Genomic DNA, 54,909 nt, shown 5'->3' with positions numbered 1-54,909 from the left:
GGCGTTAGGCCTTGTCATCGGTCCGTTTACTCTATTCCGTAATTGAATTATTTACGTCCGGTGCCGATCGCCGTCGAATTAACCGACTGATTACTCGTGGGGTAGTTAATTTCAAATAGCGATCCTCGAAAAGATTATATCGGTCCCCGAGCGACAGGCGAACATGACACGCGTGGGCGTCAACGGCTACGGCACGATCGGGAAGCGGGTCGCGGACGCCGTCGCGGCCCAGTCGGACATGACACTCGTCGGCGTGACCAAGGCCTCGCCGGACTACGGCGTCGAGGCGGCGGCCCGCCGCGGCTACGACCTGTACGCGGCGGTCGAGGACCGGGCGGGGGAGTTCGCCGCCGCCGGCGTGGACCTGACCGGAACGCTCGGCGACCTGCTCGACGCCGTCGACGTCGTCGTCGACTGCGCGCCCTCCGGCGTCGGCGAGCGCAACGCGCCCGTCTACGAGGCGCACGACACGCCGGCGATCTTCCAGGGCGGCGAGGACGCCGCCGTCGCCGAGACCTCGTTCAACGCCCGCGGCCGGTTCGAGGCGGCCCGCGGCGCGGACGCGGTCCGCGTCGTCTCCTGTAACACGACCGCGCTCTCGCGGCTGCTCGCGCCGCTCGACGAGACCTACGGCGTCGAGAAGGCGCGCGTCACGCTCGTGCGCCGCGGCGGCGACCCGAGCGAGACGAACCGCGGGCCGATAAACGACATCGTCCCCGACCCCGCCACGGTCCCCTCCCACCACGGCCCGGACGTGAACGAGATCCTGCCCGACGTCGCGGTCGACACCGCGGCGCTGAAAGCGCCGGTCACGGGGATGCACACCCACAGCGTCAACGTCACGCTGGAGACCGACCCCGACCCGGCGGCCGTCCGCGACCTCCTCGCCGACGAGGACCGGATCTTCCTCGTCCCGGAGGCCGCGGGCATCGACGGTGCCGGGGCGCTGAAGGAGTACGCCGCCGACGCGGGGCGGCCCCGCGGCGACCTCTGGGAGAACTGCGTCTGGGAGGAGTCGATCAGCCTCACCGGCCGGGACCTGTACCTCTTCCAGAACGTCCATCAAGAGGCCGACGTCGTCCCGGAGAACGTCGACGCGATCCGCGCGATGACGACCGACGTCGACGCGGCCGAGTCGGCGGCGCGGACGAACGAGACGCTCGGGGTGGGCCTTGAGAGCCGACTCGGGGACGACGGACCGGCGCGCGCGGAGTTGACGGCCGACGACTGACGACCGCGGTCGCGCGATTCTCGGTCGCTACCGCCCGGAGGCGACGCTCACTCGGTCGGTCGCGTGACGAGGAACGTGCGCCCGCCCCGCCGTTCGAGGTGGACCTCGCTGCCGTCGACGCGGTTCGCGCGAACGCGGTCCGGGAGGCGGTCGGTTCGACAGTCGGTGACGTCCACGCGCGTCGGCGTCGCGTACCGGGGCCGGTCGGCGGTGACTGCGCTCATACACCGAATTCGGGCCGGAACGCCCCTATAACCGAGCCATCCGCGGAGTGAAAGTGAAAGTGAACGGTTCCGGGCCGTTCGCGGGGGATTCGGATCGCCGCGGGCGCATGGCAGCGGATCGTCCTGACCGCCCGGCGGCGGCCCCCGTCGCCCTACCGGCGGAGGCCGGTCGCCTCGTCGCCCTCGACGAACCGCACCCTGAAGTAGTCGTACCCGCCGTAGGCGGCGTCGAGCGCGCCCATCCACCAGTTCCACCGCTCGACGAGCGACGAGCCGTCCGGGGCGTCTCCCAGATGTCCTACCACCCCCGACACGGTCAGTCCGTGGCCGCGGTCCTCGGAGGGCCGCCCGGAGTCGACGAGGTCGCGGGCCGACCGCGAGACCGCCCGCCGCTCGGCCTCGGTCCCGCCGAACTCGTCCTCGAGTGCGCGTTCCAGACGCTTTCTGTCCATACTCGACGTTGGTTCCGCGGGTATATGAGTCGCGTGGTAGGGGGTGGCACGTCCGGTGACGAGACCCCTTCACAGCCGCGCGGCCAGCGCGAGGAACAGCAGCGAGAACGGCGCGGTCAGCAGCGCCAACGCGACCCCGCCAGCCCCCTCGCCCGCCGCGACGGCCATGAGGAGGCCGACGACGAGCGAGAACGACCCCAACACGGCGAGGGTGAGCCGCTCCGGGACGCTCGCTCGGTCCGGCCCGTCGCCCTCCGCGAGCGCGGCGTCGAGCGCGGACTCGACCTCGTCCGCCCGGTCGCGCGGGGCGAACAGCCACGGCGTCGACCGGAACCAGGCGTTCCCCCGATACGCGAGCAGGAACACCGTCGTCCACGGAGTGTCGATCCGGCGCGTCCTGACGACGGCCCCGAGGTCGTCGCTCCGAGTCCGGTCGTGCGACGGGTACGTCCGCGCGACCGTGCGCTCGGCCGGGTCGACGCAGACGACGACGCCCGACGACTCCGCGGCCGCCGGTACGAGCCAGGCGACCCAGAACAGCGGCCAGAGGGCCGGCAGGACGTCCGTCGGAAGCGCCACCGCGGCCGCGACGACCGCGCCCAGCCCGGCCAGCGTCCAGCCGGGCCGAAGCGCGCTCGCGGCCTCGCGCAGCCGGGCGACGGACGGCTCCCCGACCGAACTCTCGCGGTACACGGCGTACAGCACCGGCACGGTGCCGATCAGGAACGCGAGGAGGAGCGCGACCCCGACGGCGATCGCCTCGGCCCCGACGCTCGGGACCGCGACGTCGCCGGAGGCGACGCCCACGAGCAGTCCGGCGGCGGCACCGGTGACGAGGACAAGAATCGCGCCGAGGATCGCGACGGACGCCCCGGTCGCGAGCGAGCGCAGTCGCTCGTGGCGGACCGGGCCCCACTCGACCGGGTCGCGTTCCGCGGCGGTCTCGGGTGCGTCGCGGTCGCCGTGGGAATCGGCCGGTACCTCGCCGGAATCGACGAGTTCCACCGCCTCCTCGGGGGTGGAGGAGGTCCCGCTCTCGGAGGGCATGCTGGCCGTAGCTACCGGCGCTGCGGCAAAAAGGGTCGGGTCGCCGTCGGGGGCGGCCAGCCGATCGACTACGGACCAGACGCGGCGGCGTCCGCGTCCGAGTCGGCGACGTCTGTCGTCGATTCCGGGGGTTCCGTCGGTTCGACGTTGCCGAGCCGGAGCGCGTTTCCGGTGACGCCGAGGCTCATGCCCATGTCGCCGACGACGACGGCCATCGCGACGCTCACGTAGCCGAGCGGGGCCCCGGCGGCGAGCAGCGCCTTCACGGCGAGGGAGGCTCCGATGTTCGTGCGGATCGTCGAACTCGCGCGCGAGGCGAGGTCGACGACGTACGGGAGCCGCGTCAGGTCGTCGGCCATCAGCGTCACGTCCGCGGTCTCGATGGCGGTGTCGGTGCCGGCGGCCCCCATCGCGACCCCGACGTCCGCGGCCGCGAGCGCCGGCGCGTCGTTGATCCCGTCGCCGACCATCGCGACGCCGCCCTCGGTCTCGGCCGCGAGCTCGCGGACCGCCGCGACCTTCTCGTCGGGGAGCAGCTCGGCGCGGACCTCGTCGACGCCGACGCGCTCGCCGATCGCCCGCGCGGTCCGCTCGTTGTCCCCGGTGAGCATCGCGACGCGGTCGATCCCGAGCTCGTGGAGCCGGTCGACGACCCACGCCGCCTCCGGGCGGACCGTGTCCGCGACCGCGACGACGCCCTCCAGCTCCGTCTCGGTCCCCACGAGGACGACCGTCTTCCCCTCGGCCTGAAGCCGGGGGATCGTCTCGCTCGTCAGGTCGAGGTACCGCCCGTGGTCGCAGGACTCGGCCGCCGCGGCGATGTCGGCGTCCCCGGACCCCCTTTCTCGTCCCGCCTCGGCGTCTCGGACCACTCCCCCGTCCGGCCGGACGTGCGCGTGGCTCAGGTCGAAGCCGAGGTCCGCGAACAGCGACGGCTTGCCCGCGTAGTGCGTCTCGCCGTCGAGGTCGGCGCGGACGCCCTCGCCGGTCAGCGCCTCGAAGTCGGTGACCGTCGCTGGGGCGTCGTCGGGCCCGACGCCGCGCTCCGCCCCTCGGGCGACGATCGCCTCCGCGACGGGGTGTTCGCTGCGGCGCTCGATGGCGGCCGCGCACGCGAGCACGTCCGCCGGGTCGCGGTCGCCGAGGGGGACCACGTCGGTCACCGACAGCTCGCCGCGCGTGAGCGTCCCGGTCTTGTCGAGCGCGACGGCGTCGACGTCGCCGGCGGCCTCCAGGTGTTCGCCGCCCTTGATCAGGACGCCGTTCCGGGCGGCCGCAGTCACGCCGGAGACGACGCTGACGGGAGTCGAGATGACGAACGCGCACGGGCACGCGACGACGAGGAGCGTGAGCCCGCGGACGAACCACGTCTCCGCGCCGCCGCCGACGACGAGGGGGCCGAGCGCGGCGGTCGCGACCGCGCCGACCACGACGATCGGCGTGTAGACGCCCGCGAACCGGTCGACGAAGCGCTCGGCGCGCGTCTCCTCGCCGTTGGCCGCCTCGACGAGGTCGACGACCCGCGCGATGGTCGACTCGGAGGCGGGCGCGGTGGCCTCGACCTCGAGGTAGCCGGCCTCGTTGATCGAGCCGGCGTACACCTCGTCGCCGGGCTCCTTCTCCGCGGGGACGGACTCGCCGGTGATCGGGGACTCGTCGACCGCGCCGGAGCCCTCGCGGACGACCCCGTCGAGCGGGACGCGCTCGCCGGGTCGCACCGCGAGGCGCTCGCCGGTCGCGACGCGCTCCGCCGGGACGGTCTCCTCGCCGCCGTCGCGGATCACCACCGCCTCGTCGGGCGACAGCTCCATCAGCTCGCGCAGCGAGGTGCGCGCCCGGTCGATCGAGTAGCGTTCGAGCAGCTCCGCGACCGAGAACAGCACCGCGAGCGTCGCCGCCTCGAAGGGGAGGTCGACGAGCAGCGCGGCGACGACGCCGACGCTCATCAGCAGGTCGATGTCGAGGCTCAGTCCGCGCAGCGAGTAGACGCCGTTCCGGAGGATCGGCGGTCCGGCGACCGCGACCGCCAGCAGGTACGCGACGGACGCGCCCGTGACCGCCCACGGCCCGAGGAAGCCGACGCCGCCGACGGTCGCGAGCGTCGGGTCGAGACCGGGGAGCAGCCACTCCAAGGAGAGCCCGACCGCGAGGAAGACGCCGCCGACCGCGGTGGCGATCGCCCGGGGGCTCGTGAACAGGTCGTCGGCGACGCCGTCGGACTCCGCGTCCGCGACCGCGTACCCCGCGCCCTCGACGGCGGCCGTCAGCGCCGCCGCGTCCGTCGCGTCCGGGTCGTACGTGAGGACGACGACGCCCGTCGTGGGCCGAGTGTCGACCGAGCGGACGCCCTCCCGGTCGAGCGCCCCCTCGACCTTCCCCGCGCACGACGAGCAGTCCATGTCCGGCACGGCGAGCCGGAGCCGCGTCCCCGCCGATTCGGACCCCTCCGGCCCGTCGAGGTCGACCGCCGAGTTCGATTCGTCCATTACCCGATCGTCGCTCCCAGAGCGTTATTAATCTAGCTGCCATCAACTGAGTAACTTTTATAAGAGGTTAATAAATCGAGAGTGCTAGTAAATAATCACGACGGCGAAGTATTTACCCCCCGGTCGGCTACCCGCGGGTATGACAGATTGGCGCGCCGTCGGTTACGGCTTCGTAGTGATGCTGGTCGCCGGACTGCTGGCGACGTTCGTCCCCGTCGTGGGCCACGTCGGCGCGGGGCTCATCGGCGGGTTCGTCGCGGGCTACGTCGCCGGCGGCGGCCTGTTCTCCGGGTTCTGGCACGGCCTGCTGGCGGGCTCGATGAGCGGCGTGGTCGTCACGCTCCTGCTCGCGACGTTCGGGGGCCTCGTCGGACTGGCCGGCGGCCCGCTCGGGAGCCTGCTCGGCGGCGCGGGCGTGTTCGTCGTCGGCCTGTTCCTGACGCTGCTGTTCGCGGTCGACTCGGCGCTCGCGGGCGCTATCGGGGGCGTTCTGGGCGACTGATCGGCGTTCGCCCCGCGGTCGGCGCTTAAAAGCGCCGACCGACGAGGGTGGAGAAGCGTGCGGTGCGGTGCGTTCCCGCGAGCGAAGCGAGCGGGAGTACGAAAGTCGCAGCCCGCGCAGCGAAGCGGGCGGGAACAGGGCGATACCGGAGGTCTCGCTCGCTCACGCGGTGAAACCGCGTGACCGCCTTCCGGTGGGGCGGGACTCGAAGGGGCGGTCGCGAAGCGGTGTTCGCGTCGATCGGCGGCGTACTCGCGACGAGGAGAAAGCGCGGGCCGAACCGCGGCGACCCGTCCGCCTCTCGACTGACTCCCTTTTAAGCGCTCTCGACGGCGTCGAGGACCGCCTCGTAGTCGGGCTCGTTGGTCGGGTCGTCGGCGACCCAGTCGAAGACGACCTCGCCGTCGCCGTCGATCACGAACACGGCGCGGTTCGCGATGCCGTGGAGGCCGAGCTCGGCGATGTCGATCTCGAGGTCGTACGCCCGGATCGCGTCGCCCCCCATGTCGCTCACGAGGTCGAACTCGATCCCGTGCTCCTCGCGGAACGCGCCCTGCGAGAACGGGGAGTCGGCGCTGACCCCGAACAGCGTCGCGCCGGCCTCCGCGAAGGCGTCGGCGCGCTCCTGGAACGCGACCATCTCGTTCGTACACGGCGGCGTGAACGCGCCGGGGAAGAACGCGAGCACGACCGGTCCGTCCCCGATCTCCTCGTCGAGGTCGAACGGCTCGTGGTCGCTCGTGCCGACCGTCGCGGTGAACGCTGGTGCGGAGTCGCCTGTGGATACCATCACCTCTTGATACGGTCGATCCACGCAAAAGGCTTGTCGCGCCCCCGTTCGGTTCCGGTATCGGTCCGCCGCCGTCCCGGGCCGAGCGGGCGGCCGGCTACTCCCGGTCGAGGTACTCCTGCTGGATCGCGACGACCTCGGCGGAGTCCTCGCAGTCGGCGTACCGCCGGAGCGGCTCCGCGTTGAGTTCGAGGAACGTCTCGCCCCACGTGAACTTCGACAGCACGCGCTCGGCGCGGTCGCGCTCGCCGAGAACGATCAGCGCCGCGGCGAACGCCTCGACGGTGGTGAGCCGCATCGGCCGGCCGAAGTTCACGGGGTTGGCGGCGACGAGGTAGGGCAGCGCGCGGTGCTCGCCGGGGAGCGAGAACATCTTCTCGCCGGCCGACTCCCACGAGCAGTCGAGCGCGACGAGCGCGTTCTCGGCGGCCCGCTCGGCGTCGGCGGGCGAGAGCGCGCGCTCGGCGTGGGGATTGAGGACGACCCCGTACGGCGTGGCCCGGTCCGAGCGGTGGAGCGCCGCGAGGTCGAAGCGCGCGAGCTTCCGGGCCGTACACTTGTCGGGGTCGTCGTCGCCCTCGTACCGGACGTGGAGGTCCACGCTACGTGGTTGTCCGAGCCGGGTATAAGCGGTGCGGACGGAGCCGCGAAAAAATGGCGGGTTGTCGGCCGCGCTCGCTCACGGGGCGCGGGTCTGCGTCACCATCGGGTCGGGTTCGTCCTCCTCGGACGAAACACGCGTCTGCGTCTCGATCGGAGCGGATTCGCCTTCGGTTGTCGGTTCGTTCATCGCGTGTTATAGAATTTACTCGCTACGTAAAAAATTTTGGCTAAAATGCCTATTACTCGTCCTCTGACCTTATATTCACACGGATTTTGTCATTTGCACCAACGAATGTTTTATGAAATGTTCTTTTCGTGCCTGATTGAACGCACTGCGTATTCGGGAGTCCGCCGCGAACCCGACTCCGTCGCTCCGTCCCGATACCGTCAAACCGACCCGGTACCGGCGGGGTTTTTCCTCGTCGCCGCGCAGTGTGATCCATGGAGCTGTTCGCGGTTCCGGACCTCCCGGAGATCCGGGAGGGAGACGACCTCGCGGCCATGATCGGCGAGCGCGTCGACCTCCGCGAGGACGACGTGGTCGTCGTCGCCAGCACGGTCGTCTCGAAGGCCGAGGGGCGCGTCTTCGACCTCGACGACTTCCCGGCCGGCCCCCGGGCCCGCGAGGTCGCCGACCGGCTCGCCGAGATAGCGGGCGAGGAGAAGGACCCGCGCTTCGCGCAGGCGGTCATCGAGGAGTCGACGGAGCTCGTCATGGAGGCCCCGTTCCTCCTCACCGCGACGCGCTTCGGGCACGTCGGCGTCAACGCCGGCATCGACCGCTCGAACGTCCCGGACGGCGACCTGCTGCTGCTCCCGGAGCGCCCGTCCGAGAGCGCGGCGCGCATCCGCGACGGGCTCGCGGCCGACCGCGTCGTCGTCAGCGACACCTGCGGCCGCCCCTTCCGCCACGGGCAGCGCGGGGTCGCGATCGGCTGGGCCGGGATGCCCGCCAGCCGCGACTGGCGCGGCGAGCGCGACCGCGACGGCCGCGAGATGGGCGTCACCGTCCAGAACGTGATCGACGAACTCGCCGCGGCCGCCAACCTCGTCGCCGGCGAGGGCGCGGGCGGCACCCCGGTCGTCGTCGTCCGGGACTGGGCGTTCGGCGACCACGGCGGCTCGGACAACCACTTCCGCGAGGTCGAGGGCGACTTCGTCCGGCAGGCCCTGCGGGAGTGGAGCTTTCAGGAGTAACCATGCTCGGAATCGAACTCACCCCCGAACACGAGCTGTCCCGCCTCGTCGACCTCGGCGTCCGCGCCGAGGACGCCGGCTACGACGCCGTCTACTCGACGTGTCACTACAACAACCGCGACCCGTGGGCGTTCCTCTCGCGGCTCGCGGCCGCCACCGACTCGGTCCGGCTCGGCCCGGGCGTCGCCAACCCCTACGAGACACACCCCGTGACGCTCGCCTCGAAGGTCGCCACGGTCGACGAGGCCTCCGACGGCCGCGCCGTCTTCGGACTCGGCCCCGGCGACCCCTCGACGCTCGCGAACCTCGGGCTCGAAGACGAGCGCGGACTCCGCTCGGTCTTGGAGGCGTTCAAGACCGCGCAGAAGCTCTGGGCCGGCGAGCGCGTCGACCACGAGGGCACCTTCGACGCGTCGGACGCCGGCCTCAACTACGAGCCGCCGCAGGGCGCGGACATCCCGGTCCACGTCGGCGGCGAGGGGCCGCACATGTGCCGGATGGCCGCCAAGCACGCCGACGGCCTCCTGTACAACGGTTCGCATCCGAAGGACCTCGCGTGGGCCCGCGAGCAGGTCGACGACGGCCTCGACGACCGGCCCGACCGCCGGGGCGAGTTCGACCTGATCGCCTACGCCGCGGTGTCGGTCGCCGAGGACGAGGCCGCCGCCCGCGAGGCCGCCCGGCCGCCGGTCGCGTTCATCGCCGCCGGCGCGGCCCCGCCCGTCCTGAAGCGCCACGGGATCGACCCGGAGGCCGCGAGCGAGATCGGCGACCGGGTCTCCGCCGGCGAGTTCTCCGCCGCCTTCGAGCGCGTGACGCCCGAGATGGTCGACGCCTTCTGTATGGCGGGCACGCCCGAGACCGTCCGCGAGCGCGCCGCCGCCGTCGCCGAGCACGCCGACGGCCTCGTCGTGGGCTCGCCGCTCGGGCCGGACCTCGAGGCCGCCGTCGACCTCGCGGCAGAAGCCGTCGACGGGCTGTTCTGAGGCGCGCCGACGGACTCGCGGCGTCGACGTGCGCGCCGTCTGCGGATTCCCGCCCGGTGACAATCGAGAATCGGGCCTGATAACGCCGGCGGGAGGTTCATAACCCGGTCTCGTCGAGGTCGGAGCATGTCCACGACACGACAGCGCCGCCCGGGGGTCCGCGGGCGGTACGAGGCCCTCCTGTGGCGGACGATGGACGCGCTCGGCGTCTCCGAGTCGATAGAGCGAAAGGTCGTCACGGCGGTCGGCATCCAGTTCCTCGTCACGGTCGGCATCTTCCTCACTCAGTTTCTGATCTCGGGGACCGCGGCGTACGTCGTCTCCGGGGCGCTGTTCCTCGGCGCGGTCGTCGCCATCTACAACACCCTGCTGATCGTTCGGCGCGACTTCGCCGGACCGATCCGGGCGCTGGAGCGGCAGGCGGAGGCGATCGCCGCGGGCGAGGTCGACGGCGCGAGCGACGGCCGCGCCGACGGCTCGTCCGCGGGCGACCCCGCGGACGCCCTCGACCCGACTCAGCCCGACGAGATCGGGAGCCTCGTCGGCGCGTTCGGCGAGGTCCGCGGCTACCTCACCACCGTCTCCGCGCAGGCGGAGGCGCTCGCGGCCCAGGAGTTCGACGACCCCGCCCTCGACGAGGAGGTCCCGGGCTCCTTCGGCGAGTCGCTCGACGAGATGGCCGGGAACCTCGCGGCCTACACCACCGAGCTGGAGGCGCTCGTCGACGCGTTCGGCGACGCCGCGGAGCGGGCGCAGGGCGGCGACCTGACGGCGACGATCGACGAGGACGCGCTGGCGACGGACGAGCGGCGGTACGCCGAGCTCGTCGACAACTACAACCGGCTGGTCGCGACGCTCGGCGAGACGCTCGGCGACGTCGGCGCGTTCACCGCGGACGTGGCCGGGACCGCGGACGAGGTGCGCGCGAGCATGGACGAGGTCGACGACGCGAGCGGCGAGGTCGCCGGCTCGGTCCAGGAGATATCCGACGGCGCGGCCGAGCAGACGGACGAACTGGAGGCGATCGCCGGCGAGATGAACACGCTGTCGGCGACCGTCGAGGAGATCGCGGCGAGCGCGGACGACGCCGCCGAGACCGCCCGCGACGCGGCCGAGCGCGGCCGCTCCGGCCGGGAGGAGGCCGCGGAGGCGATCGCGGAGCTGGAGACGCTCGAAGCGCGGATCGGCGAGACGGCGGCAGCGGTCACCGACCTCGCGGATCGCGTGGGCGAGATCGACGAGATCGCGGCCGTGATCGACGAGATCGCCGAGGAGACCAACCTGCTCGCGCTGAACGCCTCCATCGAGGCGGCGCGCGCCGACGGCTCGGGCGACGGGTTCGCGGTCGTCGCCGACGAGGTGAAGTCGCTCGCCGAGGAGACCCGCGAGTCCGCGGCGGAGATCTCCGGGCGGATCGAGGCCGTCCAGGAGGCGTCCGCGTCGACCGCGGCCGACGCCGAGGCGATGGAGGCGCAGGTCGCCGACGGCGTCGAGACGATCGAGTCGACGCTGCGGGAGTTCGAGGGGGTCGTCGAGGACGTGACGACCGTCGACGAGACCGTTCAAGAGATCAGCGACGCGACCGACGATCAGGCGCGCACGACGCAGGAGGTCGTCGACATGGTCGACGGCGTCGCGTCCGTGAGCGGACAGACGGCCACCGAGGCCGAGACGGTCGCGGCGGCGGCCGAGGAACAGACCGCGACGGTCTCCGAGGTGACGAGACGGGTCCACACGCTCTCCGACCAGTCCGACGAGCTACTGGCTCGGCTGGAGGAGTTCGAGGTTCCGGACCGGGACGGCGGGCGCGCGGACGCGGTCGGCGGGCCGCGGACCGGCGTCGGGGCGCTGTCGGCGACCGGCGCGGACGACGACTGAGGGCGGACGACGACCGAGCGCGGTCGGCGACATCGACGGCGTCTGTTACTCCGAGCGGCCGCGGCCGCCGAGCGCGGGGAGGTTCACGCCGATCTCCGTGAGCAGCGCGCCGACGGCGGCGTAGCCCAGCGCGCCGACGGACGCGACGATCAGGACCTGTCCGACGAGCACGAGCAGCGCCGACAGCGGGTCGCCGGCCCCGAGGATGAGGTCGTTCAGGAAGATGTCGACGAACCGGCCGACGTCGCCGACCAGCCGCGAGACGAAGTCGATGAGCGCCATCATGGACCACGCTTGTACCGGGGGGTACTTGGGTGTTGAGTTCGCGGCGGGGCCTCGCTCGCGCCGCGGCTACGGCTCCGGCTCGGACGCCGGCGCGTCGTCGGACCGGGCGTACCGCAGCGCCCACCCGATCAGGACGCCCTGGAACGGGAGCCGGATCAGCGCCGCGAGCCGCGCCGGGCCGACGAGTCGGTCCGGCACGAGGTCGTCCAGCACGTCGCCGCGGGCGAGGTGGACGTTCGCCGGGAACACCGCCACGAGGAGGGCGGCGATCCCCCACGCGGACCGGCGTCGCGTCCGCGGTATCGCGACGCCGATCCCGAGGAGGATCTCCGCGATCCCGGAGAGGTACACGAGCCCGACCGGGCGCGGGAACGCCGGCGGGATCGCCGCCGCGAATCGCTTCGGGGCCAGGAAGTGAGCGATCCCGGCGGCGACGTACGTCGCGCCCATGAGCGGCGCGAGCGACCGCTCGGAGCCGTCGGCCTCGCCGCCCTCCGAGTCGGTCGATCCGGTTCGGTCTCTGTCGGTCATGTCGCACCAGACGAGCGGGGGCCTATCAGTCCCCGCCACACGAGCGGGGGCCTATCGGTCCTCGCCGACCGGAGCCGAGAGCCGTCCCGACGCGCGCCGCGTCGACGGCCGAGGTCCCCGGAACCGAACCCCTTACGAGCGGGCGAGCCCAACGCCGTGGTAATGAACACGTTGTTCTGGGTGCTCACGGGGGTCCTCGCGTACTCCGCGGTCGCGATGTGGCTGCGGAACCGGGGGAGTCTCCCGGACGGCGTCGGGGTCTCCGGTCCGGTACTGACCCTCCGGACGCTCCGGGGGCGCGCCTTCCTCGGCCGGCTCGCGGCGCCGAAGCGGTTCTGGCGCGCGGTCGCCAACCTCGGGCTCGGGGGGGCTTTGGTGGCGATGGTGGCGTCGTTCGCGCTCATCCTCTCGTCCGCGTCGTCGGCGTTCACGAACGCGCAGCCCTCCGCGATCCAACAGCCGCAGAACTTCCTCATCATCCCCGGCGTCAACGACTTCCTCCCGCTGTCCGTCGCGCCCGAGATCGTCGCCGGACTCGCCGGCGCGATGGTGATCCACGAGGGCGCGCACGGCCTCCTCTGCCGGGTCGAGGACATCGACATCGAGTCGATGGGGCTCGTCTTCTTCGCGTTCCTCCCGGTCGGCGCGTTCGTCGAACCGGACGAGGAGGCGACGCAGGAGGCGTCCCGCGGGGCGCGCGCTCGGATGTTCGCGGCCGGCGTCACCGCGAACACGGTGCTGACGATCGTCGTCTTCGCGCTCCTCTTCGGCCCCGTCGTCGGGGCCATCTCGCCCGCCGCCGGGTACGCGGTCGGCGAGGTGAACCCCGGCTCCCCGGCGGCCGCCGCCGACATCTCGCAGGGCGACCGGGTCGTCGAGGTCGCCGGCACGCCGATCGAGACCGCGGGCGAATTCGAGTCCGCGGTCGCCGACGCCGGCGACTCCGTCGCGCTCACCCTCGACGACGGCGACGCCAGGGAGACGGTGCGGGTCGACCGCGAGCTACAGGTGGTCGGCTCCGCCGGCGGGAACCCCCTCGGCGTGACGATCGAGGGCGCGCCCGTGACGATCGCGAGCGTGAACGGCGAACCGGTCGCGACCGAGTCCGACCTCTTCGCCGCGGTCGGCGACGACGAGCGCGCGACGCTGACGGTGACGGGCAACGAGACCGTCGTCGAACAGGTCCGCGACGCGCCCGGTGCCGAGACCGCCACCGACGTCGAGACCGCCGAAGACGAGGCCGCCGTCACCGTCCGAGACGTCCCGATCGGCGCGTACGTCGTCGGCGTCCAAGAGGACGGCCCGATCCACGACGCGGGCGCGGCGCTCGGCGAGCCGCTGACGATCGTCTCGGTCGACGGCGAGCGCGTCGTCGACAACGACGCGCTCTCGGCCGTCCTCGGCGAGCGCGAGGCGGGCGAGACCGTCCCCGTCACGGTGTACGACGCGGACGGCGAACGCGACACCTACGACGTGGAACTCGACCCGCACCCGAACCGCGACGGCGGGTTCGTCGGCGTCAGCGTCTTCCCCGGCACGAGCGGGCTCGCGCTCGACGACGTGGGGGTCACGGAGTACCCCGCCGGCGCGTACCTCGAACTGCTCGGCGGCGACGGCGGGCAGGGGGCGGCGGACGGCGTCCCGCTCGGCGGGATCACCGAGTCGCCGCTCGGGCTCGTCTTCGTCGCGCTCATCCTCCCGCTCAGCGGCCTGTTCGGGCTCCCGTTCAACTTCGCGGGGTTCACCGGTGAGGTGACCAACTTCTTCGTGGTCGAAGGGCCGCTCGCGGTGCTCGGCGGCGGGGTCTTCCTGCTGGCGAACCTCCTCTTCTGGTCCGGGTGGATCAACATCCAGCTGGCGCTGTTCAACTGCCTGCCCGCGTTCCCGCTCGACGGCGGCCGCATCCTCCGGATGGCCGCCGAGGCGGTGATCAGTCGGGTCCCGGTCAGCGACCGACACGCCGCGGTGCGGACGATCACGGTCTCCTCCGGGCTGGTGATGCTGGCGGGGCTGGTCGCGATGATCTTCGGCAACCAGATCCTCACCGCGCTCGGGCTGATCTGAGGGCGGGGGCGAGTGCCTGCGACCGGCCGAACGGCGTGAGTCGCAGGCGCGAGGGAGACGCTCGCGAGTTTGTTGCTACGCACGGCGCGCGAATGCGCTGCGAACTGAGGCCGACCTACGGGAGAGAGTGGTCGGTCGGTACAGGTGACCGACACATCGATCAGTACGGCTCTTATCCTTAGACTTGGATAATACTCGACCTGATTGTTTCGACGGTCTCGTCGTCCATTTCGAGTTCGGGGTGTGAACTGTTCGCGTGTTCTTCGGCTTGCGACATAACCTCTTCTTCAGTCTCGGCTTCAATGGTCGCGCTACATCCGTCTATGGGGCACTCGAGTCGATTCATGGTTCAATTGTGCGATACGTGTTACGGCAGTATTGCTATTAGGGGGCTACCGGAATGTACGCACACTCTACCGGATCGACTCCGCAACCCTCAACGGCAGTTGGCAGGGGTACTGGCGACAGGTCGGCAGGCACGTTCTATCGGTTGGTTCCGGACTCAGACAGAGAAGATAACGCAGTTCCCGTGCTGGCTACAACCCCAGTATTCAGCAACCAGTACCTCTCGGTCTGTGAGGATTCCGACACAGTTAGCATACATCCGCTGTCGGGGAGCGCTAACGGAGCGAGGGAAACGGGTTTCCCCGGCGGGCGCGACGCCTCCGTATGACCCACTCGCGGACCGTCGAACTCGAGGGCCACATCATCGACAGCGGGACGATGCAGCGCTGTTTCGGCGCGGTGATGGACCTCGGCGGCTCGTTCGACGTCGAGCGGTTCGACGTCGGGAAACACGAGACCGAGGAGTCGTACTGCCGGCTGACCGTCTCCGCGGACGACCCCGAGACGCTGCGGGGGATCCTCCACGAGCTCCACCAGAACGGCGCGGTGCTCGAGGACCCCTCCGACGTGGAGCTCGTCGCCGCGCCCGCCGACAAGGTGGTCCCGCCGAACTTCTACTCGACCACGAACCACCCGACCGAGGTGTTGTACGACGGCGAGTGGATCGGCGTCGAGCGGATCGAGATGGACTGCGCGCTGGTCGTGGAACCCGAGCCGGCAGCGGACGCCGGCGAGGGGGACCGAGCGGACGCCTCGGACCCGGGCGGCTCCCCGCGCGCCTACACCAAGACGCTCAACGCGATCGAGGAGGGCGACCTCGTCGCGACCGACCAGTCCGGGATCCGCGTGAAACCGCCCGAGCGTCCCCGGAGCGGAGGCGGCGCGTTCGGCTTCATGCAGGGCGGCGTCTCCGCCGAGCGCCCCTCCGAGTCGACGATCCGGGAGGTGGCCGCGGAGCTGCGCGCGGTGAAGGCGGACGGCGGCAACGTGATGGTCGTCGCCGGGCCCGCGGTGATCCACTCCGGCGCGGGCGACGCGCTCGCCGACCTCGTCGCGGGGGGCTACGTCGACGCGCTCTCGGCGGGCAACGGCTTCGCCACGCACGACCTGGAGCGCTCCATCTACGGCACCTCGCTCGGCATGAACGTCGAGACGCTCGAACACCCGCGGAAGGGACACAAACACCACATCTGGACCATCTCGGAGATCATCCGCGCCGGCGGGATCGAGGCCGCGGTCGAGGACGGGGTCGTCACGGAGGGCGTGATGTACGAGTGCGTCGAGCACGGCGTCGACACCGTCCTCGCGGGGTCGATCCGGGACGACGGGCCGCTCCCGGACACGATCACCGACGCGGTCGAGGCGCAGGACGCGATCCGCGAGCAGGCGCACGACGCCGACATCGTGATCATGCTCGCCACGCTGCTCCACTCCGTCGCGGTCGGGAACTGCCTCCCCTCCACGACGAAGACCGTCTGCGTCGACATCAACCCCGCCACGGTCACCCAGCTACTCGACCGGGGCTCGGCGCAGGCGATCGGCATGGTCACCGACATCGGGACGTTCGTCCCGACGCTCGCGGAGCTCGTGCTGGAGGACGGCGACGCCGAAACGGCGGTGGCGGACGAATGAGCGTCGACCTCCGTCCGTACGACCGCGACCGCGACGCCGACGGCCTCTACGCCGCGAAGGTCGCCTTCGAGCGCGGGCTCGGGGCGAACACCGGCGGCGACGGGAAGGCGGCCGCCTACGAGGGCAAGCTCACCGAGGCGTACCGCGAGCGGTGGCTCGACTGGGTCGACCGCTGCGTCACCGACGACCCCCGGTGCGTGACCGTCGCGGCGGACGAGAGCGGAGACGGAGACGGAGATGAAGCCGGAGACGAGACCGGAGCGGGACCGGCGACCGCCGGCTCGGTCGTCGGCTACGTCTTCGTCCTCCCGGCGCGGATGGCGATGATCTGGGACGCGGCGGTGCTGAACGAGCTGTACGTCGCGCCCGACCACCGCGGGACCGGCGTCGCAGACGACCTGATCGACGCGGCGCTCGCGCTCGCGAGCGATCAGGACCTCCCGCTCGATCGGCTAGTACTGGACGTCGACGCCGCCAACGAGCGCGCGCGAGCGTTCTACGACCGCCACGGCTTCGAGTCGTGGGGCGAGCTGGTCGCGCGACCGCTGGACGACGCCTGAGAGGCTCGTCTCCGTCGGAGGCGACCCGGAGCCGTTCCGCCTCCCGAAGCTACAAGCGCGTCCGACCGCTTCCCTCGGCCGTGATACAGATCGGCATCGTCGGCTGCGGCGTGATCGGGAACCGCCTCGCGGCCGCGATAGCGGACCACGACCGGTTCGAACTGGCGGCCGCCTGCGACCTCGACGCGGACCGCGCCGCGTCGCTCGCGGCCGACCACGGCACCGACCGCACCGCGACGACGACCGACCACGAGGCGCTCGTCGACACCGACGGCCTCGACGCCGTCTACGTCGGCGTCCCCCCGCTCGCGCACCGCGACGTGGTGGCCGACGCGCTCGCGGCCGACAGGCACGTGATCTGCGAGAAGCCCATCGCGGCCGACGCCGAGACGGGCCGCGAACTCGTCTCGCTCGCCGAGGAGACCGACCGCGTCACGGCCGTGAACCTACCGTTCCGCTACACGCCCGGGTTCTTCCGGCTCCGGGAGCTGGTCGACTCGGGGGAGGTCGGCGACCCGCGCCGCGCGGAGCTCCGGTTCCGGTTCCCGGAGTGGCCCCGCGAGTGGCAGGACGTGTCGTGGCTGGAGTCGCGCGAGCAGGGCGGCCCCCTGCGCGAGGTGGGGACGCACTTCCTGTTCGGCGTTCAGGAGCTGTTCGGGCCGATCGAGGCCGTCTCCGCCGACGTCGGCTACGCCGGCCCCGAGCGCTACGAGGACGACGTGGTCGGGACGTTCCGGGCCGACGGGGTCCGCGGGACGATCGACCTGCTGTGCGACCACGAGGGCGAGGAGGAGAACAGCGTCACCGTCGTCGGCGACGAGGCGTCGCTGTCGCTGACGGAGTGGTACCGGCTCGTGCGCGACCGCGGCCGCGAGGGCGAGGCGACGCTCGTCGACGAGCGCGGCGACACCGTGCGCGCGCTCCTGACCGAGTTCGCGGGCGCGGTCGACGGCGACGGGGGCGACCTCGTCTCCTTCGGCGAGGCGACGCGCGTTCAGGAAGTTCTCGACGCGGTCCACGCCTCCGAGGGCGACCGCGTCCGGCCGGGAGCCGACACCGGCGGCCGGTAACTCGCCGCGGAGTCGCGGGCCGGGAACGCCCGACAGGAATTATGTGTCTCTCGGACCCATCTCCGCGTATGAGCTACCTCGTTGCGACCGACGGATCGACGGAGGGGGACGAGGCGGTCCGGTACGCGGCGCGTCAGGCGGTCGCGTTCTACGAGACGCTGGAGATCGCCCACGTGCTGACGCCGGACTCCGAACTGGTCGACGGCACCATCATCCTCCCGGGCGAGGACGCGGCCGTCGAGGCCGGGCAGGGGGTCCTGTCGAACGCCCGCACCATCGCCGAGGAGGCCGTCGGCGACGAGTCGATCACCGTGGAGACCCAACTGCTCACGGGGCGGCCGGCCGACGCGCTCACCGAGTACGCCGCCGAGGAGGCCGTCGACGCCATCTACGTCGGCCACCGCGGGCTCTCGGCGGAGCGCGAGCAGGTCGTCGGCAGCGTCGCGAAGAGCGTCGTCGACAAGGCCGACGTTCCCGTGACGGTGATCCGGTAGGTGTCAGAGCAGCCAAACGTTCGTTCGGCCTCGAAGCGGTCGTTTTCGGCGGTTCCTCTCGTTTTCCGGCCGTCACAGGCCCCGGAAAGAACCGCCATTATCGGACGTTCAAAACGGCGTTAGACCCTATTACGGCTGATGTCTGAAGACGTACTCGTCACGGCGGACTGGGTCGAAGAACACCTCGACGCCTTTCAGGACGACGACTCCGACCACCGACTCGTCGAGATCAACAACCCGACCGTCACCGACGAGTCGGAGTACACGCCCTACGGGGAGGGCCACATCCCCGGCGCGCTGAACTTCGAGTGGGACGCGGTGTTCACCGACGAGACGGAGCGCGACATCGTCTCGAAGGAGGCGTTCGCGGAGCGGAACGGCGAGGGCGGCATCGACGCCGACACGACCGTCGTCGTGTACGGCGGCGGCCGCGTGCCGAACTGGTTCGCGCTGTTCGGCTACTGGATCTACAAGTACTACGGTCACGACGACATCCGCGTGGTCGACGGCGGGAAGGGGTACTGGGTCGAGAACGACTACCCGCTCTCCACCGAGGAGCCCGACTTCACGCCCCGCGAGTACGCGGCCCGCGGCCCCTTCGAGAGCGTCCGCGCGTACAAGGACGACATCGACAAGGCGATCGAGGAGGGGATCCCGATGGTCGACGTCCGCTCGCCGGAGGAGTTCTCCGGCGAGGTCATCGCGCCCGAGGGGCTCAACGAGACCGCCCAGCGCGGCGGCCACATTCCCGGCGCGAGCAACGTGCCGATCGGCACGACGCTGAACGAGGACGGGACGTTCAAGAGCGCGGACGAGCTCCGCGAGCTGTACGGCGACGCCGGCGTCGACGGCGACGAGTCGACGATCACCTACTGTCGCGTCGGCGAGCGCTCGTCGATCGAGTGGTTCCTCCTCCACGAGCTGCTCGGCTACGACGATGTCCGCAACTACGACGGCTCGTGGACCGAGTGGGGCAACCTCGTCGGCGCGCCGATCGAGACGGGAGAGTAGGCGACCGACGCGCCGCCCGGTCGCCGCGACCGGCGCGCGCGTGACCACCGTCGATATGTGTACGGGGACGCAAGGACTTGTATGGCAACGTCTCACGTACTCGTCCCGCTCGACGGGTCACCGCTGGCCGCCGAGGCGCTCGACGAGGCGCTCGAACGCTTCGACTGTCGGGTGACGGTGTTGAACGTGGTGACGCCGCTCGACGCGCCGATGAGCGAGGGCGGGATCCTCGGAGCCGACGAGGACCGCCGCGAGAGCGCTCGCGACCGGGCCGACCGCGTCGTCGAACGGGCGACCGCGCGCGCCGAGACCGACCAGCCCGTCGAGACGGCGGTTCGGACGGGCGACCCGGCGGAGACCATTCTCGACTACGTCGACGACCACGACGTCGACCACGTCGTCATGGGCGGCCACGGCGGCGAGCGGGGACGCGTCGCCCGGCGGCTGCTCGGCACCGTGGCGACGAGCGTGGTCGGCGAGGCCCCCGTGACCGTGACGGTCGTGCGCTGATCTCGGGCGCTCACCCGCCGAGGACGGCGGCGAAGGCCGCGTAGAGCCCGTAGCCGATCGCGATCGAGGCCACGAGCGTGATCCCCCAAAAGAGGAGAGTGACGCCGATCTTCCGCCGCGAGACGCCCGCGGAGCCGCCGGCGAGTCCCCCGCCGATGACGCCGGAGATAATGATGTTGTTGAACGAGATCGGGATCCCGAGCCCGATCGCCAGCTGGGCGATGATGAACCCGGGGACCAGCGCGGCGATCGACCGCCGCGCGCCCAGCTGCGCGTACTCGCGCGAGGTGGCCTGGAGCAGCTTCGGCGCGCCCATCCACGCGCCCATGAGGATGCCCGCGGCACCGAGCGAGAGCAGCACGATGCCGGGTAAGCCGAGTTCGACCCCGTAGAGGTTCTCGAGCGGGCCGGTCGCCAGTCCGACCTGACTGCCGCCGCTGGAGAAGGCGACGACGCTCCCGAGGACGAGGAGGAACGACCGAATTCCCCCCTCGACCGACGCCTGCGTCCGCCGGCGGACGGCGACGAACCACGCCGCGGCCGCGAGCAGCGTGACGAGCACCGTCACGGGGTCGATCCCGGCGACCGTCGGCGCGCCGACCTGCCGGGCGACGAACCCCGCGACCGAGCTCTGGGCCGCGTCGGGCGGCGAGGGGATGACTCCCAGTCGGACGTTGGCCACGATCCCGCCGACGACGGCGGCGAGCAGCGGGACGCCGACCGTCTCCGGGATGTCGTCGCGCCGGAGCACGCTGGCGGTGACGTACGCGAGGCCGCCGGAGACGGGCGGGACGAGCGCCCAGAACAGCCCGATGCGGCGGTAGGTGTCGATGGCGGGATCGCCCCCGAGCGAGAGCCCGACGCCGACCATCGCTCCCGTCGTCGCGAACGCCGCCGGGACCGGGTATCCGGTGTAGACGCCGAAGGCCATGAACCCGGTCGCGGTGAGCAGCCCCGCCGTCGCCGCCAGCGAGCTGATCTGGACGCCGTTTATGAGCCCCGCGCCGACCGTCTCGGAGATCGCCCCGCCCTGCGTGAGCGCGCCGAGCGCGGCGAGGATCCCGATGAGGAAGGCGGCCCGCATCGTCGAGATGGCGTTCGCGCCGATCGCCGGGGCGAACGGCGGCGAGTTGCTGTTCGCGCCGAGTGCCCACGCGGTGGCGAGACTGGTCAGCGTCGCCAGCGCGACGAGGACCCAGAAGCCGACGCCGGCCACGGTCACCCGCCCCCGCCGACGAGGTATCGAGCCATGTCTCCCCCCGACGGCGGGGGTGATTAAATAACCCCCGTCGGACGGGCGTCGCCCGCCCGCGGTCGCCTCGTCAGTCGTCCAGCGCGGCCACGGCGGTGCGCTCCGCGCCGATCCGGCGGTCGAGGAAGTCGTCGAGCAGCTCCAGCGATCGGATCTTCTGGTCGATGTCGCCCGATCCGTGACCCTCCTCGCCGAGTTCCTCGTACTCGTAGTCGTCGCCCTCTTCGAAGCCGGCGTCGTCGAGCGCGTCGCGAAGGATCCGGGCCTGCGAGACGGGGACCCGCGGGTCGTTGACGCCGTGGACGATGAACAGCGGCGCGTCGACGTTCTCGACGTAGTTCACCGGGCTGCGCTCGCGGTAGGTCGCCTCGTTCTCGTCCGGCTCGCCGAGGTTCTTCACCATGAGCTCCGTCCGGAAGTGGGGCATGGTGTTCTCGTACATGTCGAAGAGGTCGCTCACGCCGACCCACGCGACCCCGGCGGCGTACAGGTCCGGGTACTGGACCATCTGCCAGTTGGCGGAGTAGCCGCCGTAGGAGCCGCCGTACACGGCGACGCGGTCCTCGTCGAGCCAGTCGTACTCCTCGAGGACGTGCTCGGCACCCGTCGCCACGTCGCCCTGCTCGGCGCCGCCCCAGTCGTCGTACAGCTCTTCGACGAACTCGCGCCCGCGCCCCGTGGAGCCGCGGTAGTTCACCTGAAGGACGGAGTAGCCACGCGAGAGCAGGAACTGGACGCGGTAGCTGAACCGTCGCATGTCGTGGTGTCGCGGGCCGCCGTGCGGGTTGACGACGAGCGGCGACGGGCGACGCCCGGAGTCGAACAGCAGCCCCTCGATCTCGAACTCCTCGTAGGGGTCGTGGTCGACCGCCCGCGCCGGCGTCTCGGGGACGCCGTCGGAGGCGAACGAGACCGTCTCCGGCTCGACGAAGTCGTCGGGGTCGAACGGGCCGTACTCCGCGTCGAACACCGTCTCCGTCTCGTCCGCGCCGAGGTCGTACGCGACCAGCTCAGGTCGCCGGCTCGACGTGGTCCGGTACGCGAGCAGACGGTCGTCGGTCAGCCGGCCCTCGGTCACGCTGGCGACGCCGGCCGGGAAGTCGAGCTCCCGCCCCTCGCAGGTGTCGGCGTCGTAGACGACGGGCACCGTCACGGCCCCGCGCGTCCGGCTCGCGACGAAGCGGTCGCCGCCCGCGAGGAAGTGGCTCGCGCCCTCCTCGAACTCGCCGTCGCCGAACCACGTCACCGTCGCGTCGTCGACGCCGTCCGAGAGGTCGACGATCCCGGCCCGTCCGAGGTCGGCGCTGTTGTCGTTGATGAGCAGGCGGTCGCCGTCGGGCCCCCAATCGATCGAGGCGGCCTCCGCGCCGAGGTCGCCGACGTCGAGGTTCCGCGGGTTCGAGCCGTCCGCGTCCGCGACGTAGACGTCCATATTCTCGTAGGTGTCCGTCTCGTTGGTCGCGTACGCGATGCGGTCGCCGTCGGGCGACAGCTCGCCGGCGGCGACGGCGCGGTCGTAATCGGTGAGCTTCGTCGTCTCGTCGCTCGCGAGGTCGTGACGGTAGAGGTTCATCTGGCCGCCGCGGCTGGAGCCGAGGAGGAGCGTCTCGCCGTCCTCGCTCACGTCGTGGAGGCGGATCTGGCCGTCCATCTCGACGACGGGCTCGCTCTCGCCGTCGAGCGACATCGCCCACACGTCGTGCTGCTCGTCGCCGTCCTCGTCGCGGTGGTAGAAGAGGCGGTCGCCGCTCGGGTCCCACTCGAAGCCGGCGCGGACCGAGCGCGGCACGTCGCCGTCGCTGAGCTGCTCCAGCGAACCGTCCGCGGCGTCGAGGAGGTGGAGCTCGTTGCGACCGGTGACGTCGTAGTAGAGGGCGACCGTCTCGCCGTCCGGGGACACGCGCGGGCTCGCGATCGTCGGCAGCGAGGCGAGTTCGCGCAGTACGTCGGTCTCGTCTGTGTCAGACATCCGTGAACACACGGTGTCGGAACCCTATTCAACGTTTCCCGTGCCCGGAACCGCCGCGCGTCCGCCCCCGGCCGACAGGCCCACGCGACGGGAACCCGTAACGGAAGCAACGCATGGCCACGGGCGAGGACGCGCCGCTTCCGACGGCTCCGGATCCGGAAGCGATCCGCTCGGTCACCCCGTCCGACGACGCTCCCGACGAACCGGGCACCGTCGTCTGGCACCGCGACGACCTGCGGATCGCGGACAACCCCGCGCTCGCGGCGGCTGCGGCGGACGCCGAGCGGATCCTCCCGCTGTTCGTCTTCGAGCCCGCGTTCTACGACGAGCGCGGGGCGGCCTGCGACGCTCGGGTCGAGTTCCGCCACGACTGCCTACGGGACCTCGAGCGCCAGTACCGCGACGTTGGCGGGGCTGGGCTGACGTACGCCCACGGCGACCCGCTCGACGTGCTCGCGCGGTTCGTCGACGCCGGCTGGGACGTCGTCGCGACCGCCACCGCGAGCGGGCGGTACGGACGGCGACGCGAGCATGCGCTGCCTGCGCGAGACGGGGCGGCTGAACTTCCGGATGCGGGCGCTGTGCGCGAGCGTCTACTTCCACGTCCTCCAGCAGCCGTGGCGGATCGGTGCCGACCACTTCTACGAACACCTGATCGACGGCGACCCCGCGATCAACTACACCCAGCGGCAGTCGCAGTGCGGGCTGGTCGGCCGCCCGGGGCTGCGCTTGTACGATCCCCGCAAGCAGGTCCGCGATCAGGACCCCGACGGCGAGTTCGTCGGGCGGTGGGTCCCCGAGCTCGACCCGCTCCCCGCCGCACACCTCGACGCCCCCGAGAAGACGCCGCTCGCGGTCCAGCGTGAGGTCGGCGTGCGGATCGGCGAGGGCTACCCGTACCCGGTCGCGGACTACGAGCGGGCCCGGCTGGAGTTCCGCGAGCGCTACGGCGCGGTCCACGGCGCGGCCGCGGCGCGGCTCGGCGACGAGGATATCGCGCGTCGCGCGTCGCTGTCGGGGGCCTCGGGGCTGCGCGGTCGATCGCGGCTGACCACGGCGAGCCGGTCGGGACGGACGGGGACGACCCCGACGCGACCTCGCAGACCGGGCTCGACGAGTTCGGGTCAACGCGACGGGGCGGGTCAGCGGTGAAAAGCTTCATACGGCCGTGCGCCGTATTGTGACGTATGAACCAAAACGTCGGTTCGACGGACAAGCGCGTCAGGACCGCGGTCGGTGCCGTTGCCGGTGCCGTCTCGTTAGCCACGCTCGCGGGATCCGCGCCCCTCCCCGACATCGCGGCCCCGGTGCTCGGCGTCGTCGCGATCGCGATGCTCGCGACCGCCGCGACCGGGACCTGCGGTCTCTACTCCGTGCTCGGCGTCGACACCTGCCCCGCCGACGCCGGCGGATCGCGCTGAGCGACCGTCGCAGCCGGATGCGGAATTCGGCCGGTAAAACCCCTTTTGAAACCGGTTTTTCACTAGTCCGACGGCAGCCTCAAGTGCGCAGAATGCGTATCTATCCCATGCTCGACAGTGGCCCGAATCGACGGCGTCTCGCGGCGGAGCACGCTCCCGCGGCAGCCGGGGTGACCGTCGCGTGAGCGACGACCCGACCGTCTTGGTGATCGGCGGCGGCGCGACGGGAACGGGACTCGCCCGCGACCTCGCCATGCGCGGCGTCGACGTGACGCTCGTCGACCGCGGCGGACTCGGCAGCGGCACCTCCGGGCGGTCGCACGGTCTCCTCCACAGCGGGGCCCGCTACGCCGAGGCCGACGCCGAGGGGGCCTGGGAGTGTATCGTCGAGAATCGGACGCTCCGCGACGTCGCCGGCGCGTGCGTCCGGGAGACCGGCGGCCTCTTCGTCCGACTCGACGGCGACGACCCCGACTACTTCGAGGAGAAGATCGCGGCCTGCGAGGCGATCGGGATCGAGACCGAACGGCTCGACGCAGACGCCGCGCGCGAGGCGGTGCCGGACCTCTCAGACGACGTCGCGGAGGCGTTCCGCGTCCCGGACGGCGTCATCTACCCGTCCCGGCTAGTCGCGGCCAACGCCGCGGACGCCGAGCGCCACGGCGCGACCGTCCACCCGCACGCGCCCGTCGAGGACGTGACAGTCACCGACGGCGAGATCGAGACGGTCCGCGTCGGCGGCGCGGTCGACGCCACGCTGTCGCCCGAAATCGTCGTCAACGCCACCGGGGCGTGGGCCGACGGCGTCGCCGAGATGGCCGGCGTCGAGGTCGGGATGGCCCCGAGTCGAGGCGTGATGGTCTCCGTGGAGTACGACGGAGCGACGCCCGTGCTGAACCGATGTCGCGACCCCGACGACGGCGACATCGTCGTGCCCCACGAGGGCGAGGTCGTGCTGGGGACCACGAGCGTTCCCGTCTCCGACCCGGACGAGTACGAGCGCGCCGACTGGGAGGTCGAGCGCTCGGTCGAGGAGTGCGCCGCGATGCTCCCCGCGGTCGCCGACGCGCCGACGGTCCGGACGTGGTGGGGCGTCCGTCCCCTGTACTCGCCCGACGAGGCGGGGTCGGACCGCCGCGGTATCTCCCGCGGCTTCACGCTGCTGGACCACGAGCGCGACGACGCGGCCGGCCTCTACAGCGTCGTGGGCGGCAAGCTGACCACCTACCGGCAGATGGCCGAGACGACCGCCGACGAGGTCTGCGACCGCCTCGGCGTCGACAGCGAGTGTGAGACGGCGACCGAGCCGCTGGCCCACGCCGACGACCCAGAGCGGCTGGACGAACTGGTCGAGGCGTACGGCGGCGCGAACCCCACCGACGTCGACGTGGTCGACGCGCCGGCCGACGACTGAAATGGGTCACACCCCGGCGACGCCGACGCGGGTTCGAGGCTGAACCGCGGGGTTGAGGCGGCCGGCGCGCGTCCGATCGGTATGCCAGTCGCGACGATCGGCGAGACGGCGACCCACGAGGTAACGATCACCGAGGAGACGATCGAGGCGTTCGCGGCGCTCTCGGGCGACGAGAACCCGATCCACCTCGACGACGAGTACGCCGTCGAGACGATGTTCGAGGGGCGCGTCGCGCACGGGATCCTCTCGGCCGCGGTCGTCTCCGCGGCGCTCGCGCGGCTCTCCGGCGACATCGTCTACCTCTCGCAGGAGCTGTCGTTCGAGAAGCCGGTGTATCCGGGCGAGACGGTCGAAGCGAGCGTCAGCGTCATCGACGACCTCGGCGGCGACCGGATCGCGGTCGAGACGAGCGCGACCGTCCCCGAACGCGACGAGCGCGTCCTCTCCGGCGAGGCGACGGTGCTCTCGCTGCCGCACGACTCCGCGTAGCGACGGCCGAGCGCTCTCTGGGACGCGTCATCCCCGCCACCGAATCACGGTCGCGGACCACGTGTACCCCGTGCCGGCCGCGAGCAGGCAGCCGAGGTCGCCCGGTTCGAGGCGGTCCGTCTCGACGCCCCGCTCCAGCGCGAGCGCCTGGTCGACGCTCTGGACGTGGCCGTACTCGTCGAGGTAGTAGCCGTCGCTCCCCGGGTCGAGCCCGAGCTCGCCGAGGACGCGCTCGTGGAACGACCGCTTCATGTGGGTGAGCGCGACGAAGTCGAGGTCGTCGCGGTCGAACCCGGACCGCTCCAGCGCCGTGTCGGCGACCGAGAGGTACGCGGGCAGCGAGACGGGTCCGAGCCGCTCTTTCATCCCGTCCGGGTCGGGGACGTCGAGGGTGTGAAGTCCCTCGCGGACGGTCTCCTCGCTCGGCGGGCGCTTCGACCCGCCCGCCGGCATCACCACGTCGTCGGCGAACGAGCCGTCGGTCTCGGCCGCGCTCGCGTGAACGACGGCTCGGGCGCGACCGTCGAACGGGGTAGCCTCGTCGTCCGCCGATCCCGCGTCCGCCGCCTCGACGACGAATGCGCTCGCGCCGCTGCCGAAGTTGAACATGAAGGAGCCGTCCTCGTTGCCGTAGTCGACGAGGTCCTCCTCGCGGCTCGCGGCGACGAGCAGCGCCGCGTCGATCGGTTCTGCCTCCAGCTGGGCGGTCACCTGTCTGAGCGCGATCGGCGCGCCCGCACAGAGCGTGTAGCTCTCCGTCGCGTACGCGTTCGTCGCGCCGAGCCGGTCGGTGATCGCCGCCGCGGCCGACCAGACGACGTGGTCCTTGTACTCGGAGCCGTGATAGAGGACCACGTCGAGGTCAGTCGGGTCGACGTCGGCGTCCGCGAGCGCGCGCTCGGCCGCCGTCACCGACATGTCGGTCGCGTGGTCGTCGTCGGGCGGGCAGACGTGCTTCTCGCGGACGCCCATCTTCTCGACGACGACGTCCTCCGGGATCCCGCTCTCGGCCGCGATGGCCTCGCCCGTGATCGTCTCGTCGGGCACGTACGTCCCGAGTCCGGTGATCCCGACGGTCATCCGTCGCCTCCGCGCCGCGTTCGATTCGGTCCGTCGTGTCGTGTGGTGTCGGTCATGTGTTACATGTCAGCGTCGCGGTCCCCGTCGCGCGCCGCGCGACGGGGACCGCGGAACCGCGAGCCGGCGACGCTACCGGCGGTAGCGTCGCAGGTAGTCCGGGAGCCGCTTCCCGACGGTGCCGCCGAGCCGGTCGCGCAGCGTCCCGAGGATGCCGTTCGGGACGAACAGCACGAACAGCACGAAGATGATCCCGAGGTACAGCGGGGCGCGCCCGTCGACCGCGGTGTTGACGAACAGCTCTAAGCTGACCCCGAAGAGGTCGGCTTCGAGGACGTTCGCCGGGAGCCCCTCGCGCAACAGGGTGGCCACCCCGCCGCTCTCGGTCGAGAGGACGTCCTCCAACCCCTGCGTGAACAGGGTCCCGAACACCGGCCCCGCGAGGGTGCCGAACCCGCCGATGATCGTGGTGATCAGCGCGTCGGCGGTGACGAGGAAGTAGAACGTCCCGTCGGGCGCGACCGACCGCGAGTAGGCGGCGAAGACGCCGCCCGCGACCGCGCCGAAGAAGCCGCTGATGGCGAACGCGGCCAGCTTGAACCGGTAGGTCGGGTAGCCGACCGCGCGCGCTCGCTCCTCGTTCTCGCGGATCGCGATCATCACGCGCCCGAACGGCGAGTGGAGGATCCGCTGCATCGCGAAGTAGCAGCCGACGACGACGATCCCGAGCGCGTAGTACGAGACCACCGTCGTCGATAAGTCGATCCCCAGCCCGAGCAGGTTCTCGACGCTCTCGCCGGTGAGCCGCCCCACGTCGAGGCTGAGCGCGTCGACGTAGGGGACGCCGATCGCGAGCGCGTCGCCGCTCACCGTCGCGCCCTCGGTCGGGTTCGTCGAGACGTACCCCCACGAGCGGATCAGCTCGTAGATCACCTGCGCGAAGCCGAGCGTGATCATCGCGAAGTAGACCCCCGTGAGCCGGAACGACACCGACCCGATGACGAGCGCGAGCAGACCGGCCACCACCGCGCCGAGCAGGAGCGTGATCATGAACGGCGTCCCGCCCGGGATCCCCGGCACCTGCCCGTTCGCGGCGAGGACGACGAAGTACGCGCCGGTGCCGTAGAACGCGGCGTGGCCGAACGAGAGGTAGCCGGTGTAGCCGCTGATGAAGTCGAAGCTCATCGCGAACAGGCCCGTGTACAACACCACGACCATGAACGTGATCGCGGGGAGGAACGCCTCCGCGAACGGCGCCGCGGGCGTCGCGAGCAGCGCCTCGTAGGCGAGCGGGTACAGGGCGAATCCGACGATCACGGCCGCGTGAACGGCGTGGTCCCACAGGTACTCGCGGAGGCCGCCAGTCGCGGTCGACGGCGGGATCGGATCGGTTTCGTCGACTGGGGCGTCCGCTTCGTCGACCGGGGCGTCCGCGTCGTCGACCGGGGCGTCCGCGTCGTCGACCGGTGTGTCCGCTTCGTTGACAGCGGCGTCCGAATCGGCCGGAGCGTCCGCCTCGTCGACGCCGGGGTCGGGGTCGCTAATGGCCCCCCACCTCCTCGACGCCGTAGAGCCCCTGCGGGCGGATGATCAGCATCACCACGAGCAGGAGGAAGATGGTCACCTCGGAGAGGCCGGGGAAGGTGACGATCCCGGTGGTGAACAGCCACGTCGTCACCGAGTCGGCGATGCCGACGATGCCCGCCGCGACGAGCGTCCCGGTGAAGCTCCCGAGGCCGCCGATGATGACGACGACGAACGCGTACAGCAGCACGTCGATGCTCAGGAGGACGCTCGGCCCCCAGATCGGGTCCCACATCAGCAGGACGCCGCCGACCGCTGCGAGGCCGGTCCCGACGCCGAACACGACGGTGAACGCCTGTCGCACGTCGATGCCGAGCGCCTGAACCATCTCGGTGTCCTCGCTGCCGGCGCGGATGTAGAGCCCGTACAGCGTCTTCGTCAGGAAGGCCCAGACCGCGACCGCGACGAGCGCGCCGATCGCGACCTCGAAGAGGTACAGCCGCCTGACGCCGACGCCGAACAGCTCGGTGCGGCCGAGCAGCACGTCGGGCGCGGTGCCCATCGGGGCCTGCCACTGCGGGTTCGGCTGGATCCCGCGGAGCGTCAAGACGATCCGCGCGACCTCCTCGATGATGAGCGAGACGCCGAACGTCAACAGGATCTGGTAGGTCGGCGTCCGGTCGTAGATCGGCCTGATGAGCGCCACCTCCATCGCGCTGCCGGCGGCGGTCGTCACCGCGAACACGAGCGCCAGCGCGACGAAGAAGACGAGTATCGTCGCGAGCGTCCCCGTGTTCGCGCCGACGACGAGGACGAGCACCAGTCCGCCGAGGTACGCGCCGACCATCGCGACCGCGCCGTGCGCGAAGTTGAGCACGCCCATCAGCCCGAAGACGAGCGTCAGGCCGACCGCGATGGTGAAGTACACCGCGCCCTTGCCGATCCCCTCCGCGAGCACGCGGGCGGCCGTCCGGAGCCCGTCGACCGCGCCGCCGGTCGCGAGCAGCGCCCCCGGATCGACGAGCGAGGCGATCTGCGGGGCGGCCCCCGCGAGCGGTGCGAGGCTCATGCGGTCAGGTACCTCCGGATGCGCTCGTCCTCGCTCGTGACGCCGGCGGTCTCGCCCGCCTCGACGACGACGCCGTGGTCGACGAGGTAGAAGCGGTCGGCGAGGTCCATCGCCAGTCGGAAGTTCTGCTCGACGAGGACCATCGTCGTGTCGGCCGAGGCCGCGCGCAGCGCCTCGACCACGTCCTCGACGATCTGCGGCGCGAGCCCCTCGCTCGGCTCGTCGACGAGGAGCAGGTCGTTGTCGCCGACCATCCCGCGGGCGATCGCGAGCATCTGCTGTTGGCCGCCGCTCAGGTCGCCCGCCCCCTTGTCGCTGAAGCGGTCGAGCGCCGGGAACAGCTCGTACGCCTCCGCGATCTGCGCGCTCGGGTCGGCCGCGGAGTGGGCGGCGACGCGCAGGTTCTCCTCGACCGTGAGGTGCGAGAACACTCGTCGCTCTTCGGGCACCCATCCCATCCCGCGGGCGGCGATCTCGTGTGGCTCCATCCCCGTGACGTCCTCCCCGTCGAACCGGACCGTCCCCTCGCGGGGCGGCGTCAGCCCGAGCGCGGTCCGGAGCGTCGTCGTCTTCCCGACCCCGTTCCGGCCGACGAGGGCGACGATCTCGCCCGCCTCGACCGACAGCGACAGGCCCTGGAGGATGTGGCTCTCGCCGTAGTAGGTGTGGACCTCGTCGAGTTCGAGAGTCGTCACGGCGGCCCACCTCCGGCGCTCGCACGTCGTCCGCCGTCGGCGGCCGCGTCGCCCTCGGCGTGCTCGCCGCCTTCCGCCGACTCCTCGCGGCCGTAGCCGCCGAGGTAGGCCTCCTGAACGGCCTCGTCGCCGCGGACGTCCTCCGGCGGGCCGTCGGCGATCAACTCGCCGCGGTGGAGGACGGCGATCCGGTCGGAGACATCCATCACCATCTCCACGTTGTGCTCGATGAGCATCACCGAGTGGTCGGCCGCCACGTCCTCGATCAGCGCGACGACCTCGTCGACGCCCTCGCTCGACACGCCGGCGGTCGGCTCGTCGAGCAGGAGCAGGTCCGGGTCGCCGGCGAGCGCGACGCCGATCTCGAGGCTGCGCTTCTCGCCGTGGCTCAGGTTCTCCGTGACCGTCTCCGCCTCGTCCGCGAGCCCGATCCGTTCGAGGATCGCCGTCGCCTCCGCGTAGTGCTCCTCGAAGTCGGCGACGTTGCGCCACAGCTTCCACGAGTCGCTCCCGCGGCTCGCCTGCGCCGCGACCCTGACGTTCTCCAGCACCGACAGCGTCGGGAACAGGTTCGTGATCTGGTACGAGCGGTGGATCCCCGCGAGCGCCGTCTCGTTCGGCGAGGCCGCGGTGATGTCCACGGCCGGCTCCGGGCCGCCGTCGCCCGACGGGGCGAACCGGATGCTCCCGTCGGAGGGCTCCAACACGCCCGTGAGCAGGTTGAAGAACGTCGTCTTCCCCGCGCCGTTCGGGCCGATGATCGAGCAGAGCTCGCCGGCCTCCAGCGCGAAGTCGACGCCGTCGACGGCGGTGATGCCGCCGAAACGCTTCGTGAGCCCCTCGGTCTCCAGCAGCATTACAGCGAGCAGCTCGCGTCCTCTTCGGGGACCATCACGTCCTCGGCGTCGAGGCGTTCGAGGGGCTGGCCGGGCATGATCGGCGCGTCCCACGTGTCGGCGTACTCGTCGCTCGTCGGCACCGGCCACGCGACCGTCATCTGCGAGGCCGCCTGGTTGTTGTGCTCTTGGAACGTGTACCCGTCCGCGCCCTTCGGGGTGTCGGCGACCGTCATGCCGCGGAGCGCGTCCGCGATGTCCGCGCCCTCGGTGGAGCCGGACTCCGAGACGGCCTGCGAGAGCGCCGAGGCGGCGGTGAACGTCCCCGAGCTGAACAGGTCGGGCACGATGCCGTACGCGTCGATGTGCAGCTGCCGGAACTCCTCGTTGATCGGGTTCTCGTACTGGTTCCAGTGGTACCGACTGGTGAACGGGCCGAGCCCGGCGTCCTTGATGTCCTGCTCGGTGAACCCCTCGCCCAGCGCCGACTCGATGGTGCCGCCGATGAGCTGCGTCGTCAGCAAGGCGGCGAACCCGCCGAACACCTGGACGTCGAAGGAGATGGCCGAGGTGAGGAACTGCGGCAGCGTCGACGCCGTGAAGCCGCCGACGACGCCCGTCGCGCCGTCCGAGACCGCCTGCTCGAAGAGCCCGTCGAACTCGGAGTAGCCGACCTCGACGAACCGGGGTTCGAGGACGTCGACCCCGTTGTCCTCCAAGACCTGCGTGTAGTTCTCCGCGACGCTCTGTCCGAACGCGTTGTCGGACGCGAACACCGCGACCGTGTCGATGTCGAAGTTCTCGGCGACGTACGTGCCCCCGGCCCGCGCGTCCATCGCGGTGTGCTCGCTCGCGCGGAACGCGAGCGGGTGGCAGAACTCGTCGCTCACCGTGATGCCGGCGTCGGCCGCGGGACCGATGAGGTAGGGCACGTCGGTCTCGTCGACGACGGTGTTGATGAGCCGACGCGCGCTGTCAGAGGAGGTCCCCCCGAACAGGACGTCGACCTCCTCGTCTAAGACGAGGTCCGTCGCGACGCTCTGGGCCGTGTCCGGACTGAAGCCGGTGTCCTCGACGATGATCTCGTAGGTCGGGCCGCCCTCCGGCTCGATCGTGTACGTCCCCGGCGTGGCCTCCTCGATCGGGTCGAGGTCGTGTTTGTACGCCAGCCCTGAGTAGAACCCGCGGAGGCTGATCTGGCCGTAGTACTGGAGGTCCCCCGAGGTCGGCTGGAGCGCGCCGATCCGTACCGTCTCCCCGGAGAGGTCGCCCCCGTCGGAGCCGTCCCCGCCGTCGGAGCCGTCGGAGCCGTCCGAGCCGTCCATCCCGTCGCCGCCGTCGGAGCCGTCGGAGCCGTCCCCGCCGCCCGAACAGCCGGCCAGTCCCGTGAGTCCGGCCGCGCCGACCGCGGCCCCGGTTCCTCGCAGATACGCTCGCCGTGTGTGTTCGTCTCGCATACACTGTTCGACGACGGACACCATCATCAATGGCCGAGTTAAGATGTTAACAGTCCACGCGGATTCGGCGGATTTCGTCCGATATCGCCCTCAAACCCCGGGTTTCGAACGTCGCTCGCCGCCGCGCCGCCGGCTACTCCAGCCCGTCGAGCGCGGCGACGACGCTGCGGAGCAGCTTCTTCTCGCCGCGGCGCATGTTCTTCGAGACGGCCGCGGTGGAGACGTCGAACTCGTCCGCGAGCGTCGACAGCGTCGCCTCGCGCGGCGACTCGAAGTAGCCGGCGTCGGCCGCGGACTCGATGGTCTCGCGCTCGACGTCCGTCAGGTCGCGGCACGCGTCCAGCATCGTCGAGGCCGCGTTCGCGTTCCGCATCGTGTCGAACAGGGCCTCCATCGAGAGCTCGGAGCGCTCCTCGACGACGAACTCGTTGCCCTTCGCCAAGTCGTGGAGCGCCGCCTCCGTCGTCGCCTCGTCGTCGAACCCGACCTGCCAGCGCTCGGAGCCGTCCTCGATCAGGAACGGGCCGGTGATGTAGCCGCCGTGGTCGGTTATCGTCGACATCGCGTTCGTCTCCTCGATGACGGTCCGGATGATCGCCGTCCCGTCCCGCTTCGAGAACAGCCGGTACTCGGCCATGTTCTCGTGGTCGCGGAGCGCCGTGAGCCCGTCGCCGAGCTCGTACCGGTCCGGCGACTCGACGAGCAGCCGGGTCTCCAGCTGCTCCGCCGCCGTGTCCAACTGCCAGTGCATGGCGGAGAAGGAGACGTCGTGGTCGGCGGAGGTGTCGATGAACGGGCAGTCGAACTGCTCCATGTCCATCGTGACGTCGAGCATGCCCCCTCCTTATTCTCCGAATACATAATGGTTGTTCCTGTTAGACCCGTATATCTGTCGAAATCCGTCCGCTCGGGCGAGATAGCCCGCGCTCGACGGTCGGAGCGCGACCGGGCCCTACTCGCCGAACCGGTCTTTCAGCGCCGCGCGGTCGATCTTCGAGGGGCCGGCGGTCGGCATCTCGTCGACGAACGCCAGCTCCTTCGGCACCGCGAAGCGGGCGACGCGCGAGGCGAGGTGCGACTCCACGTCGGCGAGCGAGAGCGACTCGTCGCCGACGAGTATCGCCTTGCCGACCGTCCCCCACCGCTCGCTCGGGACGCCGATCACGACCGCCTCCTCGATCGCGGGGTGGTCGGTGAGCGCGTCCTCGACGCGGGGCGGATAGACGTTCTCGCCGCCGGAGACGAACATGTTCTTCTTGCGCCCCTCGATGTGGTAGTAGCCGTCCTCGTCGACGCGCGCGAGGTCGCCGGTCGACACCCAGTCCCCGAACGTCTCGGCGGTCTCGTCCGGCTCGTCCCAGTACCGGTCGGCCGCCGCCGGCCCGGCGAGTTCGAGTTCGCCGACCGTCCCGTCCGGGACCGGGCCGTCCTCGTCGACGACGCGCGCGTCGACCGCGAGCGCCGGCACGCCGACGCTCCCGGTCTTCTCCGGCGGGAAGTCGTCCGGCATCGCGAAGTTGTTCGGCCCGCACTCGGTGAGCCCGTACCCCTGCGATATCTCGACGCCGCGGTCGCGCCACGCCGCGATGACGCTCTCCCGGCAGGGACCCCCGCCGCTCTTCACGAACCGGAGCGAGGAGAGGTCGGCGTCGTCCCACTCGTCGTGTTGGGCCATCATCCGCAACACGGCGGGGACCGCGACCAGCGTCGTCGCCGACTCGCGCTCGACGTCGCGGAGGACGCGGCCGGGGTCGACCTCCGGACTCAACAGGATTCGGCCCCCCATCTGGAAGAAGGGGACGGTGAGCACGTTCCAGCCGCCGGTGTGGAACATCGGGAACACCATCGGCGTCACGTCGTCCTGGCGGAGCCCCCAGGCGGTGACGGTGTTGAACGCGTTCCAGCGGATCGCGCCGTGACTGATCACCGTCTCCTTCGGCGTGCCCGTCGAGCCGCCGGTGTGTAAGAACAGGTGCGGGTCCGCGAGCGACACGTCGGCGGTCTCGACGGGCGAGCCGTCCGCCGGCAGGTCGCGGGTGTACGGCCGCCAGGCGTCGTCGCCGTCGGTCGGGATCGAGCGGACCGCGGGCTCGACGTCCGCCCGCTCCAACGCGTCGGTGACGTCGCCGCAGAACGGCGTCTCGACGAGGAGCAGTTCGGGGTCGACGGTTCCCAGCACGGCCGCGAGGTCGCGCTCGGCGAGCCGGTGCGAGAGCGGGGCCAGCACCGACCCGGTCTTCCCGGTCGCGAAGAACAGGTCGACGAGCTCGACGCGGTTCCGCGAGACGACGGCGACGCGGTCGCCCGCCTCGACGCCGGCGTCGCGGAGGAAGCGCGCGGTGCGGTTGGCGCGCTCGTCCAACTCCGCGTACGTGAACTCGTCGTCCGCGGCCGTGTCGGTGACCGCGACGCGGTCCGGCGAGAGCCGCGCGCGGCGAGCGGACAGCGACCCGACCCACTCGTAGCCCCGGTCGCCGTGCGGGTGCGGCCTGTGGTCCGACTCGGTTTCGCGCTCCCCCGTGCGGTCGTCCGACCGCGGACCGTCTCCGGTCGCCATCTCAGGCGACCCCGCCGAGGAAGGCCCGGATCCGGTCGTTCACGCGCTCGCGCTCCTCGACGAAGAAGAGGTGCGGGCCGCCGTCGAACAGGTCGACGTCCGCGTGCGGGAGGAGCTCGCCGAGCAGCTCCGCGTTCTCCGCGGGGAGCACCCGGTCCGCCGTCCCGTGGAGGACGAGCGTCGGCACGTCGACCGCGTCGAGCCGGCCGCTCGCGTCGAACGCCGCCACCGCGGCCGCCTGCGCCTCGCGGCCCGCCGGGGTCGCGTCGCCAGCCAGCCGCCAGTCGACGATCCGGTCGACGAGCTCCGGCTCGCGCTCGTAGAAGCCGTCGGAGACGGCGGGCTCCATCAGGTAGCGGATCCGCTCGCGCGGGGCCGCGTCCTCAGGCGCGGAGGAGATGTGCTTCTGGACGTCCGGCGGCGTCGGGGTCGCGTCGTCGCCCCCGGGCGAGGTACAGAGCAGCGTCAGCGAGGCGACGCGGTCGTCGGCGAGCGCCAGTTCCTGCGCGATCATCCCGCCCATCGACGCGCCGCAGACGTGGGCCGCGTCCGCGTCGCGGTCGTCGAGGACGGCCGCCGCGTCGGCCGCCATCTCGGCCGCGGTGTACGGCCCCTCCGGCGCGTCGGAGTCCCCGGTCCCGCGGTTGTCCGGCCGGAGCACCTCGTAGTCGTCGGCCAACGCCTCGGCGAGCCACCGCCACATCCACCGGCCGTACCCGAGTCCCTCGAGCAGCAGCACGGTCGGCTCGCCGGGCTCCCCGTCGACGGCGTAGTCGATCGTCACGCCGTCCCGTGTCACGCTTGGCATACCCGGATCGACCACGCGGTCCTTCATCAACCCGGGCGTTAACGTTTCAACCATCGCGGTCGGTCGGCACCCACACTCAAGTTCGTCGCCGGAGACGGCCCCGCATGGATACCGCGAACTTCCTCTTCGTCTCGGCCGACGCGGCGCTGATAGCCGACCTGGCGTGGCAGGTACACCGCGAGGGCCACGCCGTGAAGTACTACGTCGAGGCCGAGAGCGACCGGGAGATCGGCGACGGGTTCGTCCCGAAGACGGACGACTGGCGCGCCGAGGTCGACTGGGCCGACGTGATCGTCTTCGACGACATCTGGGTGGGGTCCGAGGTCGGGACCGGGGCGCTCGCGCGGGAGCTCCGCGAGGCGGGGAAGGCCGTCGTCGGCGGGACGCCGAACACGGACCGCCTCGAAGAGGACCGCGGGTACGCGATGGAGGTGCTCGAAGAGAACGGGGTCAACACCGTCGAACACCACGTGTTCCGCGAGTTCGACGCCGGGATACAGCATGTCCGGGAAAACCCCGCGCCGTACGTGATCAAGCCGCTGGGCGAGGTCCAGAACGTCAAGCGACTCCTCTACGTCGGCGACGAGGACGACGGCAGCGACGTGGTCGACGTGCTCAGCGCGTACGAGAAGGCGTGGGGCCACCGGATGAAGGGGTTCCAGCTCCAGCGGAAAGTCGAGGGCGTCGAGGTCGCGGTCTGCGGCTTCTTCGACGGCGACGAGTTCGTCGACCGGGTGAACTTCAACTTCGAGCACAAGAAGCTGTTCCCGGGGAACATCGGCCCCTCGACGGGCGAGATGGGGACCTCGATGTTCTGGGCGGGGCGGAACCGGCTGTTCCGGGAGACGCTCGGGAAGCTGGAGGGGTGGCTCGCCGACGAGGGGTACGTCGGCAGCATCGACGTCAACTGTATCGTCAACGAGACGGGCATCTACCCGCTGGAGTTCACGCCCCGGTTCGGCTACCCGACCATCGCCCTCCAGGAGGAGTCGATCGAGTCGTCGACGGCCGAGTTCTTCTACGACCTCGCGCACGGGAACGCGCCGGAGCCCGAACTCCACGGCGGCTACCAGATCGCCGTCAGGGTCGTCCTCCCGCCGTTCCCCTTCGACGACGAGGAGACGTACGACGAGAACTCGCGGAACGCGGCGGTCGTCTTCGAGACGGCGGAGCGCGACGGCGTCCACTTGGAGGACGCGAAGCAGGTCGACGGTCAGTGGCGCGTCGCGGGCGAGAGCGGGATGCCGATCGTCGTCACCGGGAAGGGCGAGACCATGGGCGCGGCGCGCGAGCAGGCGTACGACCGCATCGACCGGATCGTGATGCCGAACATGTACTACCGCGACGATATCGGCGAGCGCTGGGTCGACGGCGACGGCGACCGGCTTCAGGCGTGGGGGTACCTCGGGCCGTAACGTCGGCGTTGGCCGGACGGAGAGGGCTCTCCGAAGCGTCCCCGCCGGCGTCTCCCCGGTCGGGCTAGGTGCTCTCGACGGCGGTCCGCTTGAACTCCGCGTACCGCTCGGTCGCCCACTCGACGGCGTCGGCCGACTCGTTCACGATCGTGCCGGGGACCCCGCCCTCGTTGTAAAAGGTGATGCCGGCGACCGCGGACTCCGGGAGTTCCATGACCCACAGGCCGTAGGGAACGGACTCGTCGGTCCGGTAGACGGTCGTGCTATCGAACCCGGTGAGGGTCTCGAACTCGGCGCTGTAGTTCTCCGCGACGGAATCGGACAGGTCGGACTCCATCACGATCTCGAGTTCGAACGAGCCTCGATCGCACCGCCGGTTGAGGACTTGGAAGTATTCGCGGTAGACGACGGGTGCGGTGCCGATCATCCTCGTCGCGTCAGGAAGTAACTCCTGAGCGGGGCGGAACGCGATGTCCGGCGTCCGGACGGACCGATGAATCTCGGCGTCCCTGATGATAGCGCTGCTGATCGGGGCGTCGGCCGGCATCGTCGTCAGGACCGGTGCGGCGCTTTGGAGGTCGTCGACGGTCTCCCGGTACGTTCGATGGGCTTGAAACATGAGTCCGCCGAGCGTCGTCGCGGAGTACCGGCTGGCATTGCGTCGCGTCCGCTCGATACATCCGGTCTCGAGGAGTTCGTTGACGGCTCGATCGACCGTCGAACGCGAGCACCCGAGTTCCTCCACGAGCTCCGGCTTCGAGTACGCGTCATCGAGGAGCAGTTCGATCGTGTCGTGACGCTTCGAGAGGACTCGACGGGGATCGCGGTCGGTCGCTGCTACCATCCGTTACTACTACCACAGCCCCGGAGATCATATATCTGACCGTGTGGCGGCGGTCGTTTCAGCGGTGTGAAACCAGTCAGCGAACGTGAATTCGCTCGGCAAGTGGGGGTAAGTCGAAGCCCCGCGATCGGTTCGGTAGATGATGGGTCGAGACGAGCCGGCGAACGAGTGGGACGATCCGTACCAGATCATCGAGACCGGTCGGGCCGAGGAGCCCTCGGACGGGGAGAAAGCGGCGATACTGGACGCGATCAGGGCCGGATACGAGGCGGAGCACACGACGACCCCGCTCGACGGGAACGCGTCGTTCCGGCTGGAGCGGTTGACGCCGCGAGGCGACCCGCCGGCGACCGAGTACGAGTTCGAAGTACGGCGATTCGTCGGACGGACACCGGGCGACCGATACGCCGGAACCGTTCGGGTCACCGACGACGGCTGGACGGCGACCTTCGAGACGGGACAGCGGCGCAGTGCGCTGCTCTCGAACGTGTGGACTCTCCTGCCGTACACTTCGACCGAGTGACCGCGCCGAACCCCGTCAAACCTGACGCCTGAGCGCGCGTCCGTCGAGATGCCCGTCGCGTCGCTCGACGTGGCGGTCGAGCCGTCGACGGGCGACCTCTCGTCGGACCTCGTCCGCGAGAACGGAGCCGGGACCGCGGTCCCCGGCGGGGGCGAGCGACGCCCTCCACGAGTTTTTAACGGTCCGGCTCCACTACTCGCGGTATGCCGAAGTATTCGACGGGCGGCGGCGGCGGCGGCGACGACGGGGACGCGTGCGAGCTCTGCGGCCGCGAGACCGCGGACCTCCGCAAGGCGACGGTCGCCGGCGCGAAGCTGCTCGTGTGTTCGAACTGCCGCCCCCACGACGACGCCGGCAACGCCCCGAGCGATCGTGGCGGGCCGAGCGGCGGGAGCGCGGGCGGGAGCCCCGGCGGTGCCGGGGCCGGCTCGCAGCCGACGGAGAGCCGGAACAAGGAGCTCGCCCGCAAGCAGGCGAAGATGTACGACTCCGCCACCGGCGATTCGAAGCGCTGGGAGGAGGAGGGGACGAGCTACGAGTCGGACCGCCTCCCGTACCTCGTCTCCGGCTACGGCGACGTCGTCACGGAGGCCCGGCAGGACGCCGGGCTGACCGTCGAGGATCTCGCGGCCGAGCTGGAGGTCGACGAGGACGACCTCCTCGCGGTCGAGGACGGGCGGGCCGCGACCGCCGGCGTCGGCGGCTCGGTCGTGCGCGCGCTCGAGGAACGGTTCGGGATCGACGTCGTCGACGAGTGACCCGGACCGAGGGAAGCGGATGAAGGCGATCAAAGACAGCGTCCACGGCCACGTCCGGCTCGGCGACGTCGCCGCGGAGCTGGTCGACACCCCCGCGTTCCAGCGGCTGCGGCACATCAAACAGCTGTCCACGGTTCGGCTCGTCTACCCCTCCGCGAACCACACGCGGTTCGAACATAGCCTCGGCGTCTACCACCTCGCGCGCCGCGCGGTCGACGGGCTCGGCGTCGACGACGACACCGCGGCCCACGTCCGCGCCGCGGCGATGCTCCACGACGTGGGGCACGGCCCGTACGGCCACCAGACCGAGGGGATCATCCGGCGGGCGACCGGCCGCGACCACGACGACGTGGGGTGGCTGCTCACCGACGCCGACCGCGAGGTCTGTCAGGTGCTCGAACGCAACGGGCTCGACCCGGAGCGCGTCGCCGCGCTGATCGACGGCGAGGGCGCGCTCGGCCCCCTCGTCTCCGGAGAGCTCGACGTCGACCGCATGGACTACCTCGTGCGCGACGCGCACCACACGGGCGTCCCGTACGGCACCGTCGACACCGGTCGGCTCGTCACCGAGCTCCGACTGATCGGCGGCGACGAGGCGGGGGCGTCGGCCGACCTCGTCTTGGACGAGGGGAACGTCGCCACCGCGGAGAGCCTCCTCGTCGCGCGCTCGCTCATGAACGCCGTCGTCTACCGTCACCACGTCTCCCGGGTCGCGGGCGCGATGCTGGAGCGCGCCTGCGAGCGCTACCTCGACCGCACGGACGCCGACGCCGAGTCGTTCCGGCGGATGGCCGACCACGACCTCCTCGTCGAGCTCCGCGACCGCGTGCCGGCGCTCGGCGAGCGCATCGAGCGGCGCGACCTCTACAAGCGCGCGGTCTGGGCCGAACTCGACGAGGTGCCGACCGGGACGGTCGACGCGGGCCGGCCGGAGGAGCGCGCGGCGGAACGCGAGATCGCGGACGACGTCGGGATCGACCGCGACGCGGTGATCGTCGACATCCCCTCGCGCCCGGCCCTCAAGGAGTCCGGCTCCGCGGTCGTCGTCGACGGCGTCCCGCAGCGGTTGGAGGACGCCTCGGAGCTCGTCACCGGCCTCCGCGCCGCCGAGCGCCGCCGCTGGACGCTCGGGGTCTACTGTCCGGCGGAGCACGTCGACGCGGTCGGGACCGCGGCGCGGGAGGTCCTCGGCCTCCGCGCGACCGGGCGGCCCCCCGCCTAAGGGGGTCGATTACGGGTCCCGTCGGACCCCGCCGCACCCTCCTCGGCTCAGTCCTCGTCGGCGACCGGAACGGTCAGGACGGGGCGGTCGGCGTTCAAAATCACCGCCTGCGTGGTGCTGCCGAAGACGGCCTTCCCGGCCGGGCTCCGCTTCCGCCCCGAGACGCAGACGAGGTCGGCGTCGACGGCGTCCCCGGCCGCGAGGAGCTCCTCGCCGGGGTCGCCGCTGGCCTCGTGGTGGGCGCAGTTCACGCCGGCCGCCTCCAGCACCTCTCGGGCGCGCCGCACCGTTCCGAGCTGGTGGACCGACGCGCCTTCCGGGTTGTCTTGGAAGACGTGACAGAGGTGCGCGGTCACCGCCTCCGGAGCCGCCGGCAGGTCGGCTATCGCCTTCGCCTGTGCGATCGCCCGCGGCTCGTCTTCGAGCGCGACACCGAGCAACACGTGGTACATGTCTCCGAGTTCGGCGAGACGGGTTATAAATCGCACCGGGGATTCGCACGCGTCGTCGACGGCGAACGACGCCCTTCGGCCTCTCCGACTCCGCGACGAGGCGCGCCGTCCACTCCCAGCCTTTTATCTCGTGCCGCCGAAGGCCGACGCATGATCACGGTCAAGGACACCGTCCACGACCACATCGAGATCGACGGTGTCGCCGCGGACCTCGTCGACACGCCCGCCGTCCAGCGGCTCCGCCACGTCAAACAGCTCGGGACGGTCCGGCTCGTCTACCCCTCCGCGAACCACACGCGGTTCGAACACAGCCTCGGCGTCTACCACCTCGCGAGCCGCGCGCTCGACCACCTCGGGATCGAGGGGAAACGCGCCGACCGCATCGAGGCGGCGGCGATGCTCCACGACGTCGGCCACGGGCCGTTCAGCCACAACCTCGAAGCGCTCACCCACCGCCGGACCGGGAAGTACCACGACGACGTCGACGAGCTGCTCGCGACCGGCGCGGTCGGCGAGGTCCTGCGCGACCACGACCTCGACCCGGACCGGATCGCCGGGATCGTCGCGGGCGAGGGCCGGTACGCGGGGCTCGTCTCGGGGGAGCTCGACGTCGACCGCATGGACTACCTCGTGCGCGACGCCTACCACACGGGCGTCCCGTACGGCACCATCGACACGGAGCGGTTCGTCCGCGAGCTGACGTTCGTCGAACGAGGCGACGCCGCAGAGACCGACGGGTCGGGCCGCGACGGTCCCGAACTCGTCTTGGACGAGGGCAACGTCCAGACCGCCGAGAGCCTCCTGCTCGCCCGCGCGCTGATGAACCCGGTCGTCTACACCCACCACGTCGCCCGCATCTCGAAGGCGATGCTGCGCCGCGCCGCGAGCGAACTCCTCGACGCGACCGCGACGACGGCCGCCGAACTGCGCCGGATGGACGACCACGACTTCCTCGCCGCGGTCCGCGACTGCCGGGCGACCGCGGAGCTCTCGCGGCGCTACGACGAGCGCGACCTCTACAAGCTGGCGGTGTGGGCGGAGTACGACGACGTCCCGGAGCGCGTCCACGCGGCCGACCACCCGGCCGAGACCGCGCTCGAACGCGAGATCGCCGAGGAGGCGGGCGTCGCCCGCGACCACGTGATCCTCGACGTGCCGCCCGAGCCGGAGATGCGCGAGTCGACCGCGCGCGTTACGGTCAACGGCGACATCCGGCGGCTCGAACGCCAGTCGCCGCTGGTCTCCGCCCTCCGAACCGCGCAGCGGAACCAGTGGCGGCTCGGGGTGTACGCCCCCGAGCCGGCGACCGACCGGGTCGGCCGCGCGGCCGCGGACGTGCTCGGCCTCGACCCGGACGGGCTCGTGACCGAGGTGCGCGGGGCGATGCCGACGACGCTCGACGAGTTCGAGTGACGCTTATGTCGCTCCCGGCCGATCCGCCGCCGTGACCGACGACCACCGCGAGAACCGTCGCCTCTGGAACGAGTGGAGCGACGCCTTCCAAGCGCTGTGGAACGCCGACACCGACGAGTCCGGGGTCCCGCCCGCGCCGACGCCGTTCGACCCGGACGGCCACGCGGCGACCGGCTCCGCGTTCCCGCCGCCGGTCGCGGGCGCTGCCGTCGTCGAACTCGGCTGCGGCGGCGGACAGGGGAGCGTCGGCACCGCGCTGGCAGGTGCCGACCGCGTGGTCGGCGTCGACATCGCGGAGGCACAGCTCCGTCACGCGCGTCGGCTCCGCGACTACTACGGCGTCGACGCCCGGTTCCTCCAAGGCGACGTGACCGACGTCCCGCTCGCCGACGACGCGTTCGACGCCGCGTTCTCGGAGGCGGCGTTCCAGCTGGTCGCGGACCTCGACGCCGCGGTGCGCGAGGCGCGTCGCGTGCTCCGGCCGGGCGGCGCGTTCTACCTGTCGGTGATGCACCCGTTCCGGGAGCTGATCGACCCCGAGACCGGAACGATCGGCAGGGGATACCACGCGCCGCCGCGGCGGGAGATCGAGATCGACGAGTCGTACGACGCGGACCTCGTCGCCTTCGACCGGTCCGTCTCCGAGCTTCACCGCGCCCTCGCGGACGCGGGGTTCGACGTCGAGCGCGTCGTCGAGCCGGAGCCCGACGGCGGCGAGACGACGAGCGAGGGCGACGCCGCGGCGACCGCCGAACCGCGGGCGCTCCTCCCCGACACGCTCGGGTTCTGGGCGCGACTCGACGCGCGGTGACGCCGTCGGTCGGAGCCGCTCCCCCCGATGTTTTACCCGCGGCGCGTCGAGCCTCCGGTATGTACCTCGAAGGGACGGTCCTCGTCGGTCCCGACTTCGAGCCGGTCGAGGGCCGAGTCGTCGTCGCGGACGGCGAGATCGTCGAGGTCGAGGAGACGTCGGTCGGCAGCGACGACGTGATCCTCCCGGCGTTCGTCAACGCGCACACGCACGTCGGCGACTCGATCGCCAAGGAGGCGGGCGCGGGGCTCGCGCTCGACGAGCTGGTCGCGCCGCCGGACGGGCTGAAACACCGGCTCCTCCGGGCGGCCGACCGGGGGGAGCTGGTGGCCGCGATGGCGCGCACGCTGCGGTACATGGAGTCGACCGGCACGGGGACGTTCCTCGAGTTCCGGGAGGGCGGCGCCGACGGCGTCGCCGCGCTCCGCGACGCGCTCGCGGGCCGGGGCGTCGAGTTCGGCGAGCGCGCGGTCGACGCGGTCGTCTTCGGCCGCGGCGACCCCGACGTGCTCTCCGTGGCGGACGGGTACGGCGCTTCCGGCGCGCGCGACGCCGACTTCGACGCGGTCCGAGCGGCGGCCCGCGACGCCGGCAAGCTGTTCGGGATCCACGCCGGCGAGCGCGACGCCGACGACGTCAACGCCGCGATGGACCTCGAACCCGACTTCCTCGTCCACATGGTCCACGCCGAGCGGATCCACTTGGAGCGGCTCGACGACCGCGGGACGCCGGTCGTCGTCTGCCCCCGGTCGAACCTCGTGACGAACGTCGGCGTGCCGCCGATCCGCGAGCTGGCCGAGCGGACGACCGTCGCGCTCGGCACCGACAACGTGATGACCGACTCGCCGTCGATGTTCCGCGAGATGGAGTTCGCGGCGAAGCTCGCCGACCTCCCCGCCCGGGACGTCCTGCGGATGGCGACGGTCAACGGTGCCGAGGTTGCCGGGGTGAACCGCGGCGTGATCGAGCCCGGGGCCGACGCGGACCTGCTCGTCCTCGACGGCGACTCCGACAACCTCGCCGGCGCGCGCGACCTCGTCCGCGCGGTCGTCAGGCGCGCCGGCCGCGCCGACGTCTCGCGGGTCGTGATCGGCGGCGAGGCCGTGGTCCCGCGAGACGACTGAGTCGCGTTCGGCCCGGCCAACCCCAGCGCGTCCCCCGATTCGCTCGCGGGGTTCGGCCGCCGACGGAGTGAAACCCCTCCCGACCGTGTAGCCTCACGATGACGACGCTCTCGCTGCTCGCCGGCCTCGCCTTGGGGCCGGTCGTCGGACTCGTCGCGACGCTCGCGATGGACGTGGTGATGGCGCGGCTCCCCGAGGGAGCGACCGCGCCGAAGGTCGCGGCGGGCGTGCTCACGGACACGCCGGTCGACGACGCGCCGGAGCGGCTGGCGACGTGGGTCCACTACGTCGCCGGCGCGGGCTCCGGGCTGCTGTTCGTCGGTCTGTTCGCCGCGACCGGGCGGATACTCGGGGGCGGCACGGCCGTCACGGTCCTCGTCACGGGGGTCGTCCAACTCGCGCTGATGGTCGGCTTCTTCGCGCTCGTCCCGCTGCCGCGCGCTCCCGGCCTCCCGCGCCAGCGGCTCGGCCCGATCCGCCGCGACTGGGCCGCCTCCGCGGGCGCGTACGTCGTCGTCGCCGCGGTCGTCGTCGCGGTCGCGACCGGGATCTGACCCCGCGACGACGCCGGCTCGACGCCGACCGCCCGCCCGGAGAGAAACGGTTTAGTCGCTGGCTCCGGCCCGATCGGGTATGCACGCCATCACTCGATCCGGCTGGATCGAGGTCATCTCCGGGTCGATGTTCTCGGGCAAGACGGAGGAGCTGCTCCGCCGGCTCCGCCGATCCGAGATCGCCGGCCAGTCGGTCGCGGTGTACAAGCCCGCGGTCGACGACCGCTACGGCGAGACGACGATCGGGAGCCACACCGGCCGGCAGTGGGAGGCCACCGTCGTCGACAACGAGGGGGACGGGCCGCTCGACATCCTCGACGACGACCCCGCAGAGGTCGTCGCGATCGACGAGGCGAACTTCTTCTCCGAGGCGCTCATCGAGGTGTGTAACACCCTCGCGGACCGCGGCAGCCGCGTGATCGTCTCGGGCACCGACCAGACGTTCCGCGGCGAGCCGTTCGAGCCGCTCCCGCGGATCATGGCGACCGCCGAGTACGTCGACAAGCTCCAGGCCATCTGCTCGGTCTGCGGCGAGCCGGCCTCGCGGAACCAGCGGCTCATCGAGGGCGAGCCCGCGCACACGGACGACCCGACGATCCTCGTCGGCGCGGAGGAGTCGTACGAGGCCCGGTGTCGCGACTGTCACGTCCTGTTGACCGGCGACCGCCCGGAGGGGGAGCGACCGTTCGAGGGCGCGGAAGCGGACCACGCGAACGACTGAACCGATCGCCGGCCGCCGCCGCGACCGGACCGCCGTTTCCGTCCGCCCGCTGCGCCCGCCGGCTCAGTCCGCCCGCTGCGCCCGCCGGTAGGCCCACAAGTGCCCCTCTCCGTCCGGCAGGTCGATCGGCCGGTAGGTCCGCATCAGCGCGCTCCCGTCCGCGAGCGCCAGCCGCTCGTCGTCGACCGCACGTCGCTCCTCGACGATCGCCTCGATCCGCGCGACGAACCCCTCAGGGTCCGCGAACCGTTCGCTCAGCTCGACGGCGAGTCGCTCGCAGTCGCGCCCGGTCGCGGCCGACGGGTCGCCGTCGACGTCGAGCAGTTCGTAGAGCCGCTCGTTAACCCGGAGTACCCGCCGATCGGTGTCCTCGACGAGCATCCCCACGGGGAGCGCGTCGAGCGCGGTCGACAGCACGGCGTTCGACCGCTCGATCTCGCGTTTGCGCGCGACCTCGTCGGTCACGTCCTCGAACTGCGAGAAGACGCCGATCACGGCACCGTCCGCGTCGGTCACGACTTGGTTGTGCCACGCGCACCGGATCCGCGTCCCGTCGCTCCGGACGTTCTCGTTGACGCTCCGGAACCCGCCCTTGTTGGAGAGCAGGTCGCGTTCGAGCGCCGCCACGTGTCGGTACTCGGGTTCGGGGACGAACGGAAGCCACGTCCCGCCGAGCAGTTCCGACTCGTCGTAGCCCAGGATCTCCTCCGCGGCGGGGTTCGCCCGGACGATCCGAAACGCGTCGTCGTACTCGATCGTCCCCAGCGGCGACTGGTCGATGAACCGCGAGAGCCGCTCCTCGCTGGCGGCGAGCGCGGCCCGCGACCGGTGCTGGTCGACGGCGTTGCGCACGCGGTTGGCCAGCACCTCGTACTGGTCGTTGCCGCGCTGCTTCTGTAGGTAATCGGTCGCGCCCGCCGAGATGGCCTCGCTCGCGATCTCCTCGCTCCCCTTCCCCGTGAACAGCACGAACGGGACGTCGATGCCGCGGTCGCGGACCCGCTGGAGAAACGCCAGTCCGTTCGTCTCGGGCATGTCGTAGTCGGAGACGACGCAGTCGATCGGCGCCGTCGTCAGCGCGTCGAGCGCGTCGTCGACGTCCGTCTCGGACCTGACCTCGAACGCCTCGTCGATCCGTTCGAGGTACGTCTCCGTCAGGTCGAGGAACGCGGGATTGTCGTCGACGTGGAGGACGCGGACCGTCGACGAGTCCGCCGATCTGGGGTCTGCGGGAGGCCCCGACATGTCAACGCGTACCGCGACCTCGTTCATATACGTTCGGGTATCTCCGCCCGACCCGTCGGACGACCTCTCCGGTCACCGCGCCCGACGCCTCGGACGGTCTATCGGATCACGCCGCGTCGGCGCGGAGCCCTGCGTCCGCGTCGCCTCCCGCGTCGACGGCGCGCTCGTCCGCGCTCGCCTCGTCGTCTCCCTCGGTCGCTTCGTCCGCGCTCGCCTCGTCGTCTCCCTCGGTCGCTTCGTCCGCCGTCGCGAGCCGGTACAGCCCGACGAGCGCGCCGGCCGCGATCAGGGTCCCCTCGACCTTCGCGGCCGCGTACACCCAGTCGCGCGGCTCCGCCTCGCCGGCGTTCCGGTAGAGCGCGCGCGTCCAGAGCGCGACGGCGCGCCGCGGCGCGACGGCTTCGAGCAGTCCGCCGATCCCGGCAACCAACAGCAGTAGCGCTTTCATATGCGGCCTTCGACGGCGACCCTGAAAAGCGGTCCGGGGCCCCGCGTCACCGACTCGGGTCTCTCGTCACCGACCCGGGGCCGGCGCGCTCATCCCTCGGTCACCCGTTCGGCCGCGTCGAGGTAGCGTCCACAGGTCGCGGCCGCCCACTCCCGGACCGCCGGGTCGTCCGTCGTCAGCAGCGCCGCGACACCGTCCCCGTCGATCAGCCCGACCGCGGCGCGGTCGTCGGCGAGGACCACCGCCACCGGCGACTCCCCGTCGTGCCGGTACGCGTCGACGCCGCGCTCGGCCAGCGCGCGCCGGACGATCGGCCCCGTCGCTCCGGCGAGGCGGTCGCCCGCGGCGTCGGTGAACACGACGCGGACCTCGTGCGGAACCGCCGCCACCGACTCGTTCAGTCGTCGGGCGAGGTCGGCGTCGAACCGCGGGACGACGGCCACGACGCCGTCGGCCTCGGCGATCAGTCCGGCGAGGCGCTCCACGGGCGTCCGGGCGTCGCGCCCGCCTCCGGAGCCGCCTTTCGGCCCCGCCCCGCGTTCGGCGACTTCGACTCGGTCGACGAGCCCGGCCGGGTCGTCGTCGTCGACCGCGCGCGCCACCAGCGTCCGGAGGACCGCCGCGGGCGACGCGGACGCGTCGTCGCTCACGCGTCTCGCCCGTCCGCGGCGCTCTCGGCACCGGTGGCGGAACCGTCCGCGGTGGGCCGATCGGTCGCGTCTCCCGGCCACCGGTCCGGGGCGTCCGGGCGCGTCGGGTACGACTGCCGTCCGCCCGTCGACTTCTGCGCGAGCAACCGCGCCGCGGCGCGCCGGCGGTCGCCCGGGCGCTCGGTCGTCGTCTCGTCGTAGTAGCGCACGCTCAGCCCCAGTCCCGCCCGAAGCAGTTCGTTCGCCGCGAAGCGGTAGCGGTCGTCGCTCGGCCCCGACGGCGACGGCTCCGCGGACCGCAGGTGTCCCTCGACGTAGAGGTAGCCGTCGGGTTCGAGCGCCGCGATCATGTCGGCGACCCGGTCGAGCGCGTGGAAGTAGCTCATCGTGATCACCGCGTACGTCTCCGCCGGGAAGCCGTACGTCGAGACGTCGCCGCGGACCGTCTCGACCCGGTCTCCGACCCCGCGTTCGACGGCGCGCTCGCGGACGACGCGGAGTCCCACCTCCGACGCGTCGAGCGCGTCCACGTCGTAGCCGCGGGCCGCGAGGTAGACGGCGTTGCGGCCGGTCCCCGCCGCGACGTCGAGCGCGCGGCCGTCGGGCAGCGACGGCTCGTAGGCGCGGAGCACGGGGGACGGCTCGGGGGCGCGCGGGTACTCGCCCGACGCGAAGCGGTCGTCCCAGTCGGTGTCGGTCACGGTCGGCCTTCGGCGCGACGGGGCGTAAACCTCAGGGGCGTCTCGCCCGGAGCGGCGGTATGGAGGACACGACGCCCCCGGCGGAACGCCTGAACGCGCTCCTCGGCGACCGAGACGAGACCCTCGCGACCGCGGAGTCGCTCACGGGCGGGCTGGTCGGGTCGCGGGTGACGGACGTGCCCGGCGCGAGCGCCTACTTCGACCGCGGGTTCGTGACGTACACCTACGACGCCAAGCGGGAGCTGCTCGGCGTCTCCCGCGAGTCGCTCGACGCGCACGGGGCCGTGAGCGAGCCCGTGGTCCGCGAGATGGCGGCCGGCGCGCGCGACCGGGCGGACGCCGACTGGGCGGTCGCGACGACGGGGATCGCGGGGCCGTCCGGGGGAACCGACGAGAAACCGGTTGGGCTCGTCTACGTCGGCGTCGCGCACGCCGCCCCGTGGGGCACCGGCGAGTCGTTCGTCCGCACCGAGCGGGTCGTCCTCAACGGCGACCGCGACGCGGTGAAGCGCGGCGCGGCCGAACGCGCGCTCGACGCGCTCGTCCGGACGATCGAGGACGGCGACGCCTGAGCGGCTGCTCGGCCGGCGAGGCGGGCGCGGATCACCACCTGCGTTTATGGGCTAGCTGCGCGTCTTGCCGGGTATGATATCGCGCGTGCTCGTGGCGATGGACGGTTCGGACCTCTCGGAGCGCGCGCTCCGGTACGCGCTCGACGCCCACCGAGACGCCGAGGTGAGCGTGATACACGTCGTCGGCGGCGCGTCGCCGATGATGGGGGCGGCCGCGGGGATCGCCCTGTCGGAGGCCGGCGACGACGGGATCCGCGAGGCCGCCGAACCCGTCTTCGAGCGGGCCCGCGAGATCGCCGCGGAGTGCGACGCGACGGTCGACACGATCGTGGAGGTAGGAAAGCCCGCGCGGGGTATCCTCGATCACGCCGAGGAGTTCGACGTCGTCGTGTTGGGTACTCACAGCGGGTCGCTCGCGGACCGACTCCTCGTCGGCAACGTGGCGAAGGCGGTGTTTCAGCGCTCGCCGGTGCCGGTGACGGTCGTTCGGTGAGGCCCGCCCTCGACCCGTCTCGGTCCGAGTTCGGCCCGCCGCCGTCAGTCGATGTAGGCGTTCCCGACGACCGCGACGAGCAGCGCCGCGATCACGATCCACGTGAGCGGCTCGACCGCGAGCAGTCGGAGCGGTCGCGCGACCGACTCATCGAAGCCGAAGAGGGTACCGCCGGCGAACGCGACGGCCACCACGAGCGCCCCGACGATTCCGGCCGCGCCGAGCAGCGCTCGGTCCGACGAGTCCATACCCGACGTGCGCGTCGGGCGCACTTAAGCGATGGCCGCGGGGGGAGCCGTCGTCGCTCCTCCGTCGATTACCGCGACGTGGGTCCGCGGGACGGGCGGCGGCGTCACGCCATGCTGCGTCCCGGGGTCGACAGCCCGTAGAACTGCCCGTGGAAGCCGAACGGCAGGCGGTGGGGAAGCTCGGCTCGCCCGACCTCATCGAGCGTCCCGGCGTCGAGGCAGACCAACCGCGAGCGGTCCGCCTCGGGGTCTAACACGACCGAGAGCAGGACCCCGTCGTCCTCGTCGTCTCCGTCGGGGGCGGGAACGAACAGCGGCTCCCCGGGGTGCGTCCCCGACTCGCGCCAGCGGCGAACGGTGCCGGTCTCAACGTCCACCTTCGTGATATCGGTCGGCAGGCTCGACGCGCCGTCGGTCTCGGCGAGGTAGACGTACCGGTGGGGTTCGCCGTTGACCGCGCGGTAGTTGATCACCGGGAACTCGACCGGCCCGCGGTGAAGCGTCTCGCGCTCGGCCTCGCCGCCCGACAGCGGGACCGCGTACCGGCACAGGTCGCCCCGCGGGAGGTCGGGCTCGTCGCTCCGGAGGTTCGAGAGCGCGAGTCCGGTGACCGCGCGCTCGTCGTCGAACGCGACGAGGTCGACGACGATCTCGCCGTCGCGCTCGAACGCGTTCGCGTGGTGGTAGACGAACGCCGGCGGTGCCGACGCGGTCGCCACGCGCTCGCCGGTCGACCGATCGAGGACGACGAAGCGGAGGGGGGCCGAGAGCGGTCGGAACGCGTCGAGGAACGTCTCCTCCGTCACCGCGCCCCTGAGGAGGCGAGCGGTGTCCAACCCGTACGCGTTCACGGTAACGACGACGTGTCGGTCGGTCACGGCGAACGAGTGGATGTACGGCGCCTCGTCGAATCGGAGCCGGGTCAGCGCGGTCGGCGTGCCGCCGTCTTTCGGGCGCTTGAACAGGGTGTACACGGTGTCGCGACCGTACGAGACCCCCAGATTGAGGAACTCTTCGGCGTCGGGGTCGTAGTGAACGTGCGCGAGGGTCAGGTCGCAGTCCAACCCCGCGGTGAGGTCGATCCGGCCGGTCGTTTCGAGCGTGTCGGGGTCGAACGTCAGCGCGGTCGGCGACTCGGTGACCGCCGCGTACTCGTCGCCGAACCGCTGGACGCCGATGACGGGGTTGTCCGGGAATGTCCCGTCGAGGACCTGCCGGAGCCGCGTCCAGACCGGGCGGTCGGGCGGCGTCCCCGGGAACGGCGTTCGAACGCCGCCGCGCTCCCGCGCGTACGCGTAGTCGCGGCTCCGGACGAACCGGTTCGCGTACCTGACCTCGCCGTCGTCGATCCGGAACCGGCGGAGCATGGCGAACGGGTCGAACCAGTGGCGCAGCTCCGTGTCACCGGCCTCGAACTGCCCCGGCCCGTTCCCGATCAGGTCGCCGGACAGCCAGTCCGGAAACGCCCCGCTGACGGGCAGTCGCGCGTCGTCGATCTCTTCGCGTTGCGTGCGGAGCCCGGCGCGGTGATCTCGGTGGTCGTTCACACGACACGTTGAAACCGAGCGGGTCTAGAACCATCGGTGGTCGCGACCGCCGGGCGCGACACTGCGAGCGCCGCTGGGAAAAAACCGGACGCGCGGCGTCAAGCCAGGGCAGGGATTTGAACCCCGGAAGTCTCGATTACAAGTCGAGTGCATGAACCACCCATGCTCCCCTGGCGCGTGCGGCCGTACTCGGTCCTCCTATGAGTGCGTGTCGCTTTCCGCGAACCCGGCCGGCGTCAGTCGCTTTCTCCCGTCGCGCCGTCGCCGTCGTCGTCGCGGGTCTCGCCGCCGAGCGACTTCGTCAGCTCGACGCGGTGGCGGTCGTAGCCGCGGTCCGCGTAGAACGCCCGGGCGCGGTCGTTGTCGGCGAGCGCCTCCAGCGCCACGCGGTCCGCGCCCCGCTCGGCGAGCGCGCGCTCGGCCGCGTCGAGCAGCGCCGCGCCGATCCCCTCTCCGCGTCGGTCGGGCACGACGAAGAGGTTGCTGACGGTTCCGCGGACGGCGTCGCGCTCGTAGCCGCCGCGTTCGAGCGTGAAGCCGACGAAGCCGACGAGGTCGGTTCCGTCGGCCCCGTCCGGTGCCGCCTCCGTGCCGCGGGCGACGAACAGTTCGCCCGTGACGGCGGACTGCGCGGCCCACTCGCGGACGGTCGCCCGGTTCGCCTCGGCGCGGAGCGTGGCCCCGTGCTCGCGCTGCCCCGCGGCGAGCGAGACCCACATGTCGGTGACCGCGTCGACGTCGTCGGCGGTCGCCGGCTCGATCCGCGCGTCCGTCTCGGCCATGCGCTCGCCTTCGGCTCGCTGCCTGTTGAGGCTGCCGGCCGCCGGATCGGTCGCCTCGGGGTCGGCTCAGATCTCGCGGCAGTTCGGGCAGACCGCCTGCCCGTTCGACGTTACGAGGTCGGGGACCAGCGCGCCGCAGTTCTCGCAGACCCCCTGCGTCGAGGCCCCGCTCGTGGCCTCCGCGACCGGATCGCCGCCGCCGTCGGTCCCCGCCGCTCCGTCTCCCGGACCGGCCGCGACGCGGCCCGTCGCGCCCTCAGGGTCCATCGTCGCCGCCGCGCCGTGCCCCGCGCCGGAGTCCGCCGCGGCCGCGGCCGTCAGGGCCGCCTCGTCCGCTCGCGGCTCGCCCGGGGGCGCCTCGCCGCCGAACCCGTCAGCGCCGGTGCCCGTCCGCGGCGCGACCGCGGCGAGCGCGTCGCCGTCCGTGACGACCCCGACCGCCGCTCCGTCATCGACCGCGACCACCCGGTCCGCGCCCTCCGCGACGAGGCGCTCCTCGACCGCCGCCAGCGAGTCGTCCGGCGACACCGCCGGCAGCGGCGGGCCCATCGCGTCCCCGACGGTGAGGTCGGCGGGGTCCGCCTCGGACTCGCCGGCGACGCCGGTCGCGTCGAGCAGCGCGTCGAGCGCGTCGCGGGACTCCAGCCGCCCCACCGGCTCGCCGCCGCGCACGACGACCAGACAGTTCGTCTCCTCGTCGACCAGCAGCGCGGCCGCCTCCGAGAGCGAGTCCGACTCGCTGGCGCCGAGGAACTCGCGGTGCATCACGTCTCGGACCGTGGTATCTGTTCGCATACGACTCGGATCCGCTCCGAACGGCTAAAAGATGCCCCCGGTAGGGTTTTAACCGCGCCGTACGTACGCATGAGATCGGTTCGCACGCCACTCGACGTGCGGCGCGTGTGCGGTGCGATCGGAGGCCGCACGCGACGAGGAAAAGGGAGCGTTCAAACCCTCCGGCGTTCGAACGCCGGTATGGCTATTCCCTCGTTCGTGATCGGGATCGCGGGGGGGACGGGCGCGGGGAAGACGACGGTCTCCCGGCTCGTCACCCGCGACCTCGGCGACAGCGTCACCCGGATCCCGCTGGACAACTACTACGAGGACCTCTCGCACCTCGCGTTCGAGGAGCGGCAGGAGGTCAACTACGACCACCCCTCGGCGTTCGAGTGGGAACTCCTCCGGCAGCACCTCGAAGCCCTCTTGGAGGGTCAGTCCGTCGAGATGCCGCAGTACGACTTCGAGATCCACAACCGGAAGGACGAACGCGTCACCGTCGAGCCGACGGACGTCATCGTCCTAGAGGGAATCCTGGCGCTGTACGACGAGGCGATAAACGACATGATGGACCTGCGGCTCTTCGTCGAGACCGACGCCGACGTGCGAATCTTGCGCCGGATCCGCCGGGACGTGATCGAGCGCGGCCGCGACCTGGAGGGCGTCATCGACCAGTACCTCTCGACGGTGAAGCCCATGCACGAGCAGTTCATCGAGCCCTCGAAGAAACACGCCGACGTGATCATCCCGGAGGGGGCCAACAGCGTCGCGGTGAACCTCTTAGAGGAGAAGCTGCGCGCCGAGGTCGAGGGCGACGCGGTGCGGAGCTGGGAGCGCGGCAGCCTCGAACAGGAGCTCGGCGAGAAGCGCTCGCTCGACGTCGACGGCGACGATTAATCGCGATGCGTTGTCCCAGTTAACCGGGCCAGAAGGAGAACGGTAGCGAACACCGTCAAAGCCCCAGTCGCGAGGACTCGCGCGCCTCGTTGCGCGCTTCAGTCGCTCACGTTGCTCGCTCCTTCCAGTGCTTACGTCGGCGTGCTTCGTCCTCGCGACTGCCCCTTCGAGTCCCACCCCACACTGCCAGCAACCACACCCTACGCCTCCCCAGCCTCGCGGTTCGCGCTCTTCGAGCGCTCACCG

Annotated in this window: 57 protein-coding genes, 1 tRNA gene and 1 pseudogene; 28 read left to right on the top strand and 31 right to left on the bottom strand. The window is 71.5% G+C overall.

Annotated features, from left to right (window positions below; all coding sequences use genetic code 11):
* Positions 1-163: 163 nt before the first annotated feature.
* Positions 164-1,231: a type II glyceraldehyde-3-phosphate dehydrogenase gene (locus C464_RS03445; protein ID WP_049910811.1), complete on the top strand. Its 1,068-nt coding sequence runs from the start codon at positions 164-166 to the stop codon at positions 1,229-1,231.
* 47 nt (positions 1,232-1,278) lie between these two features.
* Here the strand turns inward: C464_RS03445 and C464_RS19135 are convergent, their stop codons facing one another.
* The 4 genes from C464_RS19135 to C464_RS03430 all read right to left on the bottom strand — a co-directional run bounded on the left by C464_RS19135 (position 1,279) and on the right by C464_RS03430 (position 5,440).
* On the bottom strand, positions 1,279-1,455 hold the full coding sequence (locus C464_RS19135; RefSeq protein ID WP_006112147.1) for a hypothetical protein: 177 nt from the start codon (positions 1,453-1,455) through the stop codon (positions 1,279-1,281).
* Positions 1,456-1,607: 152 nt separating this feature from the next.
* Entirely contained in the window at positions 1,608-1,907 is a 300-nt protein-coding gene (locus C464_RS03440; RefSeq protein WP_006112146.1) for a hypothetical protein, read from the bottom strand.
* Positions 1,908-1,976: 69 nt separating this feature from the next.
* Complete coding sequence (locus C464_RS03435) at positions 1,977-2,954, bottom strand: hypothetical protein (RefSeq protein ID WP_006112145.1); 978 nt, start codon at positions 2,952-2,954, stop codon at positions 1,977-1,979.
* A gap of 68 nt (positions 2,955-3,022) precedes the next feature.
* On the bottom strand, positions 3,023-5,440 hold the full coding sequence (locus C464_RS03430) for a heavy metal translocating P-type ATPase (RefSeq protein WP_006112144.1): 2,418 nt from the start codon (positions 5,438-5,440) through the stop codon (positions 3,023-3,025).
* A gap of 139 nt (positions 5,441-5,579) precedes the next feature.
* Between C464_RS03430 and C464_RS03425 the strand changes: the two genes are divergently transcribed.
* Positions 5,580-5,942, top strand: a complete 363-nt coding sequence (locus C464_RS03425; RefSeq protein ID WP_049910810.1) for a DUF5518 domain-containing protein — start codon at positions 5,580-5,582, stop codon at positions 5,940-5,942.
* A gap of 316 nt (positions 5,943-6,258) precedes the next feature.
* Here the strand turns inward: C464_RS03425 and C464_RS03420 are convergent, their stop codons facing one another.
* Both C464_RS03420 and C464_RS03415 read right to left on the bottom strand, forming a co-directional pair.
* The gene (locus tag C464_RS03420; RefSeq protein WP_006112142.1) at positions 6,259-6,732 is read right to left on the bottom strand and encodes a redoxin domain-containing protein; all 474 of its coding nucleotides are present in this window, start codon (positions 6,730-6,732) and stop codon (positions 6,259-6,261) included.
* Between the two features lie 97 nt (positions 6,733-6,829).
* Positions 6,830-7,333 carry a DUF367 family protein gene (locus tag C464_RS03415; RefSeq protein ID WP_006112141.1) on the bottom strand — a complete coding sequence of 168 codons (504 nt, stop codon included), beginning with the start codon at positions 7,331-7,333 and terminating at the stop codon, positions 6,830-6,832.
* Between the two features lie 443 nt (positions 7,334-7,776).
* Here C464_RS03415 and C464_RS03410 point away from each other — a divergent pair, with 443 nt between their 5' ends.
* The 3 genes from C464_RS03410 to C464_RS03400 all read left to right on the top strand — a co-directional run bounded on the left by C464_RS03410 (position 7,777) and on the right by C464_RS03400 (position 11,396).
* Complete coding sequence (locus C464_RS03410) at positions 7,777-8,532, top strand: coenzyme F420-0:L-glutamate ligase (RefSeq protein ID WP_006112139.1); 756 nt, start codon at positions 7,777-7,779, stop codon at positions 8,530-8,532.
* A 2-nt stretch (positions 8,533-8,534) separates the two neighbouring features.
* Entirely contained in the window at positions 8,535-9,518 is a 984-nt protein-coding gene (locus C464_RS03405) for a 5,10-methylenetetrahydromethanopterin reductase (RefSeq protein ID WP_006112138.1), read from the top strand.
* Positions 9,519-9,710: 192 nt separating this feature from the next.
* Positions 9,711-11,396 carry a methyl-accepting chemotaxis protein gene (locus C464_RS03400; RefSeq protein WP_006112137.1) on the top strand — a complete coding sequence of 562 codons (1,686 nt, stop codon included), beginning with the start codon at positions 9,711-9,713 and terminating at the stop codon, positions 11,394-11,396.
* A gap of 45 nt (positions 11,397-11,441) precedes the next feature.
* Here C464_RS03400 and C464_RS03395 read toward each other — a convergent pair whose 3' ends face one another.
* Positions 11,442-11,681 (bottom strand): hypothetical protein, encoded by a 240-nt coding sequence (locus C464_RS03395; protein ID WP_049910809.1) that lies wholly within the window; start codon positions 11,679-11,681, stop codon positions 11,442-11,444.
* A 66-nt stretch (positions 11,682-11,747) separates the two neighbouring features.
* Complete coding sequence (locus C464_RS03390) at positions 11,748-12,212, bottom strand: DoxX family protein (RefSeq protein ID WP_006112134.1); 465 nt, start codon at positions 12,210-12,212, stop codon at positions 11,748-11,750.
* Positions 12,213-12,374: 162 nt separating this feature from the next.
* Here C464_RS03390 and C464_RS03385 point away from each other — a divergent pair, with 162 nt between their 5' ends.
* Positions 12,375-14,276 (top strand): site-2 protease family protein, encoded by a 1,902-nt coding sequence (locus C464_RS03385; protein WP_006112132.1) that lies wholly within the window; start codon positions 12,375-12,377, stop codon positions 14,274-14,276.
* Positions 14,277-14,454: 178 nt separating this feature from the next.
* Here C464_RS03385 and C464_RS19830 read toward each other — a convergent pair whose 3' ends face one another.
* Positions 14,455-14,622: a DUF1059 domain-containing protein gene (locus C464_RS19830; RefSeq protein ID WP_006112131.1), complete on the bottom strand. Its 168-nt coding sequence runs from the start codon at positions 14,620-14,622 to the stop codon at positions 14,455-14,457.
* A 323-nt stretch (positions 14,623-14,945) separates the two neighbouring features.
* Between C464_RS19830 and C464_RS03380 the strand changes: the two genes are divergently transcribed.
* From C464_RS03380 to C464_RS03355, 6 genes are all read left to right on the top strand, one after another.
* Positions 14,946-16,253, top strand: coding sequence for an ornithine cyclodeaminase (locus tag C464_RS03380; RefSeq protein WP_006112129.1), 1,308 nt, complete (start codon positions 14,946-14,948; stop codon positions 16,251-16,253).
* On the top strand, positions 16,250-16,813 hold the full coding sequence (locus C464_RS03375; protein ID WP_006112128.1) for a GNAT family N-acetyltransferase: 564 nt from the start codon (positions 16,250-16,252) through the stop codon (positions 16,811-16,813). Before C464_RS03380 ends, C464_RS03375 begins: the two co-directional genes overlap by 4 nt.
* Before the next feature lie 80 nt (positions 16,814-16,893).
* Complete coding sequence (locus C464_RS03370) at positions 16,894-17,883, top strand: Gfo/Idh/MocA family protein (RefSeq protein ID WP_006112126.1); 990 nt, start codon at positions 16,894-16,896, stop codon at positions 17,881-17,883.
* A 68-nt stretch (positions 17,884-17,951) separates the two neighbouring features.
* The gene (locus C464_RS03365; protein WP_006112125.1) at positions 17,952-18,377 is read left to right on the top strand and encodes a universal stress protein; all 426 of its coding nucleotides are present in this window, start codon (positions 17,952-17,954) and stop codon (positions 18,375-18,377) included.
* 138 nt (positions 18,378-18,515) lie between these two features.
* On the top strand, positions 18,516-19,388 hold the full coding sequence (locus tag C464_RS03360) for a sulfurtransferase (RefSeq protein WP_006112124.1): 873 nt from the start codon (positions 18,516-18,518) through the stop codon (positions 19,386-19,388).
* Between the two features lie 81 nt (positions 19,389-19,469).
* Positions 19,470-19,898, top strand: a complete 429-nt coding sequence (locus tag C464_RS03355) for a universal stress protein (protein WP_006112123.1) — start codon at positions 19,470-19,472, stop codon at positions 19,896-19,898.
* Between the two features lie 10 nt (positions 19,899-19,908).
* Here C464_RS03355 and C464_RS03350 read toward each other — a convergent pair whose 3' ends face one another.
* Entirely contained in the window at positions 19,909-21,114 is a 1,206-nt protein-coding gene (locus C464_RS03350; RefSeq protein ID WP_049910815.1) for an inorganic phosphate transporter, read from the bottom strand.
* A gap of 106 nt (positions 21,115-21,220) precedes the next feature.
* Positions 21,221-23,119 (bottom strand): S9 family peptidase, encoded by a 1,899-nt coding sequence (locus C464_RS03345; protein ID WP_006112120.1) that lies wholly within the window; start codon positions 23,117-23,119, stop codon positions 21,221-21,223.
* A gap of 113 nt (positions 23,120-23,232) precedes the next feature.
* Here C464_RS03345 and C464_RS19910 point away from each other — a divergent pair.
* The 4 genes and pseudogenes from C464_RS19910 (at position 23,233) to C464_RS03325 (ending at position 26,443) form a co-directional block, all read left to right on the top strand.
* Positions 23,233-24,303 (top strand): annotated as a pseudogene (locus C464_RS19910) (FAD-binding domain-containing protein).
* 3 nt (positions 24,304-24,306) lie between these two features.
* Positions 24,307-24,540, top strand: a complete 234-nt coding sequence (locus C464_RS03335) for a YgaP family membrane protein (RefSeq protein ID WP_006112117.1) — start codon at positions 24,307-24,309, stop codon at positions 24,538-24,540.
* Positions 24,541-24,721: 181 nt separating this feature from the next.
* On the top strand, positions 24,722-25,954 hold the full coding sequence (locus C464_RS03330; protein ID WP_006112115.1) for an FAD-dependent oxidoreductase: 1,233 nt from the start codon (positions 24,722-24,724) through the stop codon (positions 25,952-25,954).
* Positions 25,955-26,035: 81 nt separating this feature from the next.
* Positions 26,036-26,443 (top strand): MaoC family dehydratase, encoded by a 408-nt coding sequence (locus C464_RS03325; protein WP_006112114.1) that lies wholly within the window; start codon positions 26,036-26,038, stop codon positions 26,441-26,443.
* Between the two features lie 27 nt (positions 26,444-26,470).
* Here the strand turns inward: C464_RS03325 and C464_RS03320 are convergent, their stop codons facing one another.
* The 9 genes from C464_RS03320 to C464_RS03280 form a co-directional block, all read right to left on the bottom strand.
* Positions 26,471-27,523, bottom strand: a complete 1,053-nt coding sequence (locus C464_RS03320; protein WP_006112113.1) for a 3-oxoacyl-ACP synthase — start codon at positions 27,521-27,523, stop codon at positions 26,471-26,473.
* 129 nt (positions 27,524-27,652) lie between these two features.
* On the bottom strand, positions 27,653-28,837 hold the full coding sequence (locus tag C464_RS03315) for a branched-chain amino acid ABC transporter permease (RefSeq protein ID WP_006112111.1): 1,185 nt from the start codon (positions 28,835-28,837) through the stop codon (positions 27,653-27,655).
* Between the two features lie 223 nt (positions 28,838-29,060).
* Positions 29,061-30,113 carry a branched-chain amino acid ABC transporter permease gene (locus C464_RS03310; RefSeq protein ID WP_006112110.1) on the bottom strand — a complete coding sequence of 351 codons (1,053 nt, stop codon included), beginning with the start codon at positions 30,111-30,113 and terminating at the stop codon, positions 29,061-29,063.
* On the bottom strand, positions 30,110-30,808 hold the full coding sequence (locus C464_RS03305; RefSeq protein WP_006112109.1) for an ABC transporter ATP-binding protein: 699 nt from the start codon (positions 30,806-30,808) through the stop codon (positions 30,110-30,112). Before C464_RS03305 ends, C464_RS03310 begins: the two co-directional genes overlap by 4 nt.
* Positions 30,805-31,665: an ABC transporter ATP-binding protein gene (locus tag C464_RS03300; RefSeq protein ID WP_006112106.1), complete on the bottom strand. Its 861-nt coding sequence runs from the start codon at positions 31,663-31,665 to the stop codon at positions 30,805-30,807. The genes C464_RS03305 and C464_RS03300 overlap by 4 nt, the downstream gene beginning before the upstream one ends.
* The gene (locus C464_RS03295; RefSeq protein WP_049910814.1) at positions 31,665-33,101 is read right to left on the bottom strand and encodes an ABC transporter substrate-binding protein; all 1,437 of its coding nucleotides are present in this window, start codon (positions 33,099-33,101) and stop codon (positions 31,665-31,667) included. The genes C464_RS03300 and C464_RS03295 overlap by 1 nt, the downstream gene beginning before the upstream one ends.
* A gap of 133 nt (positions 33,102-33,234) precedes the next feature.
* On the bottom strand, positions 33,235-33,936 hold the full coding sequence (locus C464_RS03290) for a helix-turn-helix domain-containing protein (RefSeq protein ID WP_006112104.1): 702 nt from the start codon (positions 33,934-33,936) through the stop codon (positions 33,235-33,237).
* A 117-nt stretch (positions 33,937-34,053) separates the two neighbouring features.
* Positions 34,054-35,658 (bottom strand): class I adenylate-forming enzyme family protein, encoded by a 1,605-nt coding sequence (locus tag C464_RS03285; RefSeq protein ID WP_006112103.1) that lies wholly within the window; start codon positions 35,656-35,658, stop codon positions 34,054-34,056.
* A gap of 1 nt (position 35,659) precedes the next feature.
* The gene (locus C464_RS03280; protein WP_049910812.1) at positions 35,660-36,466 is read right to left on the bottom strand and encodes an alpha/beta fold hydrolase; all 807 of its coding nucleotides are present in this window, start codon (positions 36,464-36,466) and stop codon (positions 35,660-35,662) included.
* Between the two features lie 104 nt (positions 36,467-36,570).
* On the opposite strand from C464_RS03280, the gene C464_RS03275 reads away from it, so the two are divergent.
* Complete coding sequence (locus tag C464_RS03275; protein WP_006112101.1) at positions 36,571-37,881, top strand: phosphoribosylamine--glycine ligase; 1,311 nt, start codon at positions 36,571-36,573, stop codon at positions 37,879-37,881.
* Between the two features lie 64 nt (positions 37,882-37,945).
* Here the strand turns inward: C464_RS03275 and C464_RS03270 are convergent, their stop codons facing one another.
* A complete protein-coding gene (locus tag C464_RS03270; protein WP_006112099.1) occupies positions 37,946-38,725 on the bottom strand; it encodes a helix-turn-helix transcriptional regulator in 780 nt (259 codons plus the stop codon).
* A 142-nt stretch (positions 38,726-38,867) separates the two neighbouring features.
* Here C464_RS03270 and C464_RS03265 point away from each other — a divergent pair, with 142 nt between their 5' ends.
* The 3 genes from C464_RS03265 to C464_RS03255 all read left to right on the top strand — a co-directional run bounded on the left by C464_RS03265 (position 38,868) and on the right by C464_RS03255 (position 41,228).
* Positions 38,868-39,248 carry a hypothetical protein gene (locus C464_RS03265; protein ID WP_006112098.1) on the top strand — a complete coding sequence of 127 codons (381 nt, stop codon included), beginning with the start codon at positions 38,868-38,870 and terminating at the stop codon, positions 39,246-39,248.
* 203 nt (positions 39,249-39,451) lie between these two features.
* Positions 39,452-40,006, top strand: coding sequence for a helix-turn-helix domain-containing protein (locus C464_RS03260; RefSeq protein ID WP_006112097.1), 555 nt, complete (start codon positions 39,452-39,454; stop codon positions 40,004-40,006).
* A gap of 19 nt (positions 40,007-40,025) precedes the next feature.
* Positions 40,026-41,228: an HD domain-containing protein gene (locus C464_RS03255; protein ID WP_006112096.1), complete on the top strand. Its 1,203-nt coding sequence runs from the start codon at positions 40,026-40,028 to the stop codon at positions 41,226-41,228.
* Positions 41,229-41,275: 47 nt separating this feature from the next.
* Here C464_RS03255 and C464_RS03250 read toward each other — a convergent pair whose 3' ends face one another.
* Positions 41,276-41,680, bottom strand: a complete 405-nt coding sequence (locus C464_RS03250) for a universal stress protein (RefSeq protein WP_006112095.1) — start codon at positions 41,678-41,680, stop codon at positions 41,276-41,278.
* Between the two features lie 150 nt (positions 41,681-41,830).
* Between C464_RS03250 and C464_RS03245 the strand changes: the two genes are divergently transcribed.
* The 5 genes from C464_RS03245 to C464_RS03225 all read left to right on the top strand — a co-directional run bounded on the left by C464_RS03245 (position 41,831) and on the right by C464_RS03225 (position 46,303).
* Complete coding sequence (locus C464_RS03245; RefSeq protein ID WP_006112094.1) at positions 41,831-43,093, top strand: HD domain-containing protein; 1,263 nt, start codon at positions 41,831-41,833, stop codon at positions 43,091-43,093.
* Between the two features lie 31 nt (positions 43,094-43,124).
* Complete coding sequence (locus C464_RS03240) at positions 43,125-43,904, top strand: class I SAM-dependent methyltransferase (protein ID WP_006112093.1); 780 nt, start codon at positions 43,125-43,127, stop codon at positions 43,902-43,904.
* Positions 43,905-43,963: 59 nt separating this feature from the next.
* Positions 43,964-45,028, top strand: a complete 1,065-nt coding sequence (locus C464_RS03235; RefSeq protein WP_006112092.1) for an amidohydrolase family protein — start codon at positions 43,964-43,966, stop codon at positions 45,026-45,028.
* A gap of 98 nt (positions 45,029-45,126) precedes the next feature.
* Positions 45,127-45,582 carry a hypothetical protein gene (locus tag C464_RS03230; protein WP_006112091.1) on the top strand — a complete coding sequence of 152 codons (456 nt, stop codon included), beginning with the start codon at positions 45,127-45,129 and terminating at the stop codon, positions 45,580-45,582.
* 79 nt (positions 45,583-45,661) lie between these two features.
* Positions 45,662-46,303, top strand: a complete 642-nt coding sequence (locus C464_RS03225) for a thymidine kinase (RefSeq protein ID WP_006112090.1) — start codon at positions 45,662-45,664, stop codon at positions 46,301-46,303.
* Between the two features lie 63 nt (positions 46,304-46,366).
* Here the strand turns inward: C464_RS03225 and C464_RS03220 are convergent, their stop codons facing one another.
* The 4 genes from C464_RS03220 to C464_RS03205 form a co-directional block, all read right to left on the bottom strand.
* Positions 46,367-47,548, bottom strand: a complete 1,182-nt coding sequence (locus C464_RS03220) for a PAS domain S-box protein (protein ID WP_049910807.1) — start codon at positions 47,546-47,548, stop codon at positions 46,367-46,369.
* Between the two features lie 106 nt (positions 47,549-47,654).
* A complete protein-coding gene (locus C464_RS03215; protein WP_006112088.1) occupies positions 47,655-47,996 on the bottom strand; it encodes a hypothetical protein in 342 nt (113 codons plus the stop codon).
* Between the two features lie 89 nt (positions 47,997-48,085).
* Positions 48,086-48,646, bottom strand: coding sequence for a transcriptional regulator FilR1 domain-containing protein (locus C464_RS03210; protein WP_006112087.1), 561 nt, complete (start codon positions 48,644-48,646; stop codon positions 48,086-48,088).
* Positions 48,643-49,347, bottom strand: a complete 705-nt coding sequence (locus C464_RS03205; protein ID WP_006112086.1) for a class I SAM-dependent methyltransferase — start codon at positions 49,345-49,347, stop codon at positions 48,643-48,645. The genes C464_RS03210 and C464_RS03205 overlap by 4 nt, the downstream gene beginning before the upstream one ends.
* A 59-nt stretch (positions 49,348-49,406) precedes the next feature.
* Between C464_RS03205 and C464_RS03200 the strand changes: the two genes are divergently transcribed.
* Positions 49,407-49,919: a CinA family protein gene (locus C464_RS03200; RefSeq protein WP_006112085.1), complete on the top strand. Its 513-nt coding sequence runs from the start codon at positions 49,407-49,409 to the stop codon at positions 49,917-49,919.
* 73 nt (positions 49,920-49,992) lie between these two features.
* Positions 49,993-50,412 (top strand): universal stress protein, encoded by a 420-nt coding sequence (locus C464_RS03195; RefSeq protein ID WP_006112084.1) that lies wholly within the window; start codon positions 49,993-49,995, stop codon positions 50,410-50,412.
* Between the two features lie 44 nt (positions 50,413-50,456).
* Here the strand turns inward: C464_RS03195 and C464_RS03190 are convergent, their stop codons facing one another.
* The 5 genes from C464_RS03190 to C464_RS03170 all read right to left on the bottom strand — a co-directional run bounded on the left by C464_RS03190 (position 50,457) and on the right by C464_RS03170 (position 53,784).
* Positions 50,457-50,660, bottom strand: a complete 204-nt coding sequence (locus tag C464_RS03190; RefSeq protein ID WP_006112083.1) for a hypothetical protein — start codon at positions 50,658-50,660, stop codon at positions 50,457-50,459.
* A gap of 104 nt (positions 50,661-50,764) precedes the next feature.
* The gene (locus tag C464_RS03185; protein WP_006112082.1) at positions 50,765-52,207 is read right to left on the bottom strand and encodes a carotenoid oxygenase family protein; all 1,443 of its coding nucleotides are present in this window, start codon (positions 52,205-52,207) and stop codon (positions 50,765-50,767) included.
* Between the two features lie 101 nt (positions 52,208-52,308).
* A tRNA-Thr gene (locus C464_RS03180) sits at positions 52,309-52,382 on the bottom strand.
* A 61-nt stretch (positions 52,383-52,443) separates the two neighbouring features.
* Positions 52,444-52,989 carry a GNAT family N-acetyltransferase gene (locus tag C464_RS03175; protein ID WP_006112081.1) on the bottom strand — a complete coding sequence of 182 codons (546 nt, stop codon included), beginning with the start codon at positions 52,987-52,989 and terminating at the stop codon, positions 52,444-52,446.
* A gap of 66 nt (positions 52,990-53,055) precedes the next feature.
* Positions 53,056-53,784 carry a CBS domain-containing protein gene (locus C464_RS03170; RefSeq protein WP_049910806.1) on the bottom strand — a complete coding sequence of 243 codons (729 nt, stop codon included), beginning with the start codon at positions 53,782-53,784 and terminating at the stop codon, positions 53,056-53,058.
* A gap of 180 nt (positions 53,785-53,964) precedes the next feature.
* Between C464_RS03170 and udk the strand changes: the two genes are divergently transcribed.
* Positions 53,965-54,663: a uridine kinase gene (udk, locus tag C464_RS03165; protein WP_006112079.1), complete on the top strand. Its 699-nt coding sequence runs from the start codon at positions 53,965-53,967 to the stop codon at positions 54,661-54,663.
* Positions 54,664-54,909 lie beyond the last annotated feature (246 nt).

It is taken from the genome of Halorubrum coriense DSM 10284, from assembly GCF_000337035.1.
In the GTDB taxonomy this organism is placed as follows: Archaea; Halobacteriota; Halobacteria; order Halobacteriales; family Haloferacaceae; genus Halorubrum; species Halorubrum coriense.
This window is presented reverse-complemented; position numbering and strand designations above follow the sequence as displayed.

Coding starts and splice junctions, on each gene's coding strand:
- C464_RS03310 (WP_006112110.1), bottom strand. CDS start 30,113: ATGAGCCTCGCACCGCTCGCGGGGGCCGCCCCGCAGATCGCCTCGCTC.
- C464_RS03265 (WP_006112098.1), top strand. CDS start 38,868: ATGGGTCGAGACGAGCCGGCGAACGAGTGGGACGATCCGTACCAGATC.
- C464_RS03275 (WP_006112101.1), top strand. CDS start 36,571: ATGGATACCGCGAACTTCCTCTTCGTCTCGGCCGACGCGGCGCTGATA.
- C464_RS03425 (WP_049910810.1), top strand. CDS start 5,580: ATGACAGATTGGCGCGCCGTCGGTTACGGCTTCGTAGTGATGCTGGTC.
- C464_RS03385 (WP_006112132.1), top strand. CDS start 12,375: ATGAACACGTTGTTCTGGGTGCTCACGGGGGTCCTCGCGTACTCCGCG.
- C464_RS03435 (WP_006112145.1), bottom strand. CDS start 2,954: ATGCCCTCCGAGAGCGGGACCTCCTCCACCCCCGAGGAGGCGGTGGAA.
- C464_RS03420 (WP_006112142.1), bottom strand. CDS start 6,732: ATGGTATCCACAGGCGACTCCGCACCAGCGTTCACCGCGACGGTCGGC.
- C464_RS03390 (WP_006112134.1), bottom strand. CDS start 12,212: ATGACCGACAGAGACCGAACCGGATCGACCGACTCGGAGGGCGGCGAG.
- C464_RS03445 (WP_049910811.1), top strand. CDS start 164: ATGACACGCGTGGGCGTCAACGGCTACGGCACGATCGGGAAGCGGGTC.
- udk (WP_006112079.1), top strand. CDS start 53,965: ATGGCTATTCCCTCGTTCGTGATCGGGATCGCGGGGGGGACGGGCGCG.
- C464_RS03365 (WP_006112125.1), top strand. CDS start 17,952: ATGAGCTACCTCGTTGCGACCGACGGATCGACGGAGGGGGACGAGGCG.
- C464_RS03215 (WP_006112088.1), bottom strand. CDS start 47,996: ATGAAAGCGCTACTGCTGTTGGTTGCCGGGATCGGCGGACTGCTCGAA.
- C464_RS03320 (WP_006112113.1), bottom strand. CDS start 27,523: ATGACCGTCGGGATCACCGGACTCGGGACGTACGTGCCCGACGAGACG.
- C464_RS19830 (WP_006112131.1), bottom strand. CDS start 14,622: ATGAATCGACTCGAGTGCCCCATAGACGGATGTAGCGCGACCATTGAA.
- C464_RS03195 (WP_006112084.1), top strand. CDS start 49,993: ATGATATCGCGCGTGCTCGTGGCGATGGACGGTTCGGACCTCTCGGAG.
- C464_RS03295 (WP_049910814.1), bottom strand. CDS start 33,101: ATGCGAGACGAACACACACGGCGAGCGTATCTGCGAGGAACCGGGGCC.
- C464_RS03380 (WP_006112129.1), top strand. CDS start 14,946: ATGACCCACTCGCGGACCGTCGAACTCGAGGGCCACATCATCGACAGC.
- C464_RS03280 (WP_049910812.1), bottom strand. CDS start 36,466: ATGCCAAGCGTGACACGGGACGGCGTGACGATCGACTACGCCGTCGAC.
- C464_RS03360 (WP_006112124.1), top strand. CDS start 18,516: ATGTCTGAAGACGTACTCGTCACGGCGGACTGGGTCGAAGAACACCTC.
- C464_RS03200 (WP_006112085.1), top strand. CDS start 49,407: ATGGAGGACACGACGCCCCCGGCGGAACGCCTGAACGCGCTCCTCGGC.
- C464_RS03395 (WP_049910809.1), bottom strand. CDS start 11,681: ATGATGGCGCTCATCGACTTCGTCTCGCGGCTGGTCGGCGACGTCGGC.
- C464_RS03430 (WP_006112144.1), bottom strand. CDS start 5,440: ATGGACGAATCGAACTCGGCGGTCGACCTCGACGGGCCGGAGGGGTCC.
- C464_RS19135 (WP_006112147.1), bottom strand. CDS start 1,455: ATGAGCGCAGTCACCGCCGACCGGCCCCGGTACGCGACGCCGACGCGC.
- C464_RS03270 (WP_006112099.1), bottom strand. CDS start 38,725: ATGGTAGCAGCGACCGACCGCGATCCCCGTCGAGTCCTCTCGAAGCGT.
- C464_RS03375 (WP_006112128.1), top strand. CDS start 16,250: ATGAGCGTCGACCTCCGTCCGTACGACCGCGACCGCGACGCCGACGGC.
- C464_RS03225 (WP_006112090.1), top strand. CDS start 45,662: ATGCACGCCATCACTCGATCCGGCTGGATCGAGGTCATCTCCGGGTCG.
- C464_RS03255 (WP_006112096.1), top strand. CDS start 40,026: ATGAAGGCGATCAAAGACAGCGTCCACGGCCACGTCCGGCTCGGCGAC.
- C464_RS03290 (WP_006112104.1), bottom strand. CDS start 33,936: ATGCTCGACGTCACGATGGACATGGAGCAGTTCGACTGCCCGTTCATC.
- C464_RS03285 (WP_006112103.1), bottom strand. CDS start 35,658: ATGGCGACCGGAGACGGTCCGCGGTCGGACGACCGCACGGGGGAGCGC.
- C464_RS03220 (WP_049910807.1), bottom strand. CDS start 47,548: ATGTCGGGGCCTCCCGCAGACCCCAGATCGGCGGACTCGTCGACGGTC.
- C464_RS03405 (WP_006112138.1), top strand. CDS start 8,535: ATGCTCGGAATCGAACTCACCCCCGAACACGAGCTGTCCCGCCTCGTC.
- C464_RS03190 (WP_006112083.1), bottom strand. CDS start 50,660: ATGGACTCGTCGGACCGAGCGCTGCTCGGCGCGGCCGGAATCGTCGGG.
- C464_RS03335 (WP_006112117.1), top strand. CDS start 24,307: ATGAACCAAAACGTCGGTTCGACGGACAAGCGCGTCAGGACCGCGGTC.
- C464_RS03410 (WP_006112139.1), top strand. CDS start 7,777: ATGGAGCTGTTCGCGGTTCCGGACCTCCCGGAGATCCGGGAGGGAGAC.
- C464_RS03345 (WP_006112120.1), bottom strand. CDS start 23,119: ATGTCTGACACAGACGAGACCGACGTACTGCGCGAACTCGCCTCGCTG.
- C464_RS03170 (WP_049910806.1), bottom strand. CDS start 53,784: ATGCGAACAGATACCACGGTCCGAGACGTGATGCACCGCGAGTTCCTC.
- C464_RS03250 (WP_006112095.1), bottom strand. CDS start 41,680: ATGTACCACGTGTTGCTCGGTGTCGCGCTCGAAGACGAGCCGCGGGCG.
- C464_RS03300 (WP_006112106.1), bottom strand. CDS start 31,665: ATGCTGCTGGAGACCGAGGGGCTCACGAAGCGTTTCGGCGGCATCACC.
- C464_RS03400 (WP_006112137.1), top strand. CDS start 9,711: ATGGACGCGCTCGGCGTCTCCGAGTCGATAGAGCGAAAGGTCGTCACG.
- C464_RS03355 (WP_006112123.1), top strand. CDS start 19,470: ATGGCAACGTCTCACGTACTCGTCCCGCTCGACGGGTCACCGCTGGCC.
- C464_RS03260 (WP_006112097.1), top strand. CDS start 39,452: ATGCCGAAGTATTCGACGGGCGGCGGCGGCGGCGGCGACGACGGGGAC.
- C464_RS03175 (WP_006112081.1), bottom strand. CDS start 52,989: ATGGCCGAGACGGACGCGCGGATCGAGCCGGCGACCGCCGACGACGTC.
- C464_RS03230 (WP_006112091.1), top strand. CDS start 45,127: ATGACGACGCTCTCGCTGCTCGCCGGCCTCGCCTTGGGGCCGGTCGTC.
- C464_RS03325 (WP_006112114.1), top strand. CDS start 26,036: ATGCCAGTCGCGACGATCGGCGAGACGGCGACCCACGAGGTAACGATC.
- C464_RS03235 (WP_006112092.1), top strand. CDS start 43,964: ATGTACCTCGAAGGGACGGTCCTCGTCGGTCCCGACTTCGAGCCGGTC.
- C464_RS03245 (WP_006112094.1), top strand. CDS start 41,831: ATGATCACGGTCAAGGACACCGTCCACGACCACATCGAGATCGACGGT.
- C464_RS03440 (WP_006112146.1), bottom strand. CDS start 1,907: ATGGACAGAAAGCGTCTGGAACGCGCACTCGAGGACGAGTTCGGCGGG.